The sequence below is a fragment of the Arenibacter catalasegens genome (assembly GCF_002909235.1).
Lineage (GTDB): Bacteria > Bacteroidota > Bacteroidia > Flavobacteriales > Flavobacteriaceae > Arenibacter > Arenibacter catalasegens.
In genome coordinates, this window is the sequence record NZ_PHQQ01000006.1 from 1 (window position 1) to 57671 (window position 57671).

Below are 57671 nucleotides of genomic sequence, written 5' to 3' on the forward strand. Positions count from 1 at the left end.
TTGAACTCAAAGGAAATAGTCTTAGAAAAAAACTGTAATATTGTCATGTCTTATCTTTTGTAAACCAAAATAGCAAGAGGGGTCAACATCACTAGAATGGGGGGTCAGTATCTATAGAATATCCAACCAGTTGGTTGATGTTGGTGCCTATCTTGTTAATCTGGTAACTGAGGTTGGAGATGCCATCGGGAATCCGTTTCTCCTTTGTGGTTCTCCCGTTCAAAATCAGCTTTCTCAGGAAGGGGCCGACCGTTCCCCTTTTCTCGAAATCAAGATTGTAGGATTGTAATATGGACTTGACTTTTTCCAGTTCTACGCCATTGAACCGGAGCGATATGGCATGCATCCTTTTCTTGTCCCCCAATCGTTTTCTACCGCCTTTGTTGCTAGCCATTTTTTATCTCGATTTTATCGATTTTCACTTCGCAGAAGTAGGCGGTTTTGCGTTGTGCAAAACATCACTTGCTATCCACCTTCGTGGATAAATATAGTATATAGATTTTGAATATAACTAACTTATAATCAATTATTTAACTTGTAAAATCATATCAAACCATATAAGGTTATTTGGGTACAAAAACGAAATCTATCTGGTCTTATATGGTGTTTAAAAACTAGTAGAAAGACATGGAAATATCCTCTTTTTTGTGGGCAGGGAGAAAAAAGGGCAAGCGGTTTTTTCGCCGCTTGGGCTTTTGCGCGGCTGCGAGGGGGTCGTGCAAAACTGGAACGGAAAGACGACCGAAAGTGGGCGGGCGAAGGTCGTCTGCTCGGGAGGATTGTAGTGGAAGGTTTGTACGACTTCCGTAGGAGCTTGGGGAAAGTATGCAAGAAAAGCAAGCTGATGAAAGCCAGATTAATATTGACATTTCATTTAGTTATAAGCCAAGATTTTTAATTTTTGGAGTATCTCAAAATAGTCCGGGTTAATGATATCTCAATTTATCAAGCACGTAGGTTGTATTTTAAGGTCGGTTTGGTAGCAATAGTTGAATCAAGTCTAAATAAGATTATTTAAATTTAAGGAATGGTACCGCACATGAAAGGCGCTGGTTTTTCTACACTTACTTTTCGGTTTATTATTTACGTTTATTTTAAACTCTCATTTCAACTCTTATCCCACTACTTTATATATTGTTGAGAGTCTGTATTTTTAATATCGCTGTCTCTTCATAAAATATTCTCCCTTAGTAAATATCCATGTATAGAACCACGTTCAATCATGAAATCAAGGATTGGAATAACCTTATTTTTCAACCTTATTTCTTCTTTTAATTTTTGCTTATTATTGAAAATAAACTTTCTGATAAAATTTTCTAAATAACTTAAAGTGTGCGATTCTAAATCACCAAGTTCAAGTAATCTATTGTTTGATACAATGGTGTAAATCCAATCAATACCTTCAGTTTTAAATTCTTTTCCAATTGAATTTAATACTCTAGTTATTGAGTATAATACAGAAGGAATATGACCTATGTCTCTAGATGCATTGGTATAAAGAGATACGCTGTTATTTTTTAGGCTGTGCCAACTTTCTATTCCATCACTCCACCAACGCCACGCTAATAAGTAATTTATTATGACTTCTTTCAAATGGTAACTACGAGGATTGTTACATATTTCTATTATCTTAGGATACAGACTATTCCATACATACCAGAATTGGTCGTATTTAATTAGTTTATTTTCGGCACTTATTAATTCACCGATAAAAGATGCTGTTTCTTCTGTTGACTCAAAGGAATCAATAAATGGTTCAAGGTAAATCTCTATTTCACTTATTTCCCTTTGTAAAATAAAAGAAGCAAATCTTTTGAAAATGTGAATACGTAACAAGTAGATATGAGAATCATCACCTGAATCTTTTTTATAACTTCTTCTGTCCCTTAGTAATTGAGATGCTAAAAGTGGTAAAGTGTTTTTATAAATTGCTAAATGAACTTTATCTTTTGTTTTAGAAGGAATCAATTGATAGATTATTTCTAAGTCACGAATATCAAATAAACTAATATCCTTGATATCAAAGGATACTTCTGTAAAATTAAAATCCGAAGTTTTTTTATCAAGTTCTTTTAGAATTAAGCTTTTTGAAATTTGCCTACCATAACCTTTTTCCTTTCGCTTTTCGGTTATTATTTTTTTATAGATGGGTTTGATTTTAATGTAACCCAATAGTATAGCTTGAGCTTCGTTTGGGTTTTGTTCCCATAAGTTTGATTCATGAATCGATTCAATCACATAATCACATACTCTTTTATAATTCCCAATAGAAGTTTCATCGAAAAGAGCAAGAAGCATTAAAGAAGCATAGTCTTCTTTTTCTACGGGGAACTCCTTTATTAATGAAGGTATAGCATGAAAAGAGGCTTCAACTCCATCACTTATCTGATAGCCATAATCATCAGAAAATACACCAGACAAGGACGAAAGAATTATTTCTTTACAATAATTTTTATTTTCCTGTGATAACTTATTTTCGTGTTCAATCATTAATTTTGAACACACAAAGGCAGGAATAGAATAATCCAATTTTCCCATTGTATTTCGCCCTGATTTCAGTTCTTCAACAAGCTGTTTTGTTTCAGATAAAGCCAAAAGTGGGTCTTTATCGTATTCTTCAAGTTTTTGATTTTTGTTTTGTTTTTTCCCTCCAATTAAAAAATCTGACCATGATCTTAAAAAGGAATATTTGAAAGTTTCTTCAAACTGTTTATTGGCCTGTTCACTCTGATTTCTAAGTTCATCTGAAAGTTTAATAGGACTGAATTCTATTAGAAGTTTATTGTCATCTTGTTCTGTTATTTTAGGAGTAAGATTTCTTCTATCCATTCTTGCCAATAATATACCCCATGATTTTTCTTCAGATTTGGAATCTGTTGAAATTTTAGATTTATGTTGGTCAATTATTTCATATATTTTATCGATGAATTCAGAGTTTTGTTCTTCTGTAAATCCTTTTACACCAAAGTATTGATAATTAAAAATTAAAGATTCTAAATTTGAGCTTCTATGTTCATCATCACAAGTCTTTAGGCGTTCATCTGTATATAAGGTATCCTTTAAAGGGTTTAACCCATAACCAATTGAGACGGTAGATTTTGCTTGAAATTCACTAGAACATCTAACAGTATCCAAATTAAATAACTCAATTGTTTTGAACAAATTTAAGGCTGTAGCATAAAATTTCTCTGGATTTGCCAATACAACACTACAAACTATTGATGTTAGAGAAGTCGATTTCGATTGAACAAGAATTCTAAGCAGAATTGATTCAATTATTTCAGGCTTTGATATTTGAGAAAATTCTAAAAGAATTTTTTCTAAAGCCATATGCATGGATTGAAGCATATATGGTACAACAGGACTTCCAATTCCACGGTACATTCCCCAAAATGCCCAACATGAATATTGTTTAACTTCTATCTCATTTACGTACAATGTAATTTCTTCAACATCTTTTTTACCATAATCAGACTGACGATAATTTTGAACAGCTCTATTAGTAAAATTTATTATAAAATCAAGAGTCTCTTTAAAACTATTTTGTAATAACCAAAACGTCGGTGTTTGGTGGGCACTTGCAGGAGAATAATCATGTTTGTGTTCATCAGCTAAACCGTATCTGTTTTCCATGCTATCCCTTCCGTAGCCAAAACCAAATCCATCATCTTCTTTTTCTCGTTTTTGCCAATACAAATCACACAATTGAATTACTGATAATGGAAGGGTTTTTATTACTTCTAATGCAATGTATGGTTTTGCTAATATTTTTGAGCAAAGCCCTTTATAAGGGTCTTTGTGGTAAGTCCATTTGTTTGTTAAAACCTTGTCAAATATCCCTTTTAATTCTGATTGTATTTCATTTGTCGCGTTGAAAACAACCTTCAGAATCTTCTCTTCTGCATCGTCATGAATGTAAAAGTTCTCTTCCGTTTCAGTTTGTTGAATTATACCCAATGCCAATAAACCAGAATATCTTGTCGTTCCACCTATTTTTGTAGAATTGCACCAATCTGTTAGAATAGGCAAGACAAGTTTTAAATTGTTATCGAAAAAATCAGATTTGTATTTGTAAATAAGCACAATAACTTCTCTCCAGCCTTTACCTTTGGGTTTTATAATGTCAATGCTTTCAAATGCAGAAATATCTGTACATGCGATTCGTAGTAGAAATAAAATTCTTTTTAATATCTCGAAATCCTTAGAGATAATTTTTTTTTCAAAAAAATTAAAGAATGTCTCCGAGTAATCAGACAAAAGTACAGACACTAATATTTCATCTTTCCAAAATTGAATAATTGCATTATCCATAAAAGCCTCTTGAATAAAACTTTCAATCTCTGTACTGTTTTCAGATAATTCATCCGACAACCATAATCTAAATGCTCTTCGAATTGGCAAAGAGTTTCCTAGTTTATCAAAGAACTGTTTTGTATTGGAATGGTTAGCAAAATAGCGAGAAACAATTTTATCTAAAGCCCATTCCTCATAAATATCATGGGTAATGAAATATCCATGGTGAGTGTCATCATATCCAAGTATTTCATCCTGTTTTAATTGAAATAATGCCGGTTGCGGCAACTCATCTGTTTCAATATAAAATCGACCTGTTTCACATCTTTTTTTTGCAATTTCGATAATGCATCTATCCCTTTCGATATGCAAATTATCTTTTTGAAAAAGATTGTTTTGAATTCGCTTTTTCCAAAGCAAATCAATGAAATTCTTATAATTGCCTTTTCTGTCAATATTCGAGTAATATTGAACATATTCACTTAAATAAAAAAGATTTTTTAATCTTTCTGAAAATTTGCGATTTTCAGGTAAGGAGAATTTATATTCGTCAGATATTGCCTTTAGTTCACCAATACTAATGAGAGGTATGTCTACAACATCAAAAGATAATTGGTAATTTTCTTTTACATGAAATGTTAAGTCATTAAGATAAGAATAGCGAGTTGTAAAAATTATATTCCATCCAGATTCTTTTAATTTTTGTATGAGAATATTAAGAATATCATTATTCGAAATTTCTGCCAGCTTTTCAGCTGAGTCAATTACAAAAACTTTAATGGGTTCGTGATGGTAAGCCTCGATGAATTCTGTAAAAGAGAAATTATGATCGAATTGAAATAAATCATTTATATGATTAACATTGAGTTCTGTTGCCTTAAAAATACATATTGGGATTCTCTGGAAATTTAGATTATAAAACTCCTTGAAAATAGCAGTTTTTCCAGAGCCTCCTTCTCCAGAAATAATAATATCCCTTTTCTTTTGAGTAGCGTTATCAATTCCCTGAATTATATCGCTTCGCTCAACTTTTATCTGTTTCTTTTTGAAAGGAATTTCTGTTTGAATTGCTCTTAAGATACTTCCATTATGCTTTAGAACTTCATCGAGTAAGTCTCCTTTATTTGGCTCAAGATTGAAAAAAACATCATATATATATTTATTCTCAGACAGAGATAACTGTAACTCAATATGACTTGGAACTCGCCATTCTATTCCAATTCCAATTGCTTTTGCAGCTTTCTCAATGTCTTTTTGGTATTGTGGCTTTTTCTTAGCTTTTTTTGAACTCTCAGAAAGTTCTTGATTTACATAAAGGAAAATTTCATTTAGTAGCCTATTTTTGGATTTTGCCTTTTGAATTGAATCTATAATATCCTCTTTATTTCCTGAGATTGAGGTGGTATAGTACTTTGCCTGAAAGCCATAATAGACTCCATCCTTTTCAAGAGGTTCTGTTTCAATTCCTGTTTGGTTTTTATATCGAAACAAACCAATTTGATTATTTAACTCTGCACAGAAAAGTAAATAAGACATTTGTTCAAATGCCCATTGTTCTTGTTTGTCGTATTTTAAATCAAAGTTTTTCCAATTCATGTTTCAACTTAATTGTCTTTTTACAAAATGTGATACCTTAAAACATATAGGTTTCATCTGATACCGCAAGAATACATGTGCGTTTTCAAAAACCCCCAATTATAGAAAGACGAAGTAGTTCGGCTTGAGACTTAATCGGAATTGCAGTTTAGTTTCTTAGATAAATACTTTTATGCTAATTTCTTCGCTATTGGCTTACCTTCTAAACCAGCATTTACAAGGTAAGCCATAAATTCAGCAAAAGGTTCGATATCATTTTCGACACTTGCACTTTCAAGTGCGTTCATATAGTTATCCCTTTCTTCTATAGGAATTACCGTCCAAGGATAGCCTCCTGAAATAAGCATCGTATTCATTAAAAAACGACCCATACGACCGTTTCCATCCATATAGGGATGTATATACACAAAGAAAAAATGACCCAACACCGCACGTACGCAAGCCTCTTTTTCAGATGCCAGTAACTCAAAGAGCAAGGGCATCACATCCCGTACCCCGTTGACGTTTATTGGCGTATGTTTGGATTGGCCAATATAGACTTGGGCATTGCGATACCCTGCCAAGTCCGAAGGTTTTAATATTCCGGTAGTAATGCTGGGGCCAAATAATTCCCTGTACCAATCGCCATGTTCTTCATCCGTAACTTTACCTGCGTTCTCCCCTTCAAAAATTCGAGATATACTTTTCTTGACTGCATTAAATGCCAACCAATAGCCTCTAGCGGCCATGGCATCCTTCTGTTTCAAGTCTTCCTCATTTTCTTCTGGATTCCATTTTCCACTTCTAACGCGTTCGATTAGTTCCGGGGTTACCTTGTATTTTTCAATGGATAAAGAATGATAGGCATCGGTTATGTAAATTTCATCGATTGTTTCCATGTATGACTTTAAGTCTTCGGGAATGCCAGGAGCCTTTGGAAAGGCTGTGATTACAACTTCCCTCATTTCTTGCCACATCAATTTTATTCGATTTACATACGGGGAGCGCTCCCTTGGATCAAATTTAATAGGTGACGGTTCTTTATACGGATCCGTTTCCCTTACATCATATCCGGCAGCTGTCATCGTTTTAAAAATCTCGTCCGCAATTTTCTCTTGGCCTAAATTTCGATACGCCCCTACTAGTCTTCCGGCAATGGTGGAATGTCCGCCTTCCAGTAAGATAGGTAGCAATTCAGATGCATCCCGTATCATCATAAGGGCGGTTCTTGAATCAATGGCCTGTTTCGTGAATATTGAAGGCGTGCTATGCACTATGGAAGAAGCCAGCCCAACGATTCGTATTCCTTCGCGAGTTTCGATTTCCGCTACATCTGGCAATGGCGATTTCATAACGAATATCGAAGTGCCAAATAACAATTTTGTAACTGAATTGTTACCCTTGGTTGACCTGATAATCAATTGTCCTGGAACAACGTTATTTCCAGCATGGAACATCAAGGATTGTTCCGCTGATATACAGTAGTCCTCCCCGTAACGATCTTGTAAATATCTTGCAGAAAAGCCCCAAAAAGAGGTAAACCAAGAAGTACTGTCGCCTTGCTGTTCATCATGCGGTGTAGTGATGTACCATCCTTTAACTACTTCCTTAATAAATCCGTTTTTAATCAATCTTTCTTTATGAACCCTTGATAGATCATTTGCTTTTATGGCAACGATACCAGAATCCTGAAGTGTCTTTAACCGCTCCAATGATTCCGCTAGTTTTTCTCCCGGTGTTGCCATTTTTATATTTTAATTTTACAGATATTACCTTTCAATTCTCTAGGCACTTCTTAATTTTAATTTGCACTTCAATTATTAATTGATGCTGTGTCTAAATTATTATTAGAAGTTGTGTGTTAATTATTAATTGAGGTTGTGTTAAAATTATTATTTAATGCTAAATTAGTATATTATAATTGATTGTCAGATTATTAATAGTAATATTTTTGAATACCATGCAGAGAACTAACCAACCTAAATAGTAAAAAAATGCAATTTTTAGCAAACATCAATAAGGGAAACAATCACTTCATAGCACTCTCCGAGAAGCTAAAGCGGTCAGATGAGGCCTATTTTGCCGTTGCATTCTTAAAAGTCTCAGGTCTGAGTATTTTATCAAACCCCATTACTAAATTTCTAAAAGCAGGTGGGAAATTGACCATTGTTGTCGGACAAAATTTTGCTCTAACTGAACCAAAGGCTTTAATGGAATTTCGCAATATGTTCAAATCATATCCCGAATCAAAAATCTATTTGGCGAAAGCGAATTCAAAAGACTCGGTTTTTCATCCTAAGTTGTATTTATTCAAATCCAAAAGGAGTTGTTCCATAATTTCGGGTTCTGCGAATATTACCAAAGGTGGGCTTGTAAAAAATAAGGAATCATCCATTAGCATAGATTGTAAAACAAAAGATGATATATGGTTGGATGCCTTAAGTTATTTCAACTATTTGATTGGGCCTTCAAATGCCGATGAGGCAGACCTACTAGTCATCAAACAATATGAGACATTTTTTGAACAGCAAAAACAACACAACAAAAAGGCCAAATCAATACCTACCAAAACAAAATCTCAAATTGCGTTTGACTATGTGAACTTGGCAAAACATTTCAAAAAATTTAATACTCTAGAGCGGCAAAAAAACTTCAAGGAAAAGCAGACCCATTACAAAGAAGCCAAGAAGGTTTTGAACCAAATTGCGGACAATACCAGTTTGACACAAAAACAATTCGAACCGCTCTTGGATTCACTTGTCGGAAGCAAAGAAGTGTATAGTCTTTGGCACTCTGGAAGCCTATTTAGGCTAAGACGAAAAGTTTATCCTCATTTTCGGGCGTTTCAAAAACTATTGATCTATATCCGCGACAATAGGAATCAAAATGCGGATATTGTTTTTGATAGGGCGAAAGAAATGGTCGAAAATATTAATGGCGCGGCCGTCAATTATGTAACCGAAATTATGATGACTTATAATTCTGTTGAGTTTGCCAATATGAACAGAAATCCAATCACAGTTTTAAAAGAAGAGGGCGGTGTGAAAATCAAAGCACATTCTTCATCTTACAACGGAGCTGATTATGTCGAGTATTGTGAGCTCATAAAAGAGATTTCTCTAAAGTTGGGTCTTAAGAATATGCTAGAGGCCGATACTTTTTTTAATGAGATTTATTGGAAGATAAAATATTAATGAACCTGATGAAAAGTGTTAAAATGTGTGTTGAGACATAAATACTTATTTTACATTCTTATAAATTAGGAAACAATACTACCAAAGATCGTAAAAGTTGAAAGACATTTTTAAACATATCGTAGCCGCAGACAAACTACATCCAGTATTCAAATTGCTTTGTGAGCATTTGCCAATTGAACCGGCTAAACTTTTAATAGATGAAATTACCGCCGAAATGCCCGATAATGACGGAAACTTTATTCAGCAATTTCAAACAACCGGTTTCCATTCGCGACTTTGGGAAATTTTTCTGTTCAAGTTCTTCAAGGTAAATGGTTTTACTTTTGATGACACCCATAATCGTCCTGATTTTCACGTGGCTAAAAATGGAATTGATTTTCACGTGGAAGCCAGCCTATCAAGCGAAGTAGAAGGAGATAAATTTACCAAAGCGTATATTTTAAAAGCTCAAAAAACCAATGACTTAGCAGTTCAAAGAGAATTGATAGAACACTATGTCATCCGCATGGGTAGTGTCCTCTATTCCAAACTACAAAAAAAATATTGGGAACTGGATTGGGTCAAAGGCAAACCGCTTGTCCTGGCAATAACACCTGCCCATAATTATTTAGCAGGCTTTTTGCCTGATGCGAAAATCATAGAGTACCTATATGGATTGTCGTATGAAGCAGACTCGAACGCAGAAGGGCTAATTCCAAAAAAGGTAGAAGAAGTAAAGGTGCATAGATATGGAAAAAAAGAAATACCGGCTAACTTTTTTTCGTTGCCGGACACGGAAAATATAAGTGCCGTGCTATTTACCAACAATAGCGATTTGCATAAATTCAACCGAATGGGATACCAAAATGGGTTATCCGAGTTAACCATTATTATGGAAAGGGCAGGTTTGGCCTTTGACATGACCCCGAACGCACATCCCGTAGACTTTTCGCAGTCAATAATTCCGGGAGACATAAAAGAAGACTGGAATGAAGGTGTTTCCATTTTTCATAATCCTAATGCGAATATACCCTTAGAGAAAAACCTATTTCAAAATATTAGAGAAGCGTGGATAAATGAGGATGGAGATATTGATGGTACAATGCCTAATTTTTTTCCATTCAGTTCAATGACATTTCCCGTAGCAATCGGAAATGTTCCGGCAACTCATAACCTGAAGCCTTCATTGCTGGAAAGATGTCTTTTCAAAATATTGGAAGTATTTCCAAAATCGACAAAAGTGATAATCTGGATTCTTAACAAATTTGATAAATTTAAATCCTTATAGTACCACAAGCACTAATAGTTAAAGCCTGAGTAAATCAAAACACACAAATACGTAATAATAGCAAACCCTAGTGATCGAAATTCAAAAAAAAGAAAACAAACTTGTTCTCAAATACTATTATTCTGATTTTCAATCAGGTTATTGGGTTGATGACAAACTTCTTTCAAATAAGCCTTTTCCAATTAAAAAAGTATTTCATGTTAGAAAGGAAATTTTAATTGAAAGAATCGAGGAAGATTTTGAGGAACCAGAATATTTTTTTGAAATTGGCACTCTTGACGGCCACTATTTTAAAATTGACAGGGCCGTTTTTGCGCTAAAGAACGATTTTTACTTTCATAAAGATGTGCACCTAAATGAAAAACATTTTATTGCAAAAACGAAGATTTCCATTTTAAATCAAATTGACAGACACATTTCACAAGACATCTTTATAGGAGGAGAAAAAGAAGATGTTTTACCGTATAAAGCCTTTACAGAGCTAATCAAAGTTTTCCCCACTACACATGAAGTAACGCTATACCGAGAAGCCAAAGTAACCGCCATACTTAGGGATTATTTCGACAATGTACGTGATAAAGAATTGAGTTATCACTCCTATATCGGAAAGAAAACACCTGTTTATAAAAGTGATTTGAGAAAAATCTTCAAAGACTCGGATATCGTTAAGCACGAAACCTTGTTAGAGCGATTACGAAGTATGCTCAACAACGAAATCAAGTACAGCGAGAAACAATGGCAGGAAGAAATCATTCAAATTATTCTTATGCTCTTTCCTAAGTACATAGCTGTTTTCGACGAGGTGCGCTTCAAAGATGTATATAATAAAAAGACCCGAAAGCTTGACTATGGCCTAATTGATTTTATGGGAAATTTGGACATAGTCGAGATTAAAATTCCTTTTGAAAAAAGTATTGTAACCACAGGAACATATAGAGACAACCATATCCCTAAAAGAGATTTATCAGGCACGATTATGCAAATCGAAAAGTATATTTACTATCTCAATAAATCAGGAGTACAAGGAGAAAAGGGATTAACCAAAAAATACAAAGAAAAATTACCTATTGATTTAGAAATAAAGATTACGAATCCAAATGGGATGATAATCATGGGGCGTGACATAAATATGGATAAACATCAATTGGCAGATTTTGAAATAATCAAGCGTAAATACAAGAATATCATTGATATTTTTACATATGATGACCTATTACGTCGATTGGAAATAACAATAAAGCAATTGAAGCGTATTTAAGGACTGGAAAAGAAATTACTTAAAAAATTCAAATTAATATGTCGATACCGATAGTACTAGATAAATCCACTTTTCAAGGGCTTAACTATACCGACATTGTTGAGCTTCATAAATATTACATTGTAAATATCACTCCATTATTAGTTTCAGAAATTCTCGGCGACCTTGCGAAGGAAGAAAAGGAAGGCAAGAAAACTCCTAAAGATCAAGTTACTGACCTTGCAAAGAAGATGTTTCCTTATAACGCATATGTAAATATAAATTATAAGGTGCTGGTTGAAAAGTCCCTAACTGGAGAATTTACGGGGCCTGACAACAGACCTATTCTAAATGCGGCGAAATCCATTAATACGTCTGCAAAAAAAGGGATGACATTTGTTGAAACACCAGAGGAATTATCCATCAAACGGTGGAAAAAAGGCCAATTTGACACATTGGACGAAATTATCTCCGAAGTCTGGAGAACAAAATCAAAAGATGAAAAGGTAGTAGAAGAATTTAAAGGAAGGTTCGCCCACCTCAGAGACATTAAAATTAGGGACCATAAGCCTTCAAACGAAGAGAAATTTCAAACATTAAAATCACGATTACAAGAAAGACTATATGTAGAACTTGAACCTGAAGATACCTTAATCCTTGCAATAGATTATTTTGAAATCAATCCTGAATTGAAGGATTCTATTCTTGATCGATGGAAAAATGAATCGCATCTAGATTTACAAAATTTAGCAAATTATGCAATGTATTGCTATGAGGTAGTTTGCTTGTATTTTATTGGAATCAATAATTCACTATGCGGAGAACGATTAACTAATCTTTTAGATCTAGAATATCTTTTTTATGTTCCGTTTGCCAGAGTATTCAGCACAAATGATAAATTTCTGAGGAATCTCTTTTATGCCGTGCAACCAGAGGATACATTTTTCGTCAAGCTACAAGAACTTAAAGACGATTTTAAAAATTTTAAAGCGCTGAATAAAGAGGGAGAAGTTTTTCATGAACCTCCAATTAAAGATTCAGAAACATATAGGATTTGGGATAGTGTCTTCAATTTAAAACTTTCGAGAAGACTTAAACCTTCGAAGGCCGAATTGAAAAGGAAAGAAGCCGAAATGGAGGAAATTATTGCTTTATCCAAAAGCGGTAAAGAAGGTAAGTTTGACGGAGAAGCTGATTTTGCTGTCAAGGAATTTTTGATGTCGCCGGATGATCCGTGTCCGTGTAAAAGCGGCAAAGCTTTTAAAGATTGTCACTTAAATGGAAAGCAATAAATATTGAATTTTAATCGAAACCCAATAAATGTCCTAATCTGGCTTTCTTCGTCTGTAGATAAGTATTATCCATTATCTTTAATTTACACAACCTTTATAAATGAATTGGTATACAAAAACAATCAGACTTGATTTCAAAACAAAGCTAATTTCGGAATGGGAAAGCTTACTTTCCCAAGGTCTAACAGAAAATAACTATCAAACTTATTTAAGCAATAATGCCGGACTCTTTCTCGCCAATGAAAGTTGTCATTTGGTTATTTCCAAGCTAAAATTAGGTAGTGAGCTAGAAACTGATTTTGTAACCTTGACTGATGGATATAGCAATGGAAATCAATTTGAATTGATAGAAATCAAACAACCAAGTGCAAAACTTTTTACTGAAAAAGGCGTGATGACATTCGATTTCAACAGAGCTACACAACAAATAAGAGATTGGAAAAGATGGTTGATCGACAATCCCTCTTGGTTTAGAAAACACTTGCCAACAGTTTCGACGCGCGTAATCTCAGAGAGCCATTTAAAGTTCAAGATTATTATTGGTCGGAGAAATACAAACCCATATGAAATAGAAAAAAGAAATCAAATCGGAGAGGAAATCGGGGCAGAAATAAGATCATTTGACTATCTGACTGACAAATTAAGAAATAGGCGGTTTTATCCAACCGCTTGGCTTTCTGACGGAAACAATTCTTATGAAGAAGAGATGGCAAACCCCTTCTTTAAGGCTACTACCGATTCTCAATGGAAGAAATTCTGTCAAACTAAAATAGCATCTTCGCACTTCTACAGCCATCACACCGAAAGGATTCTGGAGAGCAGAACATATAATAAGTCAATGCTTTAAGCACAGCTCTAGAAATTAAATCAACTCATATAAGACCATAAAAAGCCAAAATTTGAGTGCAAATTGAGTGCAAATAAAAAAGGTTTCAAAAGTAAAACTCTTGAAACCCTTGTGTTTATTGGTGGAGAATACCGGAGTCGAACCGGTGACCTCTTGCCTGCCAGGCAAGCGCTCTAGCCAGCTGAGCTAATCCCCCAATTTTGGCTGCCGCAAAGAAAATACTTTTTCTAACACTATCAAAGTACAATTCAAGCTTATTCCAAATTTATTAATCTTTTTTCACACTTAGCACCAAAACTGGTACCGGAGCGAAAAATTCCGATTTGGGAATGGTATTCTTTTCCCATAGTTTTTTAAAGAAACCTCTTTTTCTCCTAAAAACACACAATAGGTCCGGGTGTTTTGACTCAAAATGCTGCAAAACCCCTAAATAGGTTGAAGGGTTTTCAGATTGGGTAAGTTCAGAACTTAAACCCATTAAGGACATGTTTATTTTAAGGTCATCTTTGGTGTAGCCGGGCGTTTTAACAAATAATAGGCTAACCTTGGAATCGAACTTTTTCTTAATTTCTATTAATGGGTATAAAATGCTCTTCTGCTTTAACACCCCCGATTTAAAGGCTGTCAATATTATTTTGAACGGCTTAAAAACGGTCCCTTTTGGCACAATAAGAGTGGGTATATCCGTTTGTTTTACAATTTTCCCTGAAGTATGCCCTAGGTACAATTCTTCTTGTATGTCATTACTTCTAGGCGCCAAAATAATTAAATCTATCCCTAGGTCCTTATCTATATCAATTAGACCGTCTACGATGTCGCCGTTATACGTGGCCATTTTAATGTTAATATTTTTTGAATCTACCTTATCAATGACCGCCTTTATGTGCTCCTTACTTCTTTCTGCAAGTTTTTCCCGAATATTCGCCAAAGTACTGGTGCTAGCACTAACACTAAATACTTCCATTACATAAATACTGGAACCAAATTCTGTTGCGAAGTCCACTGCATATTGTAATGTTTCGTGTGCATTCTCAGAAGTTCCGATGGGAACAAGGATATTTTTCATAGGTTCAGTATTAATTGTTTTTTACGCCTTTACTAGTTTGTTGGTCAGACATGGCGCAATTAAAATTTTGGTTATTGTCAATAAATGGGTTCAGCCCCTTTCATGATTCGATTAGTCATGAATAGCATAAATTTACAAATTAAATTCAACCATGCATGATTCGATTGGCAAAGATATTGGAAATTCCGGACATTCTTAATGTTACTGAGGCCTGCGCAAATAATGGATAGGGCAGGCATTTATCAAAGTAGCGAATATCCCTTTCATTATTAGGAATTAATATTGTAAAACAATTTTTTTTGAAGACAATTATAAATTTTAAGACTATTAACAATCTTGCCATTCCTGCTACAATAGCTGGTATTGCGGAACCATTACTATCCATTACCGATACGGCTATAGTGGGCAATATACCTCAAGATGGGATGGAGTCTTTGGCAGCGGCGGGAATAGTGGGTACCTTTTTATCGATGTTGATATGGATTTTAGGCCAAACTCGTAGTGCTATTTCCGCGATATTGTCACAATACTTGGGTGCCGGGAAGTTGGATAGGGTTAAAACGCTCCCAGCACAGGCTATTTTTTTAAATATACTTTTGAGTTTAGTTATTCTTCTTTCTACCGTTTTTATTGTGGAAGAAATATTTGTTTTACTCAATGCTAAAGGCAGAATTTTGGAGCTCTGTATTTCTTATTATTCCATTCGGGTATGGGGTTTTCCCTTAACATTATTTGTCTTTGCAGTAATGGGTATTTTTCGAGGCTTGCAGAATACGTACTACCCTATGTTGATAGCTATTACTGGAGCGGTTTTGAATCTAGTGCTCGATTTTGCGCTGGTGTATGGCGTAGAAGGGTTTATTTCTCCAATGTACTTGGAAGGCGCTGCTTGGGCAAGTTTAATTGCCCAGGGTATAATGGCTTTTATGGCGTTTGTACTTCTAATAACAAAAACAAATATAAGCTTGGCACTTAAGTTTCCACTACATCCTGAACTTGGTAGATTGGTGGTGATGAGTCTAAATCTTTTTGTAAGAGCGCTCGCTTTGAACACGGCCTTGATTTTGGCAGTAAGGGAGGCAACCGCCTTGGGAGACAAGTATATAGGGGCCCATACCATTGCCATTAATCTGTGGCTTTTTTCAGCTTTTTTTATTGACGGCTATGGAGCTGCAGGGAATATAATGGGCGGTAAATTATTGGGAGCGAAGAACTACAACGGACTTTGGGAATTAGGCAAAAAAATAATCTTGTACGGTTTTGTAGTAAGTCTAATTCTTGTTGTGCTAGGCTTCGTGTTTTACAGACCTATAGGAAGTATATTTTCTAATGACATTACCGTATTGCAAACCTTCTACTCCATATTTTTTATCATTATCCTAGGGATTCCTATAAACATGGTGGCTTTTGTTTTCGATGGACTTTTTAAGGGTTTGGGAGAAATGAAATACCTTAGGAATGTCTTGCTGGCAGCTACCTTTCTAGGTTTTGTTCCCTTGCTTTTTCTTGGTAAATTTTTAGATTGGGGACTATACGGTATATGGATAGCATTTACCCTTTGGATGATTATTAGGGGAGGCGCGTTGGTATGGAAATTTAGACGAAAGTTTCGTCCCCTTCTTGAAAACGTTTAATTTTGAAATACCAGGGGATAAGTATTACTGACCTATGAAATGGTCTATAATACTTTGGAAAGGTTAACAACTAATAAGAAAAATATGGGCACTACCCGATCAAGCGGAAGTTTATATGTCAACATAATAAATAGGGTTGCCACGGTAGAATTTGGGCATCCTGCCAGTAATTCCTTCGTTGCAGCGCTATTGGAAAGACTTACGACAACATTAGGTGAGTTGTCAGAAAATGATGAGGTATCCGTAATTGTTTTAAAATCTGAAGGAGATAGGACTTTTTGTGCAGGCGCATCCTTTGATGAATTGGTGGAAGTAAGCAGTTTGTCCGAAGGAAAAGTATTCTTTGGCGGATTTGCCTATTTGATCAATGCCATGAGGACCTGTAAAAAGTTGATCGTGGGAAGGGTGCAGGGCAAGGCCGTAGGAGGTGGGGTAGGAATTATAGCGGCATGTGACTATGTGTTTGCTTCTGAGGCGGCTGCAATCCGTTTATCTGAACTTACCATAGGGATAGCACCTTTAGTTATTGCTCCGGCGTTACAACGAAAAATTGGTGTTGCCGCCTTATCGGAATTGTCGCTTTCTCCAAATGAATGGAAAAGTGCCTACTGGGCACAGGAAAAAGGATTGTTTTCCAAGGTTTTTGATAAGTTGGGGGAGATGGATAAGGAGTTGGAGATTTTAACCGAAAATTTGGCTAAATACAATCCGGAAGCCTTGCAGGAATGGAAAAAAGTGTTGTGGGAAGGAACCGGCCATTGGGAAACTTTATTGACGAACAGGGCAGAAATTACAGGCCGTTTGGCTATTTCTGAAGAAACCAAAATCGCCCTCGCTAAATTTAAGAAATAGAACGTATTATGAGCAAGTTCCGTATTGAAATTAAATGGGCCGTTATTTTTGCATTGGCTACCCTACTTTGGATGGTTTTTGAGAAATCTATGGGTTGGCACGACGTACTTATAGCAAAGCAGGCCATATATACCAACTTTTTTGCCATCATAGCCATCGCCGTTTTTGTCTTGGCATTATTGGACAAAAGAAAAATAGATTTTAATGGAAAAATGAGCTGGAAACAGGGGTTTATCAGTGGTATTTTTTTAAGTGTAATCATTGCAGTATTAAGTCCACTGACCCAATATATAACCAACACTTTTATTACACCCGAATATTTTCCCAATATTATTAAGTTTGCCGTAGATTCTGGAAAAATGAGCCAAGAAGCAGCCGAAAGTTATTTTAGCTTGAAAAGTTATGTGCTTCAAAGTTTTTTTGGTGCCTTGACTATGGGAATCGTTACCTCGGCCATTGTAGCTTTTTTTGTAAAGAAACAATAACCGGACTTGTTGATCGTTTTATTTTTTTAAACTATTAAAATGGATATTTTATCATTCTTAAATGGGAACTTAGTTTTTCCTCTTCTAGCACTAGTCTTACTTGTGATTTATTTCGTAAATCGAATTAAAAATAACAGAAAATTTAAAAGATAAACCACTTACCTGGTTTTTAACCACCCAGTGATACTCAGGCGCTCGCGATGGGCAGGTTTAACTTCATGCTCCAAATCCTGACTTTCAAAAATAACGACTCTTCCAGATAAGGGGGAGATATGTTTTGCCTCTTCGCCATTTTCTGTAGGTAGGTAGAGTACCAATTCACCACCATCTTTTTCGGGAATCCAGTCCGGTTCATTCAAATAACATACCATAGAAAGTTTACGGCGGTCATCATTTTGGAAGGTATCCAAATGTCTTTTGTAATAAGTCCCGTCAGGATAAATGGCATAGTGGAATTCCTTGAACATTATTCCCATAAAACAGGTCCGGTTCAGATAAGTCGCCAATTCATTTATTTTTAGAAAAAACTGTTGTTCCAGAAGGTCATTACTCTTTTCATCCATCCAAAGAATAAAATCGCCACGAATTGCCTTTACTATCAAGGCGTTAAGCCGATTTCCAATGGCTGCTTTTTTAAACTGGTCCTCTTCATATTTGGCAATTAGGGAATTTCGTAATTGGGCTACTTCTTCCATAGAAAAAAAATCATCTACGATACTGTATTTTTGGTTTAGGATATCCTCGATTACTTTTTCGAAAAGCGGATTTTCCTTAAACTCCAATTGTTCAAATTGTTCAGACAAGTTTGTGATGTTTTAATAATGGATTAAAAATATATGAAATTGCGATTTGTTTTACACAGAGTGTTACGCCTATATTAACTACTGATTTGTAGTATATTATTAATGTATTATTTATTGGCGATTTTTGGCTTATTCCCTGATTTCTAATACTTTTTCCTTAACTTTTGTGTTTCAAATACCAAATACCACCATAAATGAAAATTATTTTACCCTCTATTTTGTTAACAATGGCTTTAGTATTGGGAAGCTGTGGAGATGGTGATAAAAGTACGGACAATTCCTTGAATAAAAGGTGGTACAAGGGAAATTTACACACCCATTCGTTTTGGAGCGATGGAGACGAGTTTCCAGAGACTATTTTAGATTGGTATAAGTCGCACGACTACCAGTTTATTGCCCTATCTGACCATAATACTTTATCCATGGAGGATAAATGGATACAGGTTAGGGAAGATTCCGTTTATCAAAAAAGCTTTGAGAAGTATTTGGAAACCTATGGGGAGGATTGGGTAGATTATAAAACGGACTCTGGAAGAGTACAGGTAAAATTAAAAACCTATACAGAATATAGGGATTTATTTGAGAAGGCCGGAGAATTTTTGGTGATTCATTCTGAGGAAATTACGGACAGATATGAGGATAAACATGTTCACATGAATGCTACCAATATTCAGAATAAGATTGATCCTCAAGGCGGTAATAGTATATCCGAAGTCATGCAAAATAATCTGAACGCTGTACTGGAACAACGAAAGGAAACTGGAGTGCCGATTATGCCACATATCAACCACCCTAATTTTTATTACAGTATTAGCCTAGAAGACATGATATCTTTAAAAGGGGAGCGTTTTTTTGAGGTGTATAACGGGCATCCTATGGTGCACAATATGGGAGATTCTACGCATATTTCCATAGAAGAAATGTGGGATCAAATCAATATTTCCTATATTAAAAGTAACAAGCCCATTATGTATGGTTTGGCAACCGATGATTCTCATAATTACCATAAAATTGGTAGTAAATGGAGTAATGCCGGTAGGGGTTGGGTGATGGTACAGTCAGACACCTTATCTGCACCCTCATTAATTGAGGCCATGGAAAGGGGCGATTTTTACGCTACAACTGGGGTTACCCTCAAAGATTTGGAATATGGAAGGAAGAATTTAAAGGTGGAAGTAGAACCAGAACCCGGTATTAAATACACCATAACCTTCCTAGGTTGTCTTAAAGGCGAAACCGAAGTGAAAGAGTTGAAAAGTGTTGAAGGTAATATGGCCAATTTCGACCTAACGGATGAGGTACTCTTCGTTAGAAGTAAAATTACATCTTCAAAACTTCAAGAAAACCCTATTGAGGATATAAAATACGAATCGGCTTGGACGCAGCCCATACTGAACGAATAGTTTCCCAGAATAAATTACCTTTGCAGTCCAAATAAATATTATGGGCAACATTCGTATTACCAAACAGTTTAATTTCGAAACTGGACATGCATTGTACGGTTATGACGGGAAATGTAGAAATGTACATGGACACAGTTATAAACTTTCCGTAACCGTAATTGGACGACCTATGACAGATACTGCCCATGTTAAATTGGGAATGGTCATCGATTTTGGGGATTTAAAGAAAATTGTGAAAGAAGAAATTGTGAACCAATTTGATCATGCCACTGTTTTCAACAAAAACACCCCCCATGTGGAGTTGGCTCAAGAATTAACGGATAGGGGACACAATGTAATATTGGCAGATTACCAGCCTACAAGTGAAAATATGGTTTTGGATTTTGCAGATAAAATTAAGGCTAGATTGCCGAAAAATATCAATTTACATTCTTTAAAACTACAGGAAACCGATACCTCCTTTGCGGAATGGTATGCTTCTGATAATTAAAAGGGCCCTGAATGAAAACTATTGACGTTCCCAAGGGCAAAAAGATCTACTTCTCAAGTGATAATCATTTAGGGGCTCCTACGAAGGACCTTAGTTTTCCACGTGAAAAAAAGTTTGTGGCATGGTTGGACGCCATAAAACAGGATGCAGCCGCTATTTTTCTCCTTGGCGATCTGTTCGATTTTTGGTTCGAATATAGAACCGTGGTACCCAAGGGTTTTACCCGAACCTTAGGAAAACTTGCAGAAATTACAGATTCGGGAATTCCGGTTTATTATTTTGTCGGCAACCATGATTTATGGATGAACGGATATTTTGAAGACGAGTTGAATATTCCAGTGTTTCATGGACCTGAGTCTTTTTTATTAAACGGAACTTCTTTTTTAATAGGGCACGGTGATGGTCTTGGGCCTGGGGACAAGGGGTATAAACGGATGAAAAAAGTCTTCACTAATCCAGTCTCCAAATGGCTTTATAATTGGTTGCACCCAGATTTAGGTGTAAAATTGGCTCAATATCTTTCTGTAAAGAACAAGATGATCTCTGGGGATGAGGATATTAAATTTCTGGGTGACGAGAACGAATGGTTGGTGCAATATTGCAAGCGGAAATTAGAGCAGCAGCACTACGATTATTTTGTTTTTGGACATCGGCACCTGCCTTTGGAAATTACTTTGAACGATCAATCTACCTATATAAATTTAGGGGATTGGATTTCTTATTTTACCTATGGTGAATTTGATGGATCTAGTTTGTCCTTGAAAAAATTTGAGACCTCGGACAGCGGAAAGTAATAGGTGTTTTTGATAAAATTGAAAGAAAAATTGGAAAAAGGAACTATTGAATTAAATGGGTAGTTTATTTCTTACCTTTTCCTGTAGCCTGGGCCTGTTAATATTAAATTTTTATGATGCGTTGTGGTTATTAATAAATTAATATTGATAATTAACATGCTCTTTTAGGTCCCTTAACTTCATTTGAAGTGATATATTTCCCTGCCATTCGTTTTCATCCAAGGAAAAAACCGCATTTACTGATGTATTCAAAATTGTAGGTAAATTCGGTCCCAAATTAAATCCAATTGCATCAATAGCTTCCCGTTTTGAACCATTATTTTTATCAAATAACTTACATTTCAGGTGTTTTCCCTCCTGGCCAACTACTTTCGCATAACCAGTATCCTTAAGATTTTCTGCCATGAAAACGGGAGTTAGATTACCGGGCCCAAAAGGAGCAAATTGTTTAATAATCCGCATTAACTTTGGGGTAATTTGTTCCAAACTAATTATAGTATCCACCATTATTTCGGGAGATAGCAGTTTAGGATCTATGGTATTGGAAACTACTTCTTCAAACTTGGATTTAAAGGCTTCGTAATTTTCTTCAAGTAAGGTAAGTCCCGCGGCATACATATGACCTCCAAACTGTTCAATGGTATCCGAGCAGCCTTCCAAGGCTTCATATACGTCGAAACCTTTTATAGATCTTGCAGAGGCTGCCAATTTGTTGCCACTCTTTGTGAAAACCAAGGTGGGTCTATAATAGGTTTCAATAAGCCGGGAGGCAACAATTCCGATAACTCCCTTATGCCAAGTTTCCTTATAAACTACAGAGGTAAAACCTTCTTCTTCCTTGTTTTCTTGAATCTGTAGTAGTGCCTCCTTTGCAATTTCTTGGTCTAGATTTCTACGGTCCGTATTGTATTTCTCAATTTCGGCAGCAAAAATTTCCGCTCGCTCCAAATTGGTTTCCTTAAGGAGATTTACGGCATGCTGCCCATGCTCCATTCGTCCGGCGGCATTAATTCTCGGCGCAATTATAAACACCACATCGGTAATGGTAAGTTCTTTTTTATGTATTTGGTTGATGATGGCCTTAAATCCTGTTCTGGGGTTTTGGTTTATTACCTTAAGCCCCCAATAGGCCATAGCTCTATTTTCCCCTGTTATGGGAACTATATCTGCTCCTATGGCAGTAGCTACCAAATCTAGATAGGGAATTAAATCCTCGGTGGTCTGCCCTTTTTTACTTCCGAGCGCCTGTATCAATTTAAATCCTACCCCACAGCCACAAAGTTCGTCATAAGGATAGGAGCAATCTGGTCTTTTAGGATCCAAAACGGCTACTGCATCGGGTAATGTATTGCCTGGTCTATGATGGTCACAAATAATAAAATCGATGCCTTTTTCCTTGGCATATGCAACCTTGTCTATTGCCTTAACCCCGCAATCCAAAGCAATTATTAAAGAAAACCCATTATCCTCAGCAAAATCTATTCCTTGGTAAGACACTCCATAGCCTTCATTGTACCGGTCTGGGATATAGGTAGCCACATTGGGATAGCTGTTTTCCAGATACGAAGATACAAGGGCCACGGAAGTAGTGCCATCCACGTCGTAATCCCCGAACACCAATATGTTTTCCTCTTGGGCTATAGCTTTTTCGATTCTAGCTACGGCCTTATCCATATCCTTCATTAAAAAGGGATCGTGCAAGTGTGAAAGCTGTGGTCTAAAAAAGTTTTTGGCATCCTCGTAGTTTGTAATGCCACGTTGCAATAATAATTGCGCCACTAATTCCTCTACATTTAGCTCGGTTGCCAATGTATTTATTTGTTGCTGTTCGGGTTTTGGTTTAATGGTCCAGCGCATGGCAATTATTCCTTAAGCCTAATTCTATTTTTAAACACTTCCTTGCCGTCTATAACTACCTTTATATAGTACCGCATTTTAGGCAAATAGGAGAGGTCGTACGTAAAGGTACCCTTTCTAAAATTCAAGTAGGAATGGGTTTCCACTATTTTGGACTCATCTTCTTGTTGGGTAATGATGATCTCCACATCTTTTGGATCGTTGGCAAAATAATCCAAGGTTACAGGACCATCAGTTCTTGCCGGAAACATGGTTATGGACGGTTCGTTGTCCAAATGATACTTGGCCTCGGGTTTTACCATAAAGTTATAAATTATATTGCTCCCGAAGTCGGAGTTAAAATGTTTTATGGCCTGTCCTAAGGTATCCAATAGTTTAACATCACCACGTCCGTCTTTTGCTTTATACCAAAACTCAAGTCCATCTCCACCTTTATCCGATACCTTAAAAGTATAGTTGCCCTCTGGGAGCGTTAGGGTATCCAAATACACGGTATTTGGTTTAAGATCTAAACTGTCCCTTTTAAACACCTCTTTTCCATAGCCATTGGTAACCGAATAGGAATTCTGCCCCGGCTTGTTATTGGTCTTGAAATAAATAATACTTGATACCGGTAAAATATGTGGTCTGGTGTAGCCTGAACTCTTGGAGTTATCCTCCTCAAATCCATCCCTTTTGCCATTCGGCCTTTTTAATTCCACAAAAAAACGGGCCGACTCTTTATCACTAAATATTTCCTCAGGTAATGTTAGTAGTGCTGTTTCCCCAAATGGGACGTTTCCCTTCCAACTAAATTTCTTAGGTTTTTGTCCCTCCAAATAATAATTGACCACAAAAGATTTTAAATTATTCTTGCCGTTGTTTTTGAAGCGGATAAGTGGTAAAGTTCCGGTTTCATTTTGGCGGCTATGTATTTTCTCATTGGAAGGGGAAATTATATCCACTAAAGTCACGTCATGCTCAGCGTTTATTTTACCATATTCCAGAACATAGGCAACAAGGAGTTCCTTGGCACTGGGTTTTTCGGTTTCATAAGGTTCCATATTAAGGTCAATGGTAAATTCCTTTTCGGGATTCGTATCAAAACTTACCTCATCTGGTTGTAATAAATAGCCTGGGCACCAATTGGCCCTATCAAAAATCCAGGTTCCTGCTTGTGGGTAAAGCGGGTTATCACCACATTCCATCCACAATTGCTTTGTGTCTATAACTTGGCCATTAAAAAGTATTTGCCTGTATTTATCGCAAAATTCCCCACAGCCATTGGCATCCATTCCGTGTCCGGTTTGATGGATCTTTACCTTTCCGAAGGTCGATTTGGTATTGGCTTTTAGCGTTATAGGTATCAAATGGTTTTCAATGGGATCTGTTTTATCTCCATAACTGTAATTACCATCGTAAATTTTATATAAGGCCAGTGGCTCAGCTACAGGTTTACCATAAATTATTTCAAAATCTACAGTTACCTTCCATCCACGGCTTTTATTGTCCTCATAACCCGTATGGATGTAGTCTATCTCCAGACTATCCCTTAAGATAGGACTAAAATCCGTGATGTCCACTTTCCAATCAAATCGCCAGTCTTCCTGAAACCTTCCACCATATGGTGTCAGCATTCTGGCAATCTCATAACTGATCGTGTCATTCTTTGGTCGCACTTTAATATGGTCTACATAATCCCAATCCGCACAGCGCATATTGTCGGGACATTCAAAAGTAAGATTTAGGAGTATCTGACGAATTTCCTTGTTTTTGGAAGGAAAAGCGGCCCATCGTTTATAACTATTTTTACCTTTGGAAGGATCTGTAACGATGGTTTCTTGTTTATGGGATATAATATTTTCTTTAAACTGGGCATTTAAACTTTGAAGGGTCCAAATAAAAACGCTCAATAGAAATAACACTTTTTTGGTCATAGGGAAAATTGAAATGGAAATTATTGCTTATTAAAATAGGTTTTGACCTCCATTTTAGAGAACTGTCGGAACATTTCCATTACCCCACAATATTTTTCAACGGAAAGATCAACTGCGCGCTGCAATTTTTTTTCGTTGAGGTTACTACCTTTAAAATGATACTCTACCACAACCTTGTCGTAATATTTTGGGTCCTCCTCCGTAAGGTTGGCAATGGTTTCTATTCTAAATTCTTCTACCTCCAGTTTCATTTTTTTGATCAGTGAAGCTACATCCAATCCAGAGCAACCGGCCAGAGCAGTTAGCATGAGTGCTTTTGGTCTATACCCCATGCCTTTTCCCCCATTTTCAGGGGCTACATCTATAATAAGGTTATTTCCTGAAGGATTGTTGCTTTCAAAGGCCATATTACCTAGCCATTTGGTAGTGATTTGATTTGTCATGTAGGTGATTTTTTCGTTACTTGTATAGGTCAAAAATAAGCATAATTCAGAAACCATGTCCCTTGTAGAACCTTTAGATGCCAATCATGATTCAGAGACTAGAAAGTTGGCTGAATTTTTTAATGAAACTTTGGGGTTCTGTCCCAATTCTGTTTTGACGATGCAGCATCGGCCAGCTATCTCCAAGGCATTTATTAACCTTAACATGGCCGTGATGGCGAATGAAGGCAGAGTTAGTTCGGCATTAAAGCGGATGATGGCCTGGGTAAGTAGTAATGCTACTGGTTGTCGCTATTGCCAAGCTCATGCCATTCGTGCTGCAGAGCGTTATGGAGCAGATCAGGAGCAATTGGATAATATATGGGAGTACAGAACGCATGCTGCCTTCTCTAAGGCCGAACGTGCGGCATTGGACTTTGCCTTGGCGGCTTCACAAGTACCCAATGCCATGAATCCAAAAATAAAGGAAGAGTTGTACAAGCATTGGAATGAAGGGGAAATTGTGGAAATGTTGGGCGTTATATCCCTATTCGGATTCCTAAATCGGTGGAACGATACCATGGGTACTACCTTGGAAGGTGGTGCTATTGAAAGCGCTAAACAATATTTGGAAAAATGTGGTTGGGAAAAAGGCAAACATGTTTAGAAACAAATATTTCTACAATTTAGTAGTCTTAGCAGAAGGTATTTGGATTCCCGAAATAAAGAATTAGGATTTTTGTCTTTTCCAAAATCAAATACTGACTTGGCCTAAAATAAAAAGGTAGAGCATTGCTCTACCTTTTTCCCCAAATCTTACCATGAACTTAACCTACTTATGCTATGGTCCTCCAAAAGTATAGTAATCAAAGCCATTGGAAAAAGGTTTTAGATGAATGTCTCTTTAATAAGTTGAAATACTCCTTGTTCGGTAAACAGTTGGAAATACGGGATATAATGCATGAGAGATAAAGTGACCGGGATTTGATCAAATAAAAAAGGTGGAGAAGTCTCCACCTTTTTTGCCCCAAATCTTACCATGAACTTAACCTACTTATGCTATGGCAATACTAAAGTACATGTGCTCAGTAGGTTTTTGATCAAATTTACGTTAAAGAGTGTATTTCATCGATGAAGTGCATAAAAACCTACACTTCATCGATGAAATTATTAATATGCTCGTTCGTTCTTGCCTTCAAAAAAGTTGATAAATGCCCTGTTTACTACTCTATTGCCACCTGGAGTGGGATAGTTACCTGTAAAATACCAGTCTCCTAAGTTTTTAGGACAGGCTTCATGAAGGTTTTCAATATTTTGATATATAATCTGCACTTCTGCCTTAATATCGGGTGGACTTAACAATTGGCCAATTTTGTGGGAAATCTCATCGGCTGTAAAAGGGGTGTAAAATTCCTTCACATAATTCACTACTTCGGTATCATGTGATCCGGTTTGGTTCAAGCACTTTTTATATATTTCCTCTACAAGGTGCATAGTGTTTCTTTCTTCATGTAGTGCCAATGCAGCTCTAAAGGCAATAAAATCCTCTAGTTTGGCCATGTCTATACCGTAACAATCCGGATAACGGATTTGTGGGGCGGAGGAAACCACTATTATTTTTTTAGGTAATAGTCTATCAAGAATTCTAAGTATACTTTTTTGTAGGGTCGTTCCACGAACGATACTGTCATCTATAATTACCAGATTGTCGTTTTCCTTTACAGATCCATAGGAAATATCGTAGACATGGGCAACCAAATCGTCCCTACTACTATCTTGGGTTATAAAGGTCCTGAGTTTAGCATCTTTTATAGCTACTTTCTCTATCCTGGGCCTCACTTCCAGAATCTCATGTAGTTCTTCCCTTGTTATTTTCCTGCCAATAGAAAGTATTTGTTCTTCTTTCTTCTTGTTCATGTAATTCTGTGCTGCGATTACCATTCCGAAAAAGGAGGTTTCTGCAGTATTGGGAATATATGAAAATACAGTATTTTTTATATCGTCATCTATCGATTTAAGGATTAAGGGGAAAAGTAATTTTCCCAGCATTTTCCTTTCTTGATAGATTTCCTTATCACTCCCCCTAGAGAAATAAATACGTTCAAAAGAACAGGCTTTTCTTTCGGTGGGTTCTAAAATTTTCTTGAATTTAACCTTGCCATTTTTTTTAATGATAATGGCGTGTCCTGGATCCAACTCTTTAACATCGTCGAAGCTAACGTTGAATACCGTCTGTATTGCAGGTCTTTCTGATGCCACTACTGCAATCTCCTCATCTTGGTAATAATAAACGGGTCTTATTCCCGCGGGGTCTCTAAGGACAAAGGAATCGCCATGCCCCAAAAGACCTGCCATGGCATAACCACCGTCAAAGTTTTTTGCCGCCCTCCTCAAAATTTTGGCAACATTTAATCTTTCGGCAATTATTGGAGAGGCTTCCCTCTTGTTAAAACCTTCTTTTTTAATGTCCTTATAAAGCTGTGCTACGGCATCATCCAAGAAATGCCCAATTTTTTCCATTACCGTTACGGTATCGGCCTTTTCCTTTGGGTGTTGGCCAATTTGTATAAGCTGGTCGAAAAGCTCATTAACATTGGTCATGTTAAAATTCCCGGCTACGATCAGGTTCCGGTGCATCCAATTGTTCTGCCTTAGAAAAGGATGTACGCTTTCTATGCTGTTTTTGCCAAAAGTTCCATAACGTACGTGTCCCAAAAGTACTTCCCCAATATAAGGAATGTGCTTTTTTTGTTTGGCCACGTCATTTATATATTCTGGGTGTTCCTTAAACGAAGTATTTATACGGTCATTTATTTGGGCAAAAATGTCCTGTATAGGCTGTTGGTCTATGGATCGTACCCGACTCATATACCTTTCACCGGCATCCATATCCAATTTAATACTGGCAAAACCAGCACCATCCTGTCCTCGATTATGTTGCTTTTCCATCATCAAGTACATCTTGTTTACCCCGTAAAAGGCAGACCCGTACTTCTCTTGATAATATTCCAACGGTTTTAATAACCGAATTAAGGAAATTCCACATTCATGCTTAATAGCGTCGCTCATGGTAACTTTAAATTAAAAATGCCCTGTTAGGTCAGGGCATATATTTATTGTAATTCAATATCAAATTGGGTCAACTCTTTAAACTGGAGCAACCTATTGTTAGCTTCTTTCTTTTCTAATTTTTCCATTCTTTCTGTTCCAAAGCGTTCAACACAAAAGGAAGCTAGGTTGGAACCGTGGATAACAGCGCTTTTTAAATTATTAAAGCTTATGTTTTCCGATTCTGCCAAATACCCGGCAAAACCACCAGCAAAGGTATCACCGGCCCCTGTTGGGTCAAAAACTTCTTCCAAGGGCAATGCAGGAGCAAAAAATACCTTTGACTTGTGGAACAATAAAGCTCCGTGCTCTCCTTTTTTAATCACTACATATTTAGGTCCCATTGCTTGAATTTTTTCGGCAGCCTTTACCAAGGAGTGCTCACTGGTAAGCTGTCTGGCCTCTTCATCGTTAATGGTGATAACATCTATATGTTTTATAACTTCTTTCAACTCATTAAGGGCATGGTCCATCCAAAAGTTCATGGTATCCAAGATTATAAGTTTTGGTCGTTTTTCCATCTGATTAATTACACTCATTTGAGTGTCTGGGTGTAAATTTCCCAACATTAATACATCGGCATCCTTAAAATTGTTTGGAACAATCGGATTGAAGTCGGCAAGAACATTTAATTCTGTGGACAAGGTGTCTCTAGAGTTAAGGTCATTATGGTATTTGCCACTCCAAAAGAAGGTTTTACCGCCTTTGATAACTTGTAGGGCAGAAATATCAATATTTCTATCGGTCAACAAATCTAAATATTCCTGTGGAAAATCTTCGCCTACAACTGAAACAATAGCCGATTTTACCTTAAACTGGGAAGCTGCCAGACCAATAAAAGTAGCTGCCCCTCCCAATATTTTATCGGTTTTGCCAAAAGGGGTTTCTATAGCGTCAAAGGCAACAGTGCCTACAATTAAAAGTTTGCCCATTAAATTTTAAAATTTGCTGCAAAGATAGGTTTTTGAACTGCTATTTCCATGGCATTGGAAATCAAATTTTAAAAATTATTTTATCTTTATTTCCGACCGAAATCTGCGGGAATTTCTCCCCAGGCCTTGGTTTCCCATTTAACTATGGTAGTGCTATAAGGATTTTTTTCTAGCCATGTAATGGCGCGGCGTACCAGATCAAACACCACTTTGTTATCGGCTGTTTCGGGCAATTTGGAATTACAACTTTTTTTTCGGACCCAACTCATGGCTGTTTTGGAGTCTGTGTACAATATTCTATTGCTATTATTTTGCTTTAAATAGGCAAGTCCGTGTACCAATGCCAAAAACTCTCCGATATTATTGGTGCCTTGTTTAAAAGGTCCTTGTTTAAAGAGTTCTTTTTTGGTTTTTGTGTCCACCCCTCTGTATTCCATTATTCCTGGATTTCCACTGGAGGCTGCATCTACCGAAATAGAATTATAATTGGGTTGGCCAATTTTCTGTAATAACTCCTTGCTAAGTGTAGGGGTATTGCTCTTTTTGCCCTTATAGTCCTCGTAATCGCCATTGAAGGCCTTTTTTGCAGCTTCAAAGCTGGGGAAAGATTTGTACTGTGCTCCCTTGTAGTTGGTGATTGCCGATTTACAGTCTTTCCAGCTGGTGTATATTCCTGGTCTGCTCCCCTTCCATACCGTATAAAATTTCTCTTTTTTGGCCATTATTTCCCCATTAATACCTCTTCTATTACTCTAGGAAAGTGCTCATATTCTAGCTGATGAACCTTTTCGGCAATCATATTAGGGGTGTCGTTAGGATTTAATGCAACTTTTGCCTGCTTTATTATGGCGCCTTCATCGTAATTTTCGTTTACATAATGGATAGTTATACCTGTTTCAGACTCGTTATTGTTCTTTACGGATTCATGGACATGCATACCGTACATTCCTTTGCCTCCGTACTTAGGTAGCAATGCTGGATGAATATTAACAATTTTATTGGGATAGCTATTGATGAGGTTATCGGGAATTTTCCATAGAAATCCAGCCAACACTATAAGGTCTGGGCTCAGGGATTTAAGGACATTTAAAACGCAGTCCGAATTATAAAAAGAATGTTTATTAAAGTATAATGCGTTAATATTTAAACGGTTGCATCTTTCGAAAACCTTGGCGTCCCTTTTGTTGGATAGTACACAGCTAATGGAGACCTCAGGATTTGTGTTAAAATAGCGTACTATGTTTTCAACATTGGAGCCAGAGCCAGAAGCAAATAGGACTATACTTTTCATGTAGTTTGTTGGGGTTAGGACAGAAAATAATTTTGAGCTAAAATAGCACTCTTGTATTTAATTTTATTAAATTACATCACATTTTAACGACAAATAGTGTTATTAAACCAAAGTTTTTTATTTTTGCCTTCAATTTAAATTTTTAAAACCGATATTATTATGTCAGACATTGCATCAAGAGTAAAAGCTATCATCGTAGATAAATTAGGTGTTGACGAGAACGAAGTTGTAACCGAAGCTAGCTTTACCAACGACCTAGGGGCAGATTCATTGGATACTGTTGAATTGATTATGGAGTTCGAAAAGGAATTCGATATTCAGATTCCAGACGATCAAGCAGAGAACATTGCTACAGTTGGTCAAGCTATAAGTTATATAGAAGAAGCCAAGTAATTTTATGATTTCTTGAACAAGTTTCAAAATTATCCATGTGGTAAAGACGCTGCATGGATAATTTTTTTTAATTTACACCTAACTTATTAAGTTAAACAAAAATTTAGTTCAATGCAATTAAAGCGAGTTGTAGTTACTGGTCTAGGTGCTTTAACACCTATTGGCAATAATATTGAAGAGTATTGGGAAGGTTTAAAGAACGGAAAAAGTGGTTCTGCTCCTATTACTTATTATGATACAGAGAAGTTTAAGGTAAAATTTGCATGCGAACTAAAAAACTATAATGCTGAGGATTATTTCGATAGAAAAGAGGCTCGTAAATTGGACCGATTTGCCCAATATGCTCTAATTTCTTCTGATGAGGCCATTAAAGATTCAGGCCTAGATCTTGACAAAATAGACAAGTTTAGAGTTGGAGTAATATGGGGAGCTGGTATAGGAGGGTTGGAGACTTTTCAGAACGAAGTTTTAAATTTTGCCGCAGGAGATGGTACCCCAAGGTTTAATCCATTCTTTATCCCCAAAATGATTGCTGATATTGCACCTGGCAATATTTCCATAAAGCATGGTTTTATGGGTCCCAATTATACAACGGTATCGGCTTGTGCATCTTCTGCCAATGCAATAATAGACGCTTTGAACACTATTCGTTTGGGGTATTGTGATGTTATAGTTACAGGAGGAAGTGAGGCTGCGGTTACAATTGCCGGAATGGGAGGTTTTGGAGCCATGCATGCACTTTCAACACGTAATGATAGTCCTGAAACCGCTTCCAGACCATTTGATGCTACTAGGGACGGTTTTGTTCTAGGAGAAGGAGCTGGAGCGTTAATACTTGAAGAATATGAGCATGCAATGGCGAGAGGAGCTAAAATTTACGCAGAAGTTGCAGGTGGAGGCCTATCTAGTGATGCCTATCATATGACAGCACCACATCCGGAAGGAATTGGGGTTGTACGTGTAATGGAGAATTGCTTAAAGGATGCGGGACTAAAACCAGAGGATGTAGATGCCGTAAATACTCATGGTACTTCAACCCCATTAGGGGATGTTGCTGAACTAAAGGCCATTTCCAAGGTTTTTGGTAAACATGCACCCCATATGAATATAAATTCCACTAAATCCATGACAGGTCACCTTTTGGGTGCGGCCGGGGCTATAGAGGCCATAGCCTCTATTTTGGCAATGCAACATAGTTTGGTACCTCCGACCATAAACCACACTACGGTAGATGAAAACATTGACCCTAAATTAAACCTTACCCTTAACAAGGCGCAAAAAAGAGAGGTAAATGTTGCTCTGAGCAATACTTTTGGATTTGGGGGACACAATGCATGTGTGATATTTAAAAAAATTAGCTAATTCAAAATATGAACGCTTTTTCCAATTTATTTAATTCCCATTCAAAACAGGATGGGAATTTTTTTTTGGGAATGAAAAAAATCCTAGGATTTAAGCCTAAAAACTTGGAAATTTATCAAAAAGCGTTCGTACATCGTTCTGCCAACAGAAAGGACAGAGAGGGCTTCCCAATGAATTACGAGCGCTTGGAATTTTTAGGAGATGCCATGCTAGGGACCATAATTTCCAAACATTTGTATATCAAAGTACCGGAGGGGGACGAGGGTTATCTGACCAAAATGAGGTCTAAAATTGTAAGTAGGGAACACCTCAATGAATTGGGGAAGGACCTTAGACTTATCGATTTTGTGGAGAGTAGAATTCCTAAATCCCGTTTTGGGGACAATATTCACGGCAATGTTTTTGAGGCCTTGGTAGGTGCCATATATTTGGATAGAGGGTATAAGTATTGTGAAAAATTTATTAGTAAAAGAATTATAGATCCCTATGTGGATATAGAACAATTGGAGGGTAAGGTAATAAGCTACAAGAGCTTGGTAATAGAATGGTGCCAAAAACAAAAAAAATCCTTCAATTACGATATATACGAAGACACTGGCAATGATGTAATTAAGCATTTTGCCGTGAAATTATCCATAGGGGGTAAAATTGTTGCCAAGGCTAGGGCTACTTCAAAAAAGAAAGCCGAAGAAAGGGCATCCAAGAGAGCTTATTTTGCCTTACAGGACAAAATGGATAAATCTTAAGAGTAGCGGTTCTTGAATTGATGGAATTATGTGAAACTTTGCTAAGCAAACTTGTCAATGGCCCAGTTAACATCAAAATTTGTTTAACTCCAACGTTTTCGTAGGTTACACAACGTTTTATAGCTAAAATGGATAGGCTGGTTTCGTTATTAATCCTATATTTACGCCTTTCACGGAAAGTATGGCAGCGATACACAAAATTTCGGAAGATTTTTATGAAGAAACTTTCACTTTAATCGCTTTGCACAGCAGTATCGAAGATTTTATGCTGGTATATACTCTTAATTCTTGTTTAAAAACGAAGTTAAAGAGGTCCGTGAACGATTTGGAAATATCCCAAAGTGGCTCGTTCCCAATATTTGATTGGAGAGACGAAGTAAATGATCGCTATTTTACACTTGTTAATAACAATGTTGTAAAGGAAGAGAAATTAAGTATAGGAAATCTCTTTCAAGACCAACCCTCATTTACAAAATATCATTTGGTTCCGGAATACAGGGATGTGGACTATTTTTTAAAGATAGAACACGACGAAATCGACGTGGAAGAAGAAATTTTGAAGTCAGTACTAGCAATCCCAAAGATCATAACAGCTTATGTAGTGGATGCCAGTAAGTTAAAATCTAAAAATAATTTAATATTTTAAAATAATGTCAACAAACAAAAAGACAAAAATAGTAGCAACCTTAGGACCAGCTACTAGTACGAAGAGTGTTCTTAAGGACATGATTGAGGCTGGAGTGGATGTCTTTAGGGTAAACTTTTCCCATGCCGATTATAAAGACGTGGAAGAGCGTATAAAGATGATTCGCGAACTTAACGACGAATTGGGTACCAACACTTCAATTCTTGCTGATTTACAAGGGCCAAAATTAAGGGTCGGGGTAATGGCTAGTGAAGTGGTCGTTTCTCCTGGAGACGAAATAACATTTGTTACCGGTAAGCCTTTTGAGGGAAATGCTGAGAGAGTGTATATGAACTATGCCAATTTCCCTAGAGATGTAAAAGCCGGTGAGCGTATTCTATTGGATGATGGAAAGTTAATGTTCGAAGTGATTTCCACCAATTCTAAGGATGAGGTTAAGGCTAAAGTAATCCAGGGAGGACCTTTAAAGTCTAAAAAGGGCGTTAACTTACCAAATACCAACATCTCTCTTCCTGCATTAACGGAAAAGGATATTAAAGATGCAATTTTTGCAATTTCCCAAGATGTGGATTGGATAGCACTTTCCTTTGTACGATTTAGCCAGGATCTAATAGATTTACAAAATATCATTAAGGAACATTCCAAATATAAAATTCCTATTATTGCCAAAATTGAAAAGCCTGAAGCGGTAGAGAACATTGATAAGATTATAGCCTATTGTGACGGATTAATGGTTGCTAGGGGCGATTTAGGTGTTGAAGTTCCAGCTCAAGAAGTACCACTTATTCAAAAACAATTGGTGTTAAGGGCCAAAAAAGCTAGAATACCTGTGATTATTGCTACCCAGATGATGGAAACAATGATTACAAGCCTTACTCCTACCCGTGCAGAGGTGAACGATGTTGCCAACTCCGTTATGGATGGTGCAGATGCCGTAATGCTTTCTGGAGAGACTTCTGTTGGTAATTATCCTGTTCAGGTTATAGAGAAAATGGCGAGTATCTTGGTAAGTGTGGAGAATTCAGAATTAATTAAGGTGCCGCATGAGCCACCACAGGTAAGGACCAATAGGTATATTACCAAATCTATCTGCTACCATGCTGCCAATATGGCCAATGAAATTAAGGCCAAGGCAATATCTACCTTGACCAATAGTGGTTATACGGCTTTTCAAATATCTGCTTGGAGACCAAAGGCACATATTTTGGTATTCACCTCCAATAAAAGAATTCTTACCCAGTTGAACCTGCTGTGGGGAGTAAAGGCATTTTATTACGATAAATTTGTTTCCACAGATGAGACCATTGAGGATGTAAATAAAATGGCCTGTCAGAAGGGGTTTTTAGAGGTTGGTGATATGTTGATCAGTTTGGCTGCTATGCCCATAAAAGAAAAAGGTATGGTAAATACCTTACGTGTTTCTCAGATAGAAAGCTGTGATTTTTAGAAATACATTTTACTAAATATATTTAATTGGACCTGTAAGATTTTCAAAATCCTACAGGTCCTTTTTATTAGTGGGATTAGGATTTGATAAGCTTTAATGTATTGAAATGCGATGGTTGATTTTTAGCTGAGTTTCAAGTGCAATACTTGGAGGTATGCCTAGGGGATTTTATTAATCATAAGTCGAACTTTAATTGAACGGTAAGGGACTTTTGTTCCAAGGGTTCGTTTTTTTCAGTATTTAAATTGGAAAGGGATATGCCCAATAGTCGAACGGAATTTTCCATTTTTTCTTGGTAAAGCAATTCCTTGGTAGTTTCCAGAATCAAGGATTTTTCAGCAATATAATAGGGGAGGGTCTTGCTCCGTGTATGTAGGGTGAAATCGCTGTATTTTATTTTTAAGGTTACCGTTTTTCCAGATATTTTCGATTTTTTTAGCCGCCTTTCCAGTTCCTTGGCAATGTTTTCCAATCGCTGGAGCATAAAAATTTCACTACTCAGATTTTCATCAAAGGTGCGTTCGGCACCTACGGACTTTGGGATTCTGTTGGGTTTTACCTCGCTGTTGTGTATTCCTCTTACCACATGGTAATAGTATTCGCCGCTTTTTCCAAAATTATCCTTTAGGAATTCAATGGATCTCTCCTTAAGATCTTTACCCGTAAATACACCTAGGTGATACATTTTATCGGCCGTAACTTTTCCAACGCCGTAGAATTTTCGAATTTCCAGTTCTTCCAAAAAGGAAATAACTTCCTCTGGATTAACGGTTTTTTGACCATTGGGCTTGTTGTAGTCACTGGCTACCTTGGCTATAAATTTATTAATGGATATACCTGCAGAGGCAGTTAAGCCTACTTCGTCAAAAATACGATGTCTTATTTCCTTAGCAATTAGGGAAGCAGAAGGGTTCCCCTTTTTGTTGGTGGTCACATCCAAATAAGCCTCGTCCAAAGAAAGGGGTTCTACTAAATCCGTATAATCGTAAAAAATGTTTCTAATTTTAAGGGAAATCTCTTTGTACCGTTCAAAACGGGGAGGCACAAAAATTAACTCAGGACAATTCTTTTTGGCCATATAGCCGCTCATGGCACTACGGACGCCAAATTTCCTTGCTTCGTAACTGGCGGCCGCAACCACACCGCGTTTTTCAGCTCCACCTACGGCCAATGGCTTGCCTTTTAAACTTGGGTCATCCATTTGTTCCACGGAGGCGTAAAATGCGTCCATATCCACATGGATAATTTTTCGATGCGCGAAATCCAAATTCATACCGTAAATTTATAACAACTATGTGTTGCGATCTAAATAATTGTCCAATTCATTCTAATAAATTAAAAGAGGGGAAAATGGAGAAAAAATCGGCCATCATTTTAGGATCTACTGGTTTAACTGGGAAATTTGTTATTCACATGTTGTTAAAGGATGAACGATATGGTAGTATTAAGATATTTTCAAGGTCTAAAATAGGCATAGTTCACCCCAAACTGGAGGAGCATATTGGGGATATATTACATTTGGAAAAGTTTAGGGACCTTTTTTTTGCGGATGAAGTCTACTGCTGTATAGGTACTACCAAAGCTAAAACTCCACAAAAGGATTTATATAAAAAAATAGATTATGGCATTCCAGTAACTGCGGCTAGGCTTTGCAAAGAAAAGGGAATAAATACTATTGTGGTCATTTCGGCATTGGGAGCGAATCCGAAAAGTAAACTTTTTTACAACAGGACCAAAGGTCTAATGGAAAAGGAAGTATTGAACTGTAAAATACCCAACACTTATTTATTGCAACCTTCCCTGATCAGTGGAAAAAGGGAAGAAAAAAGGTTAGGGGAATGGCTTGGAAAACAGTTGATGGGGTTGTTCCATTTTGTACTTGTGGGCCCTTTGGAAAAATACAGGCCAATAGCTCCGGATACAATTGCTAAGGCTATGGTTTGGCTCTGCAATCACGATTATGAAACGGTTCGCTTAGAATCTGATGAGATTAAGTATATTGCTCAGAAATAAAATTATAAGACCTGTGATTGAAATAGAGCGTAAATTTTTAGTGAAGTCGGAAGACTTCAAATCGGACGCTATTAAGAAGGAAAGAATTGTACAAGGGTTTTTAAACACAGATCCTTTAAGGACTGTTAGGGTTAGGATCAAGGGCGATAAAGGATTTATGACCGTTAAGGGAAAGGGCAACCTCAGTGGAACCACCCGCTTTGAATGGGAGAAGGAAATACCCTTCAAGGAAGCAGATGCCCTCATGAAATTGTCCGAACCAGGGGTAATAGACAAGGTGAGATATTATGTTGAGGTTGGGATTCATATTTTTGAAGTGGATGAATTCTTTGGGGAGAATTCAGGATTGATAGTAGCCGAAATTGAATTGAAACACGAGGAGGAGGACTTTTTAAAGCCGATTTGGCTAGGGGACGAAGTAACATCGGATATTAAATATTACAATTCGCAGTTGAGTAAAAATCCATTTAAAACATGGAATAAATAAATATCATTAATTACTAAAGTGCTGCCCCAATCGCTTCCCGATCCATATAAGTAGGGTCTGATGCTATTCCCCTTAAATTATTTATGATTAAATGTTCCAAAAGTTCTTGGTTGGAATATTGGTCAAATAGGTTGTTGTTTGTAAAAAGTACATATTCCAGTCGGTTTAAGTACAGCTTGCATGTGAGCGCTAAATTGACATTGGCTCGAATTTGAACATTGGTTTGAGCCTGTTTTAGTAGCCTAAGAACAGGGGTATGTACTTCTTTTGTTCTAAAATCGTTGAATTGTTCTTTTACCTTGGGATAGTATTTTTTTAGTCCCAATAAAAATGATGGGCTAAACCTTTTAAGATTATAGAACCCAATCCTATAAATGGAAATGACTCCCTGAATAGGATTGGATTTTTCTTTTTCTACCATATTTTCAATTTGGTCTTTTATCTTATCCAACATGAAAACGAGGCTTTCCTGAACAATATCCTCCTTACTCGAAAAATGCTGGTAGATTGTTTTTTTTGAAATACCCATTTCATGGGCGAAGTCGTCTATAGTATAGCGTTTACTTCCAAATTTTAAAAATTTGGAAGTAGCGAATTCTAAAAACACTTCTTTATTTTCCACCAGTTGTTCACTTAGGAAGTTATTGCCATCCACCGCCTAATGAACGATATAATTCTACGGTTGAATATAATTGGGAAAGTTTGTTATTAATCAAATTTAATTCAGCACTCAATACACTTTGCCTAGCCGTTAATAAATCTAAATAATTGGCATAACCATTTTTTAGTAACTCTTCAGAGTTGCTTTCTGCATTGCGCAAAGCTTCCACTTCATTTTTAATAAATTCAAACTTTTTCGTTTCATTATTATAGGCATATAATGCATTTGAGACTTCATTTCCTGCAATTAACAGCGAGTTTTTAAAGTTCAATAAAGCTTGTTCCTGTTGGGCTTTGGCAACTTCATGTTGAGTCCTAATTTTTCGTTGATTAAATATAGGTTGTGCCAATCCGCCCAATAAATTTGCAAATAACGAGTTTGCATTAAATAAGTTATCAAAGTCCAAGCTTTGAAACCCACCAGAAGCTGTCAATGTTAAGGATGGATAAAAACTACTTTTTGCAACATTGCTTAGTTCAAAAGATTCAATTAAACCATACTCTGCGACCATAACGTCAGGTCTGTTTTGTAATAGGCTAACAGGAACTCCAAGTTTTAAATCAGATTGTATTTCTTGTGTATCTAAACTGCTTCTTTCAAAATGCTGAGGTGTTTTTCCCAATAATATACTTAAGGCATTTTCAGTTTTAAAAATAGAGGTTTCCAAATCTAGTTCTAATACTTTTGCATTATTGTACTGCGCAATATTTTGATCTACGGCAACTTGGGTTACTTGTCCAGCATCTTTTAATGCCTTAATAGTTACCACCCCTTTTTCACGAGTTTCAATAGTTTGCTTAGTAATTGCCAATTGTGCATCTAATGCCAGTAATTCATAATATGTTGAGGCTATGACAGATATTAATTGTGTTTTTACAGCTTGATGCGCCGCTACGCTTTGTAAATAACTAGCTTGATAAGCCCGTTTATTACTTCTGATTTTCCCCCAAATATCGGCTTCCCAGGATAGTGCGCTAGACAATTCAAATTGATCGATATGATCTTGACCCAAACTGCTTAGAATAGCACCCTGTTGTCCGTTTTTGGACAAATAGTTTCTAGATGCCGAAGCGTTTACATTTAGGGTTGGCAAATAGCCCATTTTGCCTTGCTTTAAGTAGGCTTCAGCTGTTGCTATTTGTTGAATTGCAATACGTATGTCAATATTGTATAGAAGACCATCTTCTATATACTGATTTAAGTAACTATCAGTAAATAAGGTCGTCCAAGAGACGCCTGCCATCGATAAGCTATCGGTTGGTAGGTTATCTGTTCTATATAAGTTTTGAGTTTCCACTAACTCAGGTCTCGTATAATCTTTAGCAACGAAACAACCTTGTAAGGTTAAGGTAACCATTAAAAGTAATACTGGTTTGCTAAAGAATTTGTGTTTTATTATGGATTTCATAGTCTTAATCTTCAATAGTTTGTATTGCTGGTTTACTAGAAACTTTTTCTTGTAACCATTGAAATAATATAAATAGGATAGGAATTACAAAGACTCCTAAAATGGTTCCAATAAGCATTCCTCCTGCTGCTCCTGTACCAATCGAGTTGTTTCCTTCTGCTCCAACACCATTTGCTAATACTAATGGCATTAATCCTAAAATAAAGGCAAACGATGTCATTAAAATTGGACGCAAACGCGCTTTTGCTCCGTGGATGGCTGCATCAACAATACTCTCGCCATTCTTTCGTCTTTGTAACGCAAACTCGACAATAAGTATAGCGTTTTTAGCGAGCAATCCTATAAGCATGATTAGAGCTATTTGGAAATAAATATTGTTTTCTAGGCCTAAAAACTTAGTACTTATATACGCGCCAAATACACCAAATGGTAATGATAGTACTACTGCAAATGGCAGTAAATAACTTTCGTATTGTGCACTTAATAAGAAATACACAAACAGAATACTTAATATAAAAATGAAGGTGGTTTGGTTTCCTGCATTCACCTCTTCACGTGTTAAACCAGAATAAGCAACGGTATAATTGTTTGGTAGTTTTGCTACTTCTTCCTCAATAACCCTAATAGCATCTCCAGTACTATATCCGTCGTTTGTGGCACCAGTGATGCTCGTAGAATTAAATAAGTTGAAACGCGTAACCGATTGTGGACCATAAACACGTTTTAAATTTACAAACTGTGTAATTGGCGTCATTTCTCCTGTATCTGTTCTCACATACATACTGTTTAACGCATTTTTATCTGCTCTGTCTTCTGGTAATGCTTGTATGTATACCCTAAATTGTTTTCCAAATCTAGAAAAATCGGACGCATAAATTCCACCTATGTAGCCTTGCAATGTGGAAAAGATGCTAGTTATAGAAACTCCTTTTTCTTTCGCTAAAGGCACATTCACTTCCATTTCGTATTGAGGATAATTCGTATTAAATGCGGAGGTTGCGTATTTAATTTCTGGATGTTGCATTAAAGCCATGGTAAAGTCATTCTTAGCTTTGTCCAAATCCGAAAACTCCCCTCCAAATTTATCCAATAAATTTATCTCAAAACCAGCTGAGTTACCAAAACCACGAATACTTGGGGGTGAAAAGAAAATTATATTAGCATCTGGAATAGTAGCAGCTATACCAAATAATTTTCCGGTAATTGCCTGTGCTGAAAGTGCGTCGTCTTTACGTTCGCTCCAATCTTTAAGTTTTATAATACCAAAACCAAAATTACTGCCTGTTCCACTAATTATACTTCTGCCTTTAATAAAGTTAACTGCTACAATACCATCAATACCTTCTATTTTGTCGTATAATTTTCTTGAAACAGCATCTGTTCTATCCAAAGAAGCCCCTGGTGGCAATTCGATATTTGCGAAAATAATCCCTCTATCTTCATTAGGTACAAAACCTGTTGGGGTTGTTGTTGATGCCCAGAAAATACCGACAATAGCAATGATCAATAATAAAACCGAAATAAATTTCTTTTTGTATAAAAACTGAAGTGAGTTCCCATATTTATCTATTGTCGCGCTAAAGCCACGATTGAATAATGTATAAAAACGTTTTAATGGACTTTTTCCTTTTAGTTCTTCGTCTTCCTTGTGTCCTTTTAATAATAGAGCACACAACGCTGGACTTAAGGTTAGGGCATTTACTGCAGAAATAAGGATGGCAATAATTAAAGTGACACCAAATTGTTCATAAAATACACCTGTTGGGCCCGTTACAAATGTTACCGGAATAAATACCGCGGCCATTACCAAGGTAATTGATATAATGGCTCCAGATATTTCGTTCATGGCGGTTAAGGTTGCTTTTTTAGGATTGTGTTCACCGCCGTCCATTTTAGCATGAACCGCTTCAACAACAACAATAGCATCATCTACCACAATACCAATAGCAAGCACTAATGCGAATAGGGTTAATAAGTTGATGGAATAGCCGAAAATATTCAAGAAAAAGAATGTACCAATAATAGAAACTGGCACTGCAATTGCAGGAATTAACGTAGAACGGAAATCTTGTAAGAAGAGAAATACCACTAAGAATACCAGTAAAAATGCCTCTAACAATGTTGTTATTACTTTATCAATCGACGCATTTAAGAACAAACTAGTGTCGTACGGTACAAAAATGTCTAAACCTGCTGGAAGGTCACTTTTAACCGATTCCAAAGTAACTTTAATGTTCTCTATAATTTCTTTGGCGTTAGAACCTTTTGTTTGAAAGATTCCCATAAACACAGCTGGATGACCTAAACTCATCGCGTTAGCCGCGTAAGATTGGGCATCTAACTCAATAGTTGCAACATCTTTCAAACGTAAAAACTCACCATTTCCTAATGCTTTAATTACAATGTCGCTGTATTGGCTTTCGTCTTTAAAACGCCCGCTATAGGTCAATGTATAAGAAAATGACTCTCCATTATTCTGGCCTAAAGAACCAGCCGCTGCTTCTAAATTTTGTTCTGCTAATACGGCAGAAATATCTGAAGGAATTAAACCGTATGAAGCTAATTTTTCTGGATTTAACCAGATTCGCATTGCATAATCTTGTTGTGAAAACACGCTAACATCTCCAACACCGCTAATACGTTGCATTGCAGGAATAACGTTAATTTTTAAGTAATTCTGAATAAACGTAGCATCGTAATCTTCGCTTTCAGTATACATAGAGATAAACATTAACGCACTAGTTTCTTGCTTTTGCGTTGTTACCCCAGTTTGAGTAACCTCTTGAGGTAATAAAGGAGTTGCTCTTGCTACACGGTTTTGCACGTTTACAGCTGCAATATCTGCATCTATTTTTTGATCAAAATATACCGTAATTTCAGCAGCACCTGTATTGGATGCGGTAGACGTAATGTACGTCATACCTTCCACTCCATTAATTTGTTCTTCAATTGGAATAATGACACTTTCCAAAACTGTTTCTGCATTTGCTCCAGTATAATTTGCAGTAACTTTAATAGTTGGTGGTGCAATATCTGGGTATTCCTCTATAGGTAAGCTAGTAATACTGATAATTCCTAGTAATACTATGATAATAGAAATTACTGTTGAAAGAACGGGTCTTTCAATAAATGTTTTTAACATGACTACTATTTTTGTTAGTTGTTGACTAGTTCTTAAATAAGGTTGCTACTGGTTTAATGGCATCTTCAAAAGAAGTTTCTTGAGGTGTAATGACCATTCCGTTTCTTAGTTTACCAACACCAGAAACAATAATTTTATCATTAGTGTCTATACCAGAGTCAACAACATATAAGTTGTCTACTGTTCCTTTTATTTTTACAATGGCAGTTTCTACTTTGTTGTCGGCACCAAGTTTAAATATCATTATGTTTCCTTGTTGCTCAAAAGTGGCAGTTTGAGGGACCACTACGGCATCTTTATATTCTATAGGAAATCTTATTTTACCGCTGTTTCCATTGGTTAAAATTTCGTTTGGATTGTTAAAAGCTGCTCTAATTTGTATGGTTCCGGTATTTTGATTTACTTGACCTGTACTAGTTTGTATACGTCCTTTTTCTGAATAAATTTTACCGTTAGCTAAAACCAAACTCAAATCTGGTGAATTTTTAATGCGTTCTGCTTTACTTTTCCCTTCAGATCTCAGTAAATGGTCTATGTATTGCGCTTCGTTGAAACTAAAAAACGCATATACTTGGTCAATTTCGCTAACTGTGGTTAATGGGGTTGCATCACTTGGACTAATTAATGCACCTTCTCTAAAATTTATAGAACCAACATAACCATCTATAGGGCTTTTAATAGTTGCGTAACCAATGTTTGCAGAGACACCGCTATAGTTAGCTTTAGCTTGTGCTAAATTAGCTTTGGCCGTTTCTAATTGCACTGAGCTAATAATATTTTTTTCTACAAGAGGAATCAATTTATCTACTTCTACTTGGGCTACATTAACACGGGCTTTTGCCGCTCCGGCATCTTGATTTAAAGACTGTGTTTCTAATTTAAATAACACTTGTCCTTTACGTACTTTTTGACCTTCGTCAACTAATACTTTTTCAATATATCCTGATGTTTTAGCTCTTACACCACTGTTTACCCTTCCTTCAATAGAGGCAGGATAATCTATATACCCTGTTACTGTTTTATGTTGCACTTGAGAAACTGGAAAAGTTGCAGGTGGGGCTGATGTAGGTTGCGTTGCACTTTTATTACCACAAGAGGATAGTATGGTTGCGATGCCTATTAAGATTATTGTTGTGATTCTTTTCATTTTAATAGATTGATAGAGTTTTGTTAAGGTTTTGTTAATTCGTAATGTTCGGTGTCAACCGAACTATTGAGTTAAATTTTTTTAATTCTCGAGTTTTGACAATTGTGCTATAGTTTCTTCAAATGCTTCTTGATTTTTCTCTAGGCATTTCATATATGTTTTCGTCTTTACTTGGTTCGCTTCAAATTTTTCGAGATTGAATGTTCTGTTATAGGATACTACTTTCTGAATTATTCTAGATTCGTTTTGTACTTTTTTAAGTGCCTGTTCCAATTTTTTAATGAAAAAAGTGTTTTTATCAGCTATCTTGAAATATCTTTTTCTATCCCCAGATTTGGTAAAATAACTAACCATACCCAGCTGTAATAACAAATTTAGCGATGTGGAAATAGAGCTTTTGCTAGCACCTCTTTTTAGCAAACATTCTTCAAATGTTAGCCCAATTTCATCTGTAAGAATTAGAGTAGCGAAGATTCTAGCCGCTAAGGGAGGTAAAGAGTATTCACCTTCAAAGTGTATCCCCAATTCCTCTATTAGCTCTTTTCTGTGCTCTTCTTTATTCATTTTATAAGAATTAAGGCGCAAATATAGTGTTAGTTCGGTTAAAAACGAACCAACGATATCGTTAATTTTTAGTTAATTAAAAATTGACTTCTTTTCTTAAGACATTTATTTGGCTAGGACACCCTCCTTTTCCATAACAGGTATAGGCCCTATATTGGATTCGCTAATAGCGTATTTTTCAAAAGTGAAGCGTTTTTCATAAAGTTTGTCATCAGCAAAAAAAGTAACAAAAAATTCATTGTTAAATGCTAATAGATCTTCCTGTAACATTTCTATTTTTCTATACTCCTTGGCAGGGATATCTCCCAGTCCATGACGCATGGTAGATGTTTTTCGTTCACCTTCGAATCCGTTGGAGACCGCTATGACCGCTTCAATTACAGTGTCCCTATCATTAATGATATAGGCATTCCAATTTTTTTCCAAGAACTCATCATTCCATTCAGGTATAATGGCCACATGTACATTCTTTGCAATCGGAATTTCTATATCTTTTTTCACTTGGGCGTTAAATGTTATATCCACCTTCCAGTCTGCATTGCTGGAAAAATTTTATTATTCTCTTTTTTAAAGTCGACCCTAATTCAATAAATGAATATATTACTACTGGTTTCTTAGCACTATTGTAAATTTAAAAAGCGCTTTTGAACTGCTCTAAAAAGCGCACGTCATTTTCACTTAAAAGTCTAATATCAGATATTTGATGCAGTAAGAGCGCAATTCGATCTATACCCATACCAAAGGCGAAGCCCGAATATTCATTGGCATCGATGCCACAATTGGTTAGTACGTTAGGGTCTACCATACCACAGCCCATAATTTCCAACCAACCAGTTCCCTTAGTCATTTTGTAATCGGTTTCTGTTTCCAGTCCCCAATAAACATCTACCTCGGCACTAGGCTCCGTAAATGGGAAGTAGGATGGTCTAAGCCTTATTTCTGATTTTCCGAATAGTTCGGTGGTAAAAAATTGTAGCGTTTGCTTTAAATCTGCAAAAGAGACATCCTTATCTATATAAAGACCTTCTACTTGGTGAAAAAAACAATGCGAACGTGCAGAAATGGCTTCGTTCCTGTACACCCTTCCTGGTGAAATGGTCCTGATCGGAGGTTTATTATTTTCCATATACCGTACTTGCACAGATGAGGTATGTGTACGCAATAAAATATCAGGGTTGGTTTGTATAAAGAATGTATCCTGCATATCCCTGGCCGGATGGTATTCCGGAAGGTTTAGGGCAGTAAAGTTGTGCCAATCATCCTCTATTTCAGGCCCCTCGGACACATTAAACCCAATACGGGAAAAGATGTCAATGATTTGATTTTTAACTATAGAAATAGGATGACGCGTTCCGAGTCCCAAGGGTTCTCCAGGTCTGGTTAAGTCTCCATAAATACCTTTTTCCTCCCTTTTGTTTTCAAGGGCCTCCTTTAGAGTATTTACCTTTTCGGTGGCAACGGTTTTTAGTAGGTTTACGGTTTTTCCAAACTCCTTTTTTTGCTCGTTCGGGACGTTTTTAAAATCTGAAAAAAAATGATTGAACAACCCTTTTTTTCCTAAGTATTTAATTCGGAATGCCTCAATGGCTTCTTTATCGGTAGAATTAAATTTTTCTACCTCTAATATATGTTCCTTTATTTCCTCTATCATGGTAAATGCTTGGCTTGTCTTTCCTAAAAATAGGAACCACAAATTTAAAACTTTTATGCCAAGCGGCGAATAGATTTTGCTGAAATAAAAAACGAGCCCCATTGATCAATGGGGCTCGTATAATTTTATGCAGGTATGCGTTCGCTTAGAACCTTTTGTTTTTGTTTGATATAATTGGTACAAGCTTGAAAATTATCGAATATATTCTCTTTGGATACCAAATCGGGAATGATATCAATTCGTTCCATCATATATCTTGGCTGATCTAAAACATCCACGAATAGTACTTCAATATTATCACGTCGCAAATCTACTAGAATATCCTCCATGGCGTATAGTCCGGACTGATCCATATATTGCATTCTATCCATCCTAATAATAACTGTGGATGCGGATTTCGGTATTTGTTTGGCAAGTTGTTGAAAATCGCTCGTAGAACCAAAAAATAACGGACCTTTTATGTGCTTAATAAAAACACTTGCTTTAAGGCTCTCAGGGAAACTGTCCTCATCAGCCCATGCTTTTTCTTTAAGCAAAGGCTTCACATCGGAACGTTCCGCCGTTAGATCGCCCATTTTTTTCATAAAGATTAGGGATGCAATGATAAGACCTATACCAACCGCACTCACCAAGTCCCAAAATACAGAAAGTATTAATACCAAAATCATAATGGCAACTTCACTTTTTGGCATGGCTGGTATGGCTTTTAATCCTTTGTAGTCCATAACGCCAATACCTACAGTTACCAAAATACCAGCTAAAACAGCTGCCGGAATTTGTGAGGCAACCGGACCTAATGCCAAAAGGATTATTAACAATAATATGGCGGCTATTGCTCCGGACAAGCGAGTTTTTCCTCCTGCATTAATATTTACAACGGTACGGATGGTAGCTCCAGCTCCTGGAATACCTCCAAAAATGGATGCCACACTATTTCCAATTCCTTGGCCTAATAACTCCTTATTGGGGTTATGCTTTGTTTTGGTCATATTATCCGCAACAACTGAGGTTAATAAAGAATCTATGGCACCAAGTACTGCTAGGGATAGGGCTGCAAATAAGTATGGCGATATCTGCGCCAATTTAAAATCTGTGAACATTTCGAAATGTGGCATGGGAAAGCCACTAGGGATTTCTGCAATAGGCCTGTAATCCAGATTAAAGACAAAAGCTGCACCAGACACCGCTATCAAGGCTACCAGGGTGCTGGGCACCGCAGTAGTGATTTTCTTGAATCCAAAGATTATGATAATGGTAGATAAGGCCAGTATAAGTTCTAGCCAATCTATATTTGCAAGTGCCCTGGGTAATAGTTTTACCGTACCCAAAACAGATTTGGACTCATTGCCCGCCAAGGTCTTTGCTTCCGTTAAAATGTTGTCCTCACTTACCTCTGCGGCCCTTTTCTGGGTTTCGGTAAAGTCTTCCAATACCAAGTAACCTTCGCCAGCCTCTTCCTTCAAGATTTTTTCCAAAAGCACTTCTTCCGCTAAAGGGGTATATCCTGAAACATATTCATTATCCTCTTTGGGATAGTAACCTATGGCTGGTAGAATTTGGGTAATGATGATGATAACCCCGATTGCGGTCATAAAACCGGAAACAACGGGGTAGGGAATGTATTTAATGTATTTTCCAATACCTATAACACCCAATACAATTTGAAGTAGACCTGCCAACAGAAAGACCAGAAGGATAGAGGGCAGTGCCTTTTCCAAATCACCATTATTTACGCCTACAATTCCTGCAATGACCACTAAACTAACGGCGGTCATGGGAGCTGTAGGGCCACTAATTTGGGTAGCTGTACCTCCGAATAAGGCGGCAAAAAATCCTATAAATATAGCACCGTAAAGACCAGCATCAGGACCAAGCCCAGAAGAAACCCCAAAGGCAAGAGCCAAGGGCAAGGCAACTATTCCAGCAGTTATCCCACCAAATAAATCGCCTTTTAAATTTGAAAATATATTTTTCATTTTAATATTTTTATTTTAATTACAGTTATTGTCAATTCAATGCACCAAATCTAATGACGGCAAACCGTTTTAGAGTTGTGCAATGATTGGGACATTTTAAAATTAATTAATGTCTTGTGAGTTTAATCCGGTTTACACCATTGTTGGCCCCGACTTAATCGAGATGGTAGATTTCCATTATGTTTTTTAGGATCCCTTCAAAATCTATTTTTAGATCTATCAATTTTCCAGTGTGTATATCGAAAACCCAGCCATGAACAGTAAGGTCGCGATCCCTAGCGGCTTTTTGTACAGCGGCCGTCTTAATGAGGTTAATACATTGTTCTTGTACGTTTAATTCTACCAGACGATCATATTTTTGCTCTTCGTCGGTTATGGCGTTAAGTTCTTTAGCATGTATTCGGTATACATCCCTAATATTTCTTAACCATGGATTTAAAATGCCCAAATCGGCCGATTGCATAGCTGCTTTTACACCTCCACAGGAATAATGGCCACAAACAACAACGTGGTTCACTTTTAGATGTTCAACGGCATAATTAACCACGGACATGACATTAAGGTCAATGCTAATAACCATATTGGCAATGTTTCGGTGTACAAAGACCTCTCCTGGTCCCATGCCCATAAGCTCTTCGGAAGTTACCCTACTATCCGAACATCCAATATAAAGTATTTCCGGACTTTGTCCTTTGCCCATCTCGTTGAAAAATTCCGGATTAACCGATAATTTTTCTTGAATCCATTTTTCGTTATTCTTAAAAACTTGATCTAGTTTTTTCATCTTTTATATTTTTTTTAGCATGATAAGCTATTTTCCATTCCACAGATATTGACCGTATTGTCTTTAATTATTGGGCGAATCTTTCGTTTTGTCCCAAAAATTTTCGAGACATGTGTTAAATGGTAATGACTTATTTATGCGTTTTATTATCTAAATTATTTTATATAAATTTTAAGTGAGCTATGTGCATACAATTAATTACACCCTAATCTTTAGCGATAGAATTAATTGTAAATCACTTGGGGAATATGTTTTTTGCTGGTCGTTTGAGTCCAGTATAGCACATCCTTAAAACTTTCGCTTGTTAAATTAGTGGATATATTGGTATTGGGCATAAATTCCCTTGAAAATTATACCGTAAAATATATCAAATGTAAAGTAAGGATTACTAGGAAAGGAATTCCGGGGGAGGAAGATTAATATCCAATATATAATTGGAAGAGCCCAATAAATATCTGGAATGGGCTACTTTTTTATTATTTACTAAAGACGAAAATATATCTTCCGTATTATTATATAAAATGTGTTTTTCAGCAACGTACTTATTAACTGAATTTTGATTTTCCTCTTCGTTTAAGTTAGATACTATAATTACAGTATTATCACCAATTATGGTAATAATAGCAGGGGCTACAATGGCAAAAACCCAGAAAAACAATAAAAAATAGAGGCAACTTTTCTTCATATATACATTGAATGGTGCGAATATACTAGTATTACTATTATAAGACTGTTAAATAATTTTTAAAAGTCTTTTAGTTCCTTAATATCATCTGCCAATAACCATCCAGTTTTTCCATCTTCTATTTGAATTTTTTTCCAGTCATTTAATTGTTCAAGTACATGCACCTTAGAACCGGCATGTAAAGTGAATATGGCTTGACTCCTGTTATTAGGTTCGGATTTTATACCAACTTCTTCGGCAAAAACAATGGCGGGTTGATCGGATTTAAATTTGGAGTATTGAACATAGGCTAGTATTACCGCAATGATGCTTATTAAAAGAAAAATGAAGCTGCTGATAAAAGCTATTCGTTTTTCGGTTGAAAATTTAAAATAATAAAAGCCAATATAACAACAGACAAAGAGCATCATAAAGACAATAGCAACGTAGGCCCATTGGTCAAATGTGAGTTTTGAAGTTAGCTGTTTATATATTTTTGAAATAGTAGTTTGTGGTAGAGGTTCAATGGCATCCAACGTCATATTTTGAGCATATGCCAGATTGTTCTTAATATCTTGGTCATTGGGTTTCAACAATAATGCCTTTTCGTAATAATAAATGCTAGGCGCAATATTATTGAGCTTATAATATGTATTACCCAGATTGAAATAGAGTTCTGCTGAATGTTCCCCGCCCTCCAGGATCTTTAAATAATTGTCAGCAGCTTTGGTATATTCCCCTTCATTATAAGAGGCAGTAGCTTGGTCAAACAGTTGTTGGTTCTGCGAAAAACCTAAGCTGCATACCAAATAAGCCAAAATAGTTAATGCACGTACCATAGCTTAAATTTGTTTATCCAATTGTGAAATAACCTCACTGGCTTTATTGTAATCTTGTTGCATTTGTACTTCAGAGAAAGGACTATATCTGGCCATTTCACAATTCTTAAGTAATCCTACAAATCCTTCATGAGTTGCTTCGTCTACATTTTTTTCATTTAGTAAAGTGGTGATTTTGTCCTTGCTAAATTCAAATGTCTCTATTTTGAGTTTTGCCTTCAAATAATTGTGCAATGCCTTTTCTAGGGCCACGTAAAATGAGTCCTTGGAGCCTAGTGCTTTTTTTGCAGCTGATAAATATTTTCTAGCCAGTTTATTGGCGCGTTTAATTTTGTTTCCTTCTACGTCACTTGCAATGGCTTCTCTTTTTTTGCCAAATAGTATGGCAATTGGAATTAGTAAAACAGGAAGTAACCACCAAAGAAAAAAGTTGGTTGAGCCAAAAAAGTATTGGCTGCTTATAGTGCTAAGGTTTGGCCTTAATTTATTAAATACAAATTGATTTCCTGTTGCCACCACTCGTTGTTTGTTGCTGGTGACGGATCCAGTGTTGTCCGATGCCCCGCTGATTGGTCCTTCCAATACATTTATCAGAATTTCTCCAGAATTCAAAGTTTGATATTTTTCAGTCTTGGGATTAAAAAAACTAAACGCTATACTGGGAATGGGATACTTTCCTCTGAATGTTGGTACTACAGTATAGCTATTGCTGACATTGCCTTCCATTCCGGATAGATTGGTGCGAACACTTTCGTTGAACTCCGGCTCATAAACTTCCAAGGAACTAGGTAGGTTTAATTCTGGAATCTCGAATAATTTCAAGTTTCCTTTTCCACTAATGGCAACTTTGGCCTGCAGGGACTCGGAGGCGTTTAAATGAGTCTTACTGGTGGTTACCGAAAACTGAAATTCTCCTACGGCACCACTGAAATCTGCTGGTTTCCCTTCGGTTGGCAATGGCTTAACATTAATAGTCCTATTGCCAGCGGATACGGTTTTGTTGGTTTGGGCAAATATTCTACCTCCAAAAAAATCGCGTTTGTTAGTGGGTACCTGTAAACTTACATCCAGGGAAAGGGGTTCTATTTCCAATTCGCCCGTTTTTTGTGGATATAAGACTACTCTTTTTAGGATTACCGATCTATATGTCTTGCCATCATAGGTGGTATTCTGAATATCATATTTGGTGACTGGAATATCCTGACTCCAGAAATTGTTATATTTTGGATTATCCAACGCCCTAAAATTGGTCACATCTATGGAAGGACTGGCGTATAATTTATAAACCACGGTAACCGCTTCATTTAGATAAGGGCTGGTTTTGGATATTTCGGCTACCAAATGTAGGCTTTCGTCGGCCACATCGTCTACTGTTTTTTCTCCGTCCGGTCTATCAACAGCTGCGGTAACTTCCACCTCTTTGGGTAGGGATTTATAGGTTTCGCCCTTGATGACAATAGTGGATTGTTTAATGGTGAATTTTCCCCTAGCGGTAGGTGCTAGAGTATAGGTATAGGTTTTGGAAAAACTTCTAACCCCGTTCACCCATGAGGAGCTAATGGATTGTGATGGACCCATAAGCACCCTGAACCCCTCAAAATCCGGGGGCACAAAATTATCCCCATCCCTATTCATGCTAAAGTCCACTCTTAGACGTTCGTTAATGCCCAGCACATCCTTGCTGAGATTCATTTCGAAGGTAACGGTTTCATTATCCTGGGCATTTAAAAATATGCCAAGGAATAACAGCGAAAATAATGATATGTATCTTTTAATATTCACGTGTATTACCAGTCTTTTTCATTTTTAATTCTTGTTCCTTTTACTTTTTGAGCATCAATTTTTTCCTGTACTTTTTTCTCTTCGTTTTGCATTGCCTCTAGCAAATTTTTCACCTGTTGTGGAGACAATTGGCTTGGCCTTGGCTGTTGTTGCTTTTGATCTTCTGCCTTATATGGCTCGTCGTTTTGCTCTTCATTATCTCCTTCACCTTCTTTTTTGTCTTCTTTCTTTTCCTCTCCTTTATCCCCGTCTTCCCCCTTGTCGCCCTGATCTTCTTTTTGGTCGCCTTTATTGTCTTTGTTCTCGTCCCCTTCTTTTTTGTCTTCGTTTTGGTCCTTTTGATCTTTCTTGTCGTCCTGGTTCTGGTCGTCCTTATTTTGATCGTTTTTTTGCTCTTCTTCCTGTTGCTTTTTCAGCATTTCCTTGGCCAAAGCTAAATTATAACGGGTTTCCTCATCCGTTGGGTCATTTCTCAGGGCCTCTTTATAGGCATCTACCGCTTTTTGGTATTCTTTGTTTTTCATAAAGACGTTACCCATATTATGGTAGGCCTTGTGTTTGTCTTTTTTGTTCAAAGCATTTTCCCCAGCCTGTTTAAACCGTCCAAATGCTTCGCTATAAGTTTCGTTTTCATAATAGGCATTTCCCAAATTATATGGAGCAATGCTATTTTCGGTACTCTTGGAGATTGCCCTCCTATAATTGGCCTCGGCATTAACAAAATTGCTTTCAGAGAGATCCTTATTTCCCTCCCAAGTGTAATTGGTGGCAATTTTAATTGATTTTTCTTTTTCCTTATCTACTTCCTGTGCATGGACAAGGCTTCCGATTAAAATGATGATATATACAATCTTTCCCATATTCCTTCTTCGTTTATCGCTCGTTGAACAGATTCAATTTTTTCAACCATTTGGTTTTTCTATCCAAGATAAAAATGTCTAAAAATAAGAATAAAAGACCTGCGCCCAAAAACCATTGGAATTGATCTTTGTATTCGGCAAATTGTTTAGCCTCAAATTCTTTCTTGTCCATCTGGTTCAATTGTTCCTTGATGATGGCAACGGCTTCTTCGGTGTTTTCACCATTTATGTAAAGCCCATTACCTTCATCAGCTATTTCTTGGAGCACTTCTTCATTTAATTTTGTAATGACTACTTCTCCTTGGTTGTCCTTTTTTAGGCTTTCAACAATGCCATTCCTTTTAAGGGGTATTGGTGCGCCTTTGGTCTTTCCAACTCCAATGGTAAAAACCCTTATTCCTTCGTTGGTTGCATCCTCAACTGCATTCGCGACCTTGCCTTCTGAATGATCTTCACCATCCGAGATTATAAATAGCACCCTATTGGTTTGTTCTTCGTCGTCATAATAGGTAGATGCCAATTCAATAGCCTGGTCTATAGCTGTTCCTTGGGAGGAGAGCATATCGGTGTTCATATTTTGCAGGAACATTTTGGCGGCGCCATAATCGGTAGTTATGGGTAATTGTGGAAATGCCTGACCGGCATATGCTATGATTCCGATCCTATCACTAGCCAATTGATTGATAATTTCGGAAACCAGGCGTTTAGCCTTTTCCAGTCTGTTGGGGGCAATATCCTCCGCCAACATACTTTTGGAAACGTCTACGGCAAACACAATGTCTACGCCTTCCCTTTTCACTGTTTCTAACTTCGTACCTATCTTTGGATTGACCAATGCCATGGTCAAAGCGGCAATTCCCAATAATATAAAGATTAATTTCAAACTTGATTTAAAGTTAGACCTTTCTGGAGTCAGTCGCTTTAAAAGAGCAAGGTCTGCAAATTTTCTTTGTGTTCTTTTTTTCCAAAATTGAAGAAGCACAAAAAGGAGTACCATCACCGGAATGATGGATAGCAAGTATAAATATGATTTTTCGTCTAACTGAATCATTTTGTATTCTTCATTTTTAAATCAAAACCCCTTTGAGCCCAGTAAATTTTAGATAAAACTCTTAAATAAGGTAATCCTTGCCAGCCATTCCAACAAGAGCAAAACTCCTGCCAAATAGATCCAAGGCCTAAATTTTTCTTCGTATTTATAATACTTGAATTCCTCTACTTCGGTTTTTTCCAATTTATTTATTTCGTCGTATATAGCTTCTAATTTTTTGTTGTCAGTAGCTCTGAAATACTGCCCTCCGGTTGTTTCTGCTATAGATTTAAGTAGGTCTTCGTCTATTTCTACTTCCCTCATACCATATCTGAAGGATCCATCGGCATTATAGGCTATCGGGGACATAGCATTTCCATTGGTCCCAAGACCTATGGTGTAGGTTTTAATCCCGTATTCAACAGCTAGTTCTGCAGCGGTTTGGGGCTCTATAAAACCTGAATTATTTACACCATCCGTAAGCAAAATAATGACTTTACTTAGCGCCTTACTTTCCTTAAGTCTATTTACTGAAGTGGCCAGTCCCATGCCAATTGCTGTTCCATCATTTAATTGTCCATAAGTTATTTCGTCCAGCGCCCTTAAAACGATAGACTTATCGCTTGTGATGGGTGTCTTGGTATAACTTTCTCCGGCATAGGCCACCAATCCGATCCTGTCGTTTGGCCTTTCATTAATAAAATCGGCTGCAACCTTTTTAAGTGCTGCCAACCTGTATGGCTTTAAATCTTTTGCAAGCATACTGGAGGAAACATCAATGGCCATAACAATGTCTATTCCTTTAGTGGTCTTGGTTTTGGTGGAAATATCTTCGGTCTGTGGCCTGGCTAGTGCCACAATGATAGCAGCTAAAGCCAATAGGCGCATAAAAAAGAGCGCATGTTTTAATTTGGGTAAAATGCTGCCTTTGGAAAATCCCTTAATACTAGAAATTTTTAAGGAAGCGGTTTGTTCCCTTCTTTTAAAGAAATACCAAAGCATTGCCACTGGCAGTAATAACAACAACCAGAAAAACTGTGGGTTCGCAAAGGAAATATTCTCAAACATTTATAAGGTCGTTTTTACTTCTACTGAGTTCAAAATTCGGTCTACAATTTGTTCTGCATAGGTATCGTCTGACAACCATGTCAAGATAACATTTTGTTGAAAGCCTTTACCTCCAAAGAATAGGACCACATAATTCCCAGATATCAATTCTTTGGATTCAGGGACGGCAAATTTCCCGCTACCGTAAAGTTTAATTCCTTTGACTCCTGTCAAAGTTGTAAACTCCTCTTGTTTGGTAGTGATGTTTTTGGCACCTTGGGCCTCAAAATTTTTCAAGATCTGCTCGGAAGCCTTATCAAGATCTGGATCTTCTTGTTGCGCCAAGGTAATAGAGGTGGTACCTATAGTAAATAGTCCAATAGAACTCCTATAAGCAAAAGCCTGCATTTCTTTTATAGTAGCCTGGGCTTCCGGAGGCAATTTTATAGCTTGTCGCAATAAGACTTTTGGAGTCTGTAGACTTACTGGGGGAAAACCATAATCGCTCTGTACCCATTCTCCCTCCAACAATTCTTTGGTGGGATGGCCCAAAACGGTGTCCTTGACATATCCAAATCCGTAATAGCCTATAGCTGCGGCTGTGGAAAATAATAGCACAAGAACAGCAGTTACTGCCGCAATAATTATTTTTTTCTTGTGTTTCTTTTTTTCTAATTCTTCCAAATACTCCTCACGTTGCAATAATTCTTCCTCTGTGGGTTCGGGAATGGCCTCTTTTGTTTTTATGACAATTTGTTCTACAGATTTCCTATCCTGCTCTGCTACCGAGTTTTCAGGTTTGGATTTTGCAAATTTCACCAAATCAGAGGTTTGTAGCACTTTTTTAAACTGTTGAATGGTTTCATTATCCAGTTTAAGTTGGCCGGCATCCTTCATCATTTCCAATTTGTCTATTAATTGGTCTGTGGTGCTTTCAAGCGCGGTTACATGAACATCTTCCTCCAAATAAGACCTTACAATGTCGGTTAGCTCGGAATAGTAGGATTTATAATCGTCCTGTATTAAATACTTTGATTTTTCCAATTCTTTCAACCCTAAAATAGCCCTGTCAAAAGGAGGTAATAAAGCTACTTTTTCTGCATCGCTCAATGCTTTTTTTCTAAAAACGAACCAATACAAGGCGGCACCTGCTACTAACAAGATACCTAATATCCAAAGTAGGATTTTCCAAAGACCCCCATTAGTTTTTTCCACATTGATCAAGGGTTTTATGTCGTACATCTTCTGCGCCAAAGTATCAACTGGAATGGTAGCGACATCAATTTTCACGGAATCTGTAAAAAACGGTTTTCCGTTTACCATAATCTGTTGCCTGGGCAGGGTGTAGGAGCCGGAATCAAATTGGGTGAGGGCGTAGATTTTTTGCAGGGTCATCCTGTCCAATTTTTTAACGGTATCGGTCTTTAGGGCCTCTACGGTTTCCAAAGGGGAAAAGGTCTGTCCTTCAGGGAAAATTACCTGGGCAGTAGAATCCGTTTCTACGGTTACTTTAAAATTTATCTGTTCGCCAATCTTTATATACGTGGTATCCACCTCCGACTTAATGGTGGGAGAATTCTGTGAAAATCCTTGTGCCGTGGCAAAAAGTAGGCACAATGCAATATATCGTATAAAATACGAACAACTATTTTTAATGCTCAAATCTAAGTTCCTCATTTAAATCAACCTCTTCTCTTAAAATAGCCCAATAATTTTTTAACATAACTTTCATCAACCCTACAACTTAACACTCCACATCCAGATTTGGTAAAAGTATCCTGAAAATAGGCAACCCGCTCGCTGTAATGTTTGGCATAGGCCATCCTAACTTTTTTGGATTGGGTATTTACCAATTGAATTGCGCCTGTTTCTGCATCCTGCATTTGTACCATCCCTATATTGGGGATGTTTTCCTCCCTTTCATCAAATACCCTAATACCCGTAAGGTCATGTTTTTTACCGGTGATGCGCAATGTTTGGAGGTAATCCTCAGTAATAAAATCCGAGAGCACAAAAACAATGGCTTTTTTCTTCATTACGTTGGTAAGGAATTTTAAAGCAGCACCTACATTGGTCTCGGTACTTTTTGGGGAAAATTCCAACAATTCCCGTATAATTCTAAGGGCGTGACTTTTTCCTTTTTTTGGCGGAATATACAGCTCCACTTCATTGGTAAATAAAAGAAGTCCAACTTTATCGTTGTTCTGTAGCGCAGAAAAGGCTAGAGTGGCGGATATTTCGGTAATAATTTCCTTCTTAAA

General features: G+C 36.9%; 49 protein-coding genes and 1 tRNA gene (1 of these 50 running past the window's edge). 19 read left to right on the forward strand and 31 right to left on the reverse strand.

The window, feature by feature from the left end:
- Window positions 1-91 precede the first annotated feature (91 nt).
- The 3 genes from CWD90_RS06465 to CWD90_RS06475 form a co-directional block, all read right to left on the reverse strand.
- Window positions 92-394, reverse strand: a complete 303-nt coding sequence (locus CWD90_RS06465; RefSeq protein WP_103475131.1) for a hypothetical protein — start codon at window positions 392-394, stop codon at window positions 92-94.
- A gap of 776 nt (window positions 395-1170) precedes the next feature.
- Entirely contained in the window at window positions 1171-5889 is a 4719-nt protein-coding gene (avs4, locus tag CWD90_RS06470; RefSeq protein ID WP_103475132.1) for an AVAST type 4 anti-phage nuclease Avs4, read from the reverse strand.
- Window positions 5890-6059: 170 nt separating this feature from the next.
- A complete protein-coding gene (locus CWD90_RS06475; RefSeq protein WP_103475133.1) occupies window positions 6060-7613 on the reverse strand; it encodes a Fic family protein in 1554 nt (517 codons plus the stop codon).
- A 249-nt stretch (window positions 7614-7862) separates the two neighbouring features.
- Between CWD90_RS06475 and CWD90_RS06480 the strand changes: the two genes are divergently transcribed.
- The 5 genes from CWD90_RS06480 to CWD90_RS06500 all read left to right on the forward strand — a co-directional run bounded on the left by CWD90_RS06480 (window position 7863) and on the right by CWD90_RS06500 (window position 13708).
- Complete coding sequence (locus tag CWD90_RS06480; RefSeq protein ID WP_103475134.1) at window positions 7863-9062, forward strand: phospholipase D-like domain-containing protein; 1200 nt, start codon at window positions 7863-7865, stop codon at window positions 9060-9062.
- A gap of 97 nt (window positions 9063-9159) precedes the next feature.
- Window positions 9160-10332, forward strand: coding sequence for a glycosaminoglycan attachment protein (locus CWD90_RS06485; RefSeq protein WP_103475135.1), 1173 nt, complete (start codon window positions 9160-9162; stop codon window positions 10330-10332).
- 70 nt (window positions 10333-10402) lie between these two features.
- Window positions 10403-11590, forward strand: a complete 1188-nt coding sequence (locus tag CWD90_RS06490) for a Shedu immune nuclease family protein (protein WP_103475136.1) — start codon at window positions 10403-10405, stop codon at window positions 11588-11590.
- A 38-nt stretch (window positions 11591-11628) separates the two neighbouring features.
- Complete coding sequence (locus CWD90_RS06495) at window positions 11629-12861, forward strand: SEC-C metal-binding domain-containing protein (RefSeq protein ID WP_103475137.1); 1233 nt, start codon at window positions 11629-11631, stop codon at window positions 12859-12861.
- A 100-nt stretch (window positions 12862-12961) separates the two neighbouring features.
- Window positions 12962-13708, forward strand: a complete 747-nt coding sequence (locus CWD90_RS06500; RefSeq protein ID WP_103475138.1) for a Shedu anti-phage system protein SduA domain-containing protein — start codon at window positions 12962-12964, stop codon at window positions 13706-13708.
- Window positions 13709-13827: 119 nt separating this feature from the next.
- Here CWD90_RS06500 and CWD90_RS06505 read toward each other — a convergent pair.
- Together CWD90_RS06505 and CWD90_RS06510 are read right to left on the reverse strand one after the other, a co-directional pair.
- A tRNA-Ala gene (locus CWD90_RS06505) sits at window positions 13828-13904 on the reverse strand.
- A 72-nt stretch (window positions 13905-13976) separates the two neighbouring features.
- Window positions 13977-14774, reverse strand: a complete 798-nt coding sequence (locus CWD90_RS06510; RefSeq protein WP_103475139.1) for a universal stress protein — start codon at window positions 14772-14774, stop codon at window positions 13977-13979.
- A 299-nt stretch (window positions 14775-15073) separates the two neighbouring features.
- On the opposite strand from CWD90_RS06510, the gene CWD90_RS06515 reads away from it, so the two are divergent.
- The 3 genes from CWD90_RS06515 (at window position 15074) to CWD90_RS06525 (ending at window position 17745) form a co-directional block, all read left to right on the forward strand.
- Window positions 15074-16408, forward strand: coding sequence for an MATE family efflux transporter (locus tag CWD90_RS06515; protein ID WP_103475140.1), 1335 nt, complete (start codon window positions 15074-15076; stop codon window positions 16406-16408).
- A gap of 84 nt (window positions 16409-16492) precedes the next feature.
- Window positions 16493-17260 (forward strand): enoyl-CoA hydratase/isomerase family protein, encoded by a 768-nt coding sequence (locus CWD90_RS06520; protein WP_103475286.1) that lies wholly within the window; start codon window positions 16493-16495, stop codon window positions 17258-17260.
- Between the two features lie 8 nt (window positions 17261-17268).
- Window positions 17269-17745 (forward strand): DUF4199 domain-containing protein, encoded by a 477-nt coding sequence (locus tag CWD90_RS06525; protein WP_103475141.1) that lies wholly within the window; start codon window positions 17269-17271, stop codon window positions 17743-17745.
- A 158-nt stretch (window positions 17746-17903) separates the two neighbouring features.
- Here the strand turns inward: CWD90_RS06525 and CWD90_RS06530 are convergent, their stop codons facing one another.
- Complete coding sequence (locus CWD90_RS06530; RefSeq protein WP_103475142.1) at window positions 17904-18548, reverse strand: 2OG-Fe(II) oxygenase; 645 nt, start codon at window positions 18546-18548, stop codon at window positions 17904-17906.
- Window positions 18549-18742: 194 nt separating this feature from the next.
- Here CWD90_RS06530 and CWD90_RS06535 point away from each other — a divergent pair, with 194 nt between their 5' ends.
- Genes CWD90_RS06535 through CWD90_RS06545 form a run of 3 tightly spaced genes read left to right on the forward strand, consistent with a single transcriptional unit; the run spans window position 18743 to window position 21235 of the window.
- Window positions 18743-19951 carry a PHP domain-containing protein gene (locus CWD90_RS06535; protein ID WP_205161213.1) on the forward strand — a complete coding sequence of 403 codons (1209 nt, stop codon included), beginning with the start codon at window positions 18743-18745 and terminating at the stop codon, window positions 19949-19951.
- Between the two features lie 40 nt (window positions 19952-19991).
- Window positions 19992-20441, forward strand: a complete 450-nt coding sequence (locus tag CWD90_RS06540; RefSeq protein WP_103475143.1) for a 6-pyruvoyl trahydropterin synthase family protein — start codon at window positions 19992-19994, stop codon at window positions 20439-20441.
- A 20-nt stretch (window positions 20442-20461) separates the two neighbouring features.
- The gene (locus tag CWD90_RS06545; protein ID WP_103475288.1) at window positions 20462-21235 is read left to right on the forward strand and encodes a UDP-2,3-diacylglucosamine diphosphatase; all 774 of its coding nucleotides are present in this window, start codon (window positions 20462-20464) and stop codon (window positions 21233-21235) included.
- A 138-nt stretch (window positions 21236-21373) separates the two neighbouring features.
- Here the strand turns inward: CWD90_RS06545 and recJ are convergent, their stop codons facing one another.
- From recJ to CWD90_RS06560, 3 genes are read right to left on the reverse strand one after another with little or no spacing between them, the layout of a single operon-like run.
- Entirely contained in the window at window positions 21374-23092 is a 1719-nt protein-coding gene (recJ, locus tag CWD90_RS06550) for a single-stranded-DNA-specific exonuclease RecJ (protein WP_103475144.1), read from the reverse strand.
- 5 nt (window positions 23093-23097) lie between these two features.
- On the reverse strand, window positions 23098-25008 hold the full coding sequence (locus CWD90_RS06555) for a peptide-N-glycosidase F-related protein (protein WP_103475145.1): 1911 nt from the start codon (window positions 25006-25008) through the stop codon (window positions 23098-23100).
- A gap of 20 nt (window positions 25009-25028) precedes the next feature.
- Window positions 25029-25451 carry an OsmC family protein gene (locus CWD90_RS06560; protein ID WP_103475289.1) on the reverse strand — a complete coding sequence of 141 codons (423 nt, stop codon included), beginning with the start codon at window positions 25449-25451 and terminating at the stop codon, window positions 25029-25031.
- A gap of 55 nt (window positions 25452-25506) precedes the next feature.
- Here CWD90_RS06560 and CWD90_RS06565 point away from each other — a divergent pair, with 55 nt between their 5' ends.
- Entirely contained in the window at window positions 25507-26097 is a 591-nt protein-coding gene (locus tag CWD90_RS06565; protein ID WP_103475146.1) for a carboxymuconolactone decarboxylase family protein, read from the forward strand.
- A gap of 503 nt (window positions 26098-26600) precedes the next feature.
- On the opposite strand, the gene CWD90_RS06570 is transcribed toward CWD90_RS06565, so the two are convergent.
- From CWD90_RS06570 to purN, 4 genes are all read right to left on the reverse strand, one after another.
- Window positions 26601-28499: an amidophosphoribosyltransferase gene (locus tag CWD90_RS06570; protein ID WP_103475147.1), complete on the reverse strand. Its 1899-nt coding sequence runs from the start codon at window positions 28497-28499 to the stop codon at window positions 26601-26603.
- Window positions 28500-28543: 44 nt separating this feature from the next.
- Window positions 28544-29470 carry a PfkB family carbohydrate kinase gene (locus CWD90_RS06575; protein WP_103475148.1) on the reverse strand — a complete coding sequence of 309 codons (927 nt, stop codon included), beginning with the start codon at window positions 29468-29470 and terminating at the stop codon, window positions 28544-28546.
- Between the two features lie 86 nt (window positions 29471-29556).
- Window positions 29557-30192 (reverse strand): ribonuclease H1 domain-containing protein, encoded by a 636-nt coding sequence (locus CWD90_RS06580; RefSeq protein WP_103475149.1) that lies wholly within the window; start codon window positions 30190-30192, stop codon window positions 29557-29559.
- Window positions 30192-30761, reverse strand: a complete 570-nt coding sequence (gene purN / locus CWD90_RS06585) for a phosphoribosylglycinamide formyltransferase (RefSeq protein ID WP_103475150.1) — start codon at window positions 30759-30761, stop codon at window positions 30192-30194. Before purN ends, CWD90_RS06580 begins: the two co-directional genes overlap by 1 nt.
- Window positions 30762-30920: 159 nt before the next feature.
- On the opposite strand from purN, the gene CWD90_RS06590 reads away from it, so the two are divergent.
- The 5 genes from CWD90_RS06590 to pyk all read left to right on the forward strand — a co-directional run bounded on the left by CWD90_RS06590 (window position 30921) and on the right by pyk (window position 35355).
- Window positions 30921-31154: an acyl carrier protein gene (locus CWD90_RS06590; RefSeq protein ID WP_008269813.1), complete on the forward strand. Its 234-nt coding sequence runs from the start codon at window positions 30921-30923 to the stop codon at window positions 31152-31154.
- A gap of 111 nt (window positions 31155-31265) precedes the next feature.
- Window positions 31266-32516: a beta-ketoacyl-ACP synthase II gene (fabF, locus tag CWD90_RS06595; RefSeq protein WP_103475151.1), complete on the forward strand. Its 1251-nt coding sequence runs from the start codon at window positions 31266-31268 to the stop codon at window positions 32514-32516.
- Between the two features lie 8 nt (window positions 32517-32524).
- Window positions 32525-33262: a ribonuclease III gene (gene rnc, locus CWD90_RS06600; RefSeq protein ID WP_103475152.1), complete on the forward strand. Its 738-nt coding sequence runs from the start codon at window positions 32525-32527 to the stop codon at window positions 33260-33262.
- Between the two features lie 181 nt (window positions 33263-33443).
- A complete protein-coding gene (locus CWD90_RS06605) occupies window positions 33444-33908 on the forward strand; it encodes an IPExxxVDY family protein (protein ID WP_103475153.1) in 465 nt (154 codons plus the stop codon).
- Between the two features lie 4 nt (window positions 33909-33912).
- Window positions 33913-35355 (forward strand): pyruvate kinase, encoded by a 1443-nt coding sequence (pyk, locus tag CWD90_RS06610; protein ID WP_103475154.1) that lies wholly within the window; start codon window positions 33913-33915, stop codon window positions 35353-35355.
- A 175-nt stretch (window positions 35356-35530) separates the two neighbouring features.
- Here the strand turns inward: pyk and dinB are convergent, their stop codons facing one another.
- On the reverse strand, window positions 35531-36628 hold the full coding sequence (dinB, locus tag CWD90_RS06615) for a DNA polymerase IV (RefSeq protein ID WP_103475155.1): 1098 nt from the start codon (window positions 36626-36628) through the stop codon (window positions 35531-35533).
- A 77-nt stretch (window positions 36629-36705) separates the two neighbouring features.
- Here dinB and CWD90_RS06620 point away from each other — a divergent pair, with 77 nt between their 5' ends.
- Together CWD90_RS06620 and CWD90_RS06625 are read left to right on the forward strand one after the other, a co-directional pair.
- Window positions 36706-37368, forward strand: a complete 663-nt coding sequence (locus CWD90_RS06620) for a Rossmann-fold NAD(P)-binding domain-containing protein (protein ID WP_103475156.1) — start codon at window positions 36706-36708, stop codon at window positions 37366-37368.
- Window positions 37369-37381: 13 nt separating this feature from the next.
- The gene (locus CWD90_RS06625) at window positions 37382-37855 is read left to right on the forward strand and encodes a CYTH domain-containing protein (RefSeq protein WP_103475290.1); all 474 of its coding nucleotides are present in this window, start codon (window positions 37382-37384) and stop codon (window positions 37853-37855) included.
- A 13-nt stretch (window positions 37856-37868) separates the two neighbouring features.
- Here CWD90_RS06625 and CWD90_RS06630 read toward each other — a convergent pair whose 3' ends face one another.
- The 17 genes from CWD90_RS06630 to CWD90_RS06710 form a co-directional block, all read right to left on the reverse strand.
- Window positions 37869-38477, reverse strand: coding sequence for a TetR/AcrR family transcriptional regulator (locus CWD90_RS06630; protein ID WP_157941172.1), 609 nt, complete (start codon window positions 38475-38477; stop codon window positions 37869-37871).
- A 19-nt stretch (window positions 38478-38496) separates the two neighbouring features.
- Entirely contained in the window at window positions 38497-39924 is a 1428-nt protein-coding gene (locus CWD90_RS06635; protein ID WP_103475158.1) for an efflux transporter outer membrane subunit, read from the reverse strand.
- A 4-nt stretch (window positions 39925-39928) separates the two neighbouring features.
- Complete coding sequence (locus tag CWD90_RS06640) at window positions 39929-43066, reverse strand: efflux RND transporter permease subunit (RefSeq protein ID WP_103475159.1); 3138 nt, start codon at window positions 43064-43066, stop codon at window positions 39929-39931.
- 25 nt (window positions 43067-43091) lie between these two features.
- The gene (locus CWD90_RS06645; protein ID WP_285901299.1) at window positions 43092-44213 is read right to left on the reverse strand and encodes an efflux RND transporter periplasmic adaptor subunit; all 1122 of its coding nucleotides are present in this window, start codon (window positions 44211-44213) and stop codon (window positions 43092-43094) included.
- An 81-nt stretch (window positions 44214-44294) separates the two neighbouring features.
- The gene (locus tag CWD90_RS06650; RefSeq protein WP_103475161.1) at window positions 44295-44777 is read right to left on the reverse strand and encodes a GbsR/MarR family transcriptional regulator; all 483 of its coding nucleotides are present in this window, start codon (window positions 44775-44777) and stop codon (window positions 44295-44297) included.
- A 105-nt stretch (window positions 44778-44882) separates the two neighbouring features.
- Window positions 44883-45278 carry a hypothetical protein gene (locus tag CWD90_RS06655; RefSeq protein ID WP_103475291.1) on the reverse strand — a complete coding sequence of 132 codons (396 nt, stop codon included), beginning with the start codon at window positions 45276-45278 and terminating at the stop codon, window positions 44883-44885.
- Between the two features lie 130 nt (window positions 45279-45408).
- Entirely contained in the window at window positions 45409-46428 is a 1020-nt protein-coding gene (pheS, locus tag CWD90_RS06660) for a phenylalanine--tRNA ligase subunit alpha (RefSeq protein WP_103475292.1), read from the reverse strand.
- 125 nt (window positions 46429-46553) lie between these two features.
- Complete coding sequence (locus CWD90_RS06665; protein WP_103475162.1) at window positions 46554-48404, reverse strand: SulP family inorganic anion transporter; 1851 nt, start codon at window positions 48402-48404, stop codon at window positions 46554-46556.
- Window positions 48405-48558: 154 nt separating this feature from the next.
- Entirely contained in the window at window positions 48559-49188 is a 630-nt protein-coding gene (locus CWD90_RS06670) for a carbonic anhydrase (RefSeq protein ID WP_103475163.1), read from the reverse strand.
- 388 nt (window positions 49189-49576) lie between these two features.
- A complete protein-coding gene (locus CWD90_RS06675; RefSeq protein WP_103475164.1) occupies window positions 49577-49873 on the reverse strand; it encodes a hypothetical protein in 297 nt (98 codons plus the stop codon).
- Window positions 49874-49932: 59 nt separating this feature from the next.
- Window positions 49933-50691, reverse strand: a complete 759-nt coding sequence (locus CWD90_RS06680; protein ID WP_103475165.1) for an SH3 domain-containing protein — start codon at window positions 50689-50691, stop codon at window positions 49933-49935.
- A gap of 3 nt (window positions 50692-50694) precedes the next feature.
- A complete protein-coding gene (locus CWD90_RS06685; RefSeq protein ID WP_239986477.1) occupies window positions 50695-52473 on the reverse strand; it encodes a BatD family protein in 1779 nt (592 codons plus the stop codon).
- Window positions 52474-52478: 5 nt separating this feature from the next.
- Window positions 52479-53333 carry a tetratricopeptide repeat protein gene (locus CWD90_RS06690; protein WP_103475166.1) on the reverse strand — a complete coding sequence of 285 codons (855 nt, stop codon included), beginning with the start codon at window positions 53331-53333 and terminating at the stop codon, window positions 52479-52481.
- A 13-nt stretch (window positions 53334-53346) separates the two neighbouring features.
- Window positions 53347-54384: a VWA domain-containing protein gene (locus CWD90_RS06695; protein ID WP_103475167.1), complete on the reverse strand. Its 1038-nt coding sequence runs from the start codon at window positions 54382-54384 to the stop codon at window positions 53347-53349.
- Between the two features lie 48 nt (window positions 54385-54432).
- Entirely contained in the window at window positions 54433-55431 is a 999-nt protein-coding gene (locus tag CWD90_RS06700) for a vWA domain-containing protein (RefSeq protein ID WP_103475168.1), read from the reverse strand.
- Window positions 55432-57087: a hypothetical protein gene (locus CWD90_RS06705; RefSeq protein ID WP_103475169.1), complete on the reverse strand. Its 1656-nt coding sequence runs from the start codon at window positions 57085-57087 to the stop codon at window positions 55432-55434.
- Window positions 57088-57092: 5 nt separating this feature from the next.
- Window positions 57093-57671: the 3' portion of a DUF58 domain-containing protein gene (locus CWD90_RS06710; protein WP_103475170.1), read on the reverse strand. Its footprint extends 288 nt past the window's final position; 579 of the gene's 867 nt are visible here — the last part of the coding sequence; the start codon falls outside the window, past its right edge; its stop codon occupies window positions 57093-57095.

Excerpts from the sequence above, each read along its gene's own strand:
- CWD90_RS06465 (WP_103475131.1), bottom strand. The coding sequence starts at position 394 with ATGGCTAGCAACAAAGGCGGTAGAAAACGATTGGGGGACAAGAAAAGG.
- avs4 (WP_103475132.1), bottom strand. The coding sequence starts at position 5,889 with ATGAATTGGAAAAACTTTGATTTAAAATACGACAAACAAGAACAATGG.
- CWD90_RS06475 (WP_103475133.1), bottom strand. The coding sequence starts at position 7,613 with ATGGCAACACCGGGAGAAAAACTAGCGGAATCATTGGAGCGGTTAAAG.
- CWD90_RS06480 (WP_103475134.1), top strand. The coding sequence starts at position 7,863 with ATGCAATTTTTAGCAAACATCAATAAGGGAAACAATCACTTCATAGCA.
- CWD90_RS06495 (WP_103475137.1), top strand. The coding sequence starts at position 11,629 with ATGTCGATACCGATAGTACTAGATAAATCCACTTTTCAAGGGCTTAAC.
- CWD90_RS06500 (WP_103475138.1), top strand. The coding sequence starts at position 12,962 with ATGAATTGGTATACAAAAACAATCAGACTTGATTTCAAAACAAAGCTA.
- CWD90_RS06510 (WP_103475139.1), bottom strand. The coding sequence starts at position 14,774 with ATGAAAAATATCCTTGTTCCCATCGGAACTTCTGAGAATGCACACGAA.
- CWD90_RS06520 (WP_103475286.1), top strand. The coding sequence starts at position 16,493 with ATGGGCACTACCCGATCAAGCGGAAGTTTATATGTCAACATAATAAAT.
- CWD90_RS06525 (WP_103475141.1), top strand. The coding sequence starts at position 17,269 with ATGAGCAAGTTCCGTATTGAAATTAAATGGGCCGTTATTTTTGCATTG.
- CWD90_RS06535 (WP_205161213.1), top strand. The coding sequence starts at position 18,743 with ATGAAAATTATTTTACCCTCTATTTTGTTAACAATGGCTTTAGTATTG.
- CWD90_RS06540 (WP_103475143.1), top strand. The coding sequence starts at position 19,992 with ATGGGCAACATTCGTATTACCAAACAGTTTAATTTCGAAACTGGACAT.
- recJ (WP_103475144.1), bottom strand. The coding sequence starts at position 23,092 with ATGCGCTGGACCATTAAACCAAAACCCGAACAGCAACAAATAAATACA.
- CWD90_RS06555 (WP_103475145.1), bottom strand. The coding sequence starts at position 25,008 with ATGACCAAAAAAGTGTTATTTCTATTGAGCGTTTTTATTTGGACCCTT.
- CWD90_RS06560 (WP_103475289.1), bottom strand. The coding sequence starts at position 25,451 with ATGACAAATCAAATCACTACCAAATGGCTAGGTAATATGGCCTTTGAA.
- CWD90_RS06565 (WP_103475146.1), top strand. The coding sequence starts at position 25,507 with ATGTCCCTTGTAGAACCTTTAGATGCCAATCATGATTCAGAGACTAGA.
- CWD90_RS06570 (WP_103475147.1), bottom strand. The coding sequence starts at position 28,499 with ATGAGCGACGCTATTAAGCATGAATGTGGAATTTCCTTAATTCGGTTA.
- CWD90_RS06575 (WP_103475148.1), bottom strand. The coding sequence starts at position 29,470 with ATGGGCAAACTTTTAATTGTAGGCACTGTTGCCTTTGACGCTATAGAA.
- CWD90_RS06580 (WP_103475149.1), bottom strand. The coding sequence starts at position 30,192 with ATGGCCAAAAAAGAGAAATTTTATACGGTATGGAAGGGGAGCAGACCA.
- purN (WP_103475150.1), bottom strand. The coding sequence starts at position 30,761 with ATGAAAAGTATAGTCCTATTTGCTTCTGGCTCTGGCTCCAATGTTGAA.
- CWD90_RS06590 (WP_008269813.1), top strand. The coding sequence starts at position 30,921 with ATGTCAGACATTGCATCAAGAGTAAAAGCTATCATCGTAGATAAATTA.
- fabF (WP_103475151.1), top strand. The coding sequence starts at position 31,266 with ATGCAATTAAAGCGAGTTGTAGTTACTGGTCTAGGTGCTTTAACACCT.
- rnc (WP_103475152.1), top strand. The coding sequence starts at position 32,525 with ATGAACGCTTTTTCCAATTTATTTAATTCCCATTCAAAACAGGATGGG.
- CWD90_RS06605 (WP_103475153.1), top strand. The coding sequence starts at position 33,444 with ATGGCAGCGATACACAAAATTTCGGAAGATTTTTATGAAGAAACTTTC.
- pyk (WP_103475154.1), top strand. The coding sequence starts at position 33,913 with ATGTCAACAAACAAAAAGACAAAAATAGTAGCAACCTTAGGACCAGCT.
- dinB (WP_103475155.1), bottom strand. The coding sequence starts at position 36,628 with ATGAATTTGGATTTCGCGCATCGAAAAATTATCCATGTGGATATGGAC.
- CWD90_RS06620 (WP_103475156.1), top strand. The coding sequence starts at position 36,706 with ATGGAGAAAAAATCGGCCATCATTTTAGGATCTACTGGTTTAACTGGG.
- CWD90_RS06635 (WP_103475158.1), bottom strand. The coding sequence starts at position 39,924 with ATGAAATCCATAATAAAACACAAATTCTTTAGCAAACCAGTATTACTT.
- CWD90_RS06640 (WP_103475159.1), bottom strand. The coding sequence starts at position 43,066 with ATGTTAAAAACATTTATTGAAAGACCCGTTCTTTCAACAGTAATTTCT.
- CWD90_RS06645 (WP_285901299.1), bottom strand. The coding sequence starts at position 44,213 with ATGAAAAGAATCACAACAATAATCTTAATAGGCATCGCAACCATACTA.
- CWD90_RS06650 (WP_103475161.1), bottom strand. The coding sequence starts at position 44,777 with ATGAATAAAGAAGAGCACAGAAAAGAGCTAATAGAGGAATTGGGGATA.
- pheS (WP_103475292.1), bottom strand. The coding sequence starts at position 46,428 with ATGATAGAGGAAATAAAGGAACATATATTAGAGGTAGAAAAATTTAAT.
- CWD90_RS06665 (WP_103475162.1), bottom strand. The coding sequence starts at position 48,404 with ATGAAAAATATATTTTCAAATTTAAAAGGCGATTTATTTGGTGGGATA.
- CWD90_RS06670 (WP_103475163.1), bottom strand. The coding sequence starts at position 49,188 with ATGAAAAAACTAGATCAAGTTTTTAAGAATAACGAAAAATGGATTCAA.
- CWD90_RS06675 (WP_103475164.1), bottom strand. The coding sequence starts at position 49,873 with ATGAAGAAAAGTTGCCTCTATTTTTTATTGTTTTTCTGGGTTTTTGCC.
- CWD90_RS06680 (WP_103475165.1), bottom strand. The coding sequence starts at position 50,691 with ATGGTACGTGCATTAACTATTTTGGCTTATTTGGTATGCAGCTTAGGT.
- CWD90_RS06690 (WP_103475166.1), bottom strand. The coding sequence starts at position 53,333 with ATGGGAAAGATTGTATATATCATCATTTTAATCGGAAGCCTTGTCCAT.
- CWD90_RS06695 (WP_103475167.1), bottom strand. The coding sequence starts at position 54,384 with ATGATTCAGTTAGACGAAAAATCATATTTATACTTGCTATCCATCATT.
- CWD90_RS06700 (WP_103475168.1), bottom strand. The coding sequence starts at position 55,431 with ATGTTTGAGAATATTTCCTTTGCGAACCCACAGTTTTTCTGGTTGTTG.
- CWD90_RS06705 (WP_103475169.1), bottom strand. The coding sequence starts at position 57,087 with ATGAGGAACTTAGATTTGAGCATTAAAAATAGTTGTTCGTATTTTATA.